Genomic DNA, 57,671 nt, shown 5'->3' with positions numbered 1-57,671 from the left:
CCGGTCAGGTCGAAGCGCCCGGCCAGGTCGGAGCGCCCGGCGGGGGAGCCCGGCGCGCTCACGCGCCCTCCAGGCCGAGCAGTTCCAGCGCCGGGCGGTGGATGAGCGCCTCCACCGCGTCCTGGTCCAGCGGGTCCAGCCCCGGGATGCCGGGGATGCGGGCGATCCGGCGCAGGCCCGCGACGGAGTCGTCCACCGTGGTGAAGGGGTAGTCGCTGCCGAACAGCAGCTTGTCCCACACCCCGTAGTCCTGCACCAGCCGCAGGCTGTGCCACAGCTGGAAGGGCCGGTAGTGCAGCGCGCTGACGTCGGCGTAGACATGGCGGTGCTTGCGGATGACGGCGATGCACTCGCCCTCGAAGGGGTGGCTGAGATGCGCGAGCACCATCCGCAGCTCCGGATGCCGCATCGCGACGTGGTCCAGGTGCCGCGGCATCGCGTACTCCAGCGGCGCCTGCGAGACGAACGTGGTGCCGGTGTGCACCAGCAGCGGCAGGCCGTGCCGCTCGGCGTACGCGTACAGCTCGTCGTACGCCTCGTCGGCGGGTGCGAAACCGGCGTACATCGGCATGAGCTTGATGCCGCGCAGGCCCAGCTCCTGGTGCCCGAAGCGCAGTTCGTCGCGCCAGCCGGGCTGGGTCGGGTCGAGCGAGAGGTAGCCGGTGAGGCGGTCCGGGTGCTCGGCGACATAGGCGGCGACGGCGCTGTCGTCGACCCACAGGCCGCTGCGGCGGGCCTTGCCGCCCACCACGACCGTGCGGGTGCCCTCCGGCGCGGTCGCCGCGTAGTCCTCGTAGCGCACGGTCAGATCGACCTCGCCGGCGTGGGCGCGGGCGGACTCGGCGCGGAAGGTGTCGTCGAAGTCGTGGGCGTGCCGGAAGAGATGGGAGTGCACGTCGGTGATCATGTGCGGTTCCTCTTCTCCCAGCCGTCGGCGAACATGTTCCAGAAGCGGTGGCTCGGCGGATGCTCGGCGAAGACCTCGTCCACCAGCTCGACGCCCAGGCCCGGCCCGGTCGGCAGGCCGACATGCCCGTCCTCGACGGGCAGGGCGCCGCGCACCGCCTCGAAGACGAACGGCTCCAGCAGGCCGTCGAAGGTCTCCAGGATCTTCAGGTTGGTCAGGCCCAGCGCGGCGTGCGCCGAAGCCGTCGTGCACAGCGGGGAGTTGGAGTTGTGCGGGGCGACGAGCATGCCGTGCGCGTCGGCCTGCGCGGCGATCTTGCGGATCTCGGTGAAGCCGCCGGCCATCGACAGGTCCGGCTGCACGATGTCGACGGCCTCGGTGGCGAACAGCTGCTTGTACTCGTAGCGGTTGTGGAAGTGCTCGCCGCCGGAGATCGGGAAGGGCGCGAGGCGGCGCAGTTCCGCGTAGCGCTCGATGTGCGTCCACGGCATCGGCTCCTCGAACCAGCCGATGTCGTACGGCGCGAGCTCGTGCACCAGCCGGCGCGCGGTGCCGCTGCCGAACCGGGCGTGGCCCTCGACGAACAGGTCGACGTCCGGGCCGACGGCCTCGCGCACCGCGGCGACCAGCGCGAGGGAGCGGCGCAGCTCGGCGCGCTCCAGCTCGTGCAGGCCCGCGCCGAACGGGTCGAACTTCAGCGCGGTGAAGCCCTTGGCGACGGTCTCCCTCGCCTTGGCGGCGAACTCCCGCGGCTCGCGCTCGCCGGTGTACCAGCCGTTGGCGTAGACCCGGACGCGGTCGCGGACGGCGCCGCCGGTGAGCCGGTAGGCGGGGACGCCCAGCGCCTTGCCCATGAGGTCGTAGAGCGCCTGGTCCACGCCGGAGACGACGATGCCGCCGACGTCGCCGCCGCGCAGGAAGTCGCCCTGGTACATCCGCAGCCAGATCTCCTCGACGTCGAACGGGTCGGCGCCCAGCAGATGGCGGCGGGCCATGGCCTCGGTGAGCCGGCACGTCTCGTCCACCCGGTAGGGGTGGGTGATCTCGCCGACGCCGGTCAGGCCCTGGTCGGTGTGGATCCGCACATAGCCGAAGTCGCGCCAGGCGGTGCCCAGTTGCAGTGTCTCGACCTTGCTGATCCGGCCCGCCGGCCCGGCCGGGCGGGTGGTGTCGACGGTCAGCATCGGTGCGCCCCCGTACCCGTCGCGGCGCCGCCCATGGTGCTGGTGTGCGCCAGGTCGCTCGGGCCGCCGTCGCGCAGGGTGCGGGTGACGGCCGCGTCGGTGGCCTCCAGCAGCCGGTCCACGTCGGCGTCGGTGTGCGCGTACGACAGGTGGCTGCGCTTGAGGTTGAGCGGCAGCTCGAACACGCCGTGCTCGACGAGGTGGCGGCGGTAGCCGACGAAGAGGGCGGTGTCGTTGGCGAGCAGGTCGTCGTAACTGAGCGGCGCCGGGCCCGGCATGAAGTAGCTGACGAAGACCGAGCCGAAGCCGGTCACCACCGCCGGTACGCCCAACCGCCGGTAGAGGGCGTCCAGTTCGGTGCGCACCCGGTCGCCGAGCCGGAAGACGTGCTCGTGCACGGGCTGTTCGCGCAGCTTGCGCAGCGTCGCGAGCGCCGCGGCCACCGGGGCGGGGTGGCCGTTGTAGGTGCCGGCGAAGAAGACCGGGCCGCCGGGGCGGCTGCTGAAGTGCTGCATGAGGTCGGCGCGTCCGCCGAGCGCGCCGATCGGGGCGCCGTTGCCGATGGCCTTGCCGAGCGCGGTGAGGTCGGGCACGACGCCGGCGAGGGACTGGTAGCCGCCGAGCGCGTGCCGGAAGCCGGTGATGACCTCGTCGAAGACCAGGACGCTGCCGGCCGCGGTGCACTCCTCGCGCAGGGTGCGCAGGAATTCGCCGGTGGGCAGCAGCGCGCCCACGTTGTGCGGGATCGGCTCCACGATGACCGCGGCGATGTCGGCGCCGTGCTCGGCGAACGCCTGCCGCACCGCCGCCGGGTCGTTGAAGCGCAGCACCAGCGTGGCGTCCAGGACCTCGGGCAGGATGCCGGTGGAGGTCGGGTCGTGGCGGCCCACGCGGTCCGGCGCGGAGATCACGTTGAGGCTCACCGCGTCGTGCCAGCCGTGGTAGCAGCCCTGGAACTTGACCACCAGCCGCCGCCCGGTGACCGCCCGGGCCAGCCGCAGCGCGTGGAAGGTGGCCTCGCTGCCGGTGCTGGTGAGCAGCACCTGCTCCACCGAGGGGATCAGCTCGGCGAGCTGCTCGGCGAGCAGGACCTCGCCCTCGGTCACGGCGACGCCCGTCAGCCCCAGCCGGCCGCCGGCCTCGGCGACCGCGGCGGCGACGTCCGGGTCGTTGTGGCCGAGCAGCGGCGGCCCGAAGGCCGCGTGGTAGTCGGTGAACTCCCGTCCCTCGGTGTCCCAGAACCGGGATCCGGCGGTGCGGGCGACGACCAGGCCGGTGAGGCCGGGAATGCTGCGCTGGCCGCTGTTGACCCCGCCCGGTATCACCCGGCGGGCCCGCTCGGCGAGCGTCATGTGGTGCTCCTCGCGTCGATGCTGTGGGTGACGGTCTGGGCCCTGCCCGGCCCGGACCGCGGGGCCATCCGCCCGGCAAGTCGTCGCAGGAATCGTTCGCTGCGGGGTGAAGAAGCTGGTGAGCTGTGCAGAAACGATTTTCAAGAACGCTGTTCTGAATATCAGAACAGTTCGTGATCCTAGATCCGCTGTGCCGCATCGGTCAAGGGGTCGAAGTGGTAAAGTGTTTCGATATGCAGAACAGTGGTGCGAACGGGCTGGACGACGGGCCCGTCCGGGGGCCGGAGCCCGAGCCGAAATACCTGGTGAAGACGGTCGCCAGAGCCGCCGAGCTGCTGGAGGTGCTCGCCACCGGCGGCCCCGGCACCGGACTGAGCGTCACCGAGGTCGCCCAGCGGGCCGGCGTCTCCAAGAGCGCCGCCTTCGGCCTGCTCCAGACGCTGCGCCACTACGGCCTGGTCGCCGACGAGGGCGAGGGCATGAACCGCCGCTACCGCCTCGGCATGGCCCTGGCCCGGCTCGGCGACCGCGCCCAGGCCCAGGTCTCGCTGCGCGACGTCGCCCGCCCGCTGCTGCTCGACCTCACCGCGGCCACCGGCATGGCCTCCCGGGTCGCCGTCCCGCAGGACGGCCAGGCCGTCATCATCGACCAGGTCGACACCCGCAGCGGCCTGCGGCTGGACCTGCGGATGGGCGCCCGCGAACTGCCGCACTGCACCGGCATCGGCAAGGCGCTGCTGGCCGCGCTCCCCGAACCGCAGGCCAGGGCGCTGGTCGCCCGCACCGGGCTGCCCCGCCGCACCTCGCGCACCATCACCGACGAGGCCACGCTCTTCGCGCACCTCGCCGACATCCGCGCCACCGGCTACGCGCTGGACGACGAGGAGGACGCCGACGGGATCTTCTGCATCGGCAGCGTCGTCCGCGACCACCGCGGAGCGTGCGTCGGCGCCATCAGCATCACCGGCCTCAAGCTCGACCTGCCCGGCTGGCGCTTCCGCGAACTGGGCCTCCAGGTACGGGACTTCGCCGACCGGATCAGCCGCAGCCTCGGCTACGAGGACGCCCCCGCGACCGCCCCCGGCACCGCTGCGGGCACCCCCGCCGCGGCCCCCGCCGGCAGCGGAGGCCGCACCGCGGGGGCTTGACCGCGGCGCGGGGGCAGGCATAACGTCTCGCCCCACCGACCGGTGCCGCGTCAGCACCCTGCCCCTGGTCTGCGCTTTTCCGCACCCGGCCGGTACGGCCATCCGCACCACCGACAAGCGTCACGGGATTCGTCCTCGCCCCAAGGCCCACCGAAGGCGGAGGCACCCCCGTGAAGCTTTCCCCTGGCTCCGTGCCGGGCACCCCTACCGCGGCACCCGACGCGTCCGAGCTCCCCGGCTCACCCGCAGGACCCGACACCACCCGCCGCGGGCTGCTGCGCGCCGGCGGCATCGGCGGCCTGCTGGTCGCCGCGACCGGCACCGCGGTCGCCGCCGGCTCCGGCACCGCGCACGCCGACACCCCGCACAACGCCGCACCGCACGGCGCCGCCCCGCTCACCGCCGGCACCGTCGCCGAACTGCTCGCCCTCGACACCAGGAAGCTCCCCGACGGCACCCTCGCCGTGGTCGCCGGCCACCGCGCCCCCGGCGACGGCGGCGGCATGCTCACCCGCTGGGACGCCGCCGCCACCGCCGCACCCAACGGCGGCACCGTCCTGGCCCCCGCCGCGCCCGGCGGCAAGCCGGCCGGCAAGGGCAAGCCCGGCACCCCCGGCAAGGGCCGCTGGCGCATGGTCCACGAAGGCGTCCTGGACTTCCGCCAGTTCGGCCTCTTCGGCACCTCCGCGCCGGCCGACGCCGCGCTCGACGCCATGATGGCCGACCCGGCGGTCCACCGGATCGAGGCGCACACCGACCTGAACTTCGTCAAGCGCCACACCTTCACCCGCTCCCGCATCGAGCTCGACTTCGGCGGCAACCGCGTCACCACCACCGGGATCGAGAAGAACGCCTACAACAACCCCTTCGGCGCCGTCCTGTACTTCCTGGGCAAGGTCACCGGCACCACCGTGAAGTCCAAGCTGTCCGCCGCGATGCCCGACCTCGCCGACATCTTCGAGGTGCCCGACGCCAAGGCGTTCGCGCTCGGCCAGTGGTGGAGCGTGGAGATCGACGCCGCCCCCGGCACCGGCCTGTACGAGAAGGAGGTGCAAAAGCTCGTCCAGGTCACCGAGATCGTCGACGGCACCCACATCCGGGTCAACTACAAGATCGGCTGGGACCTCGCCGCCGGCCGCACCTTCACCTGGACCCGGATCGAGCCCGTCGAGCGCGTCCACGTACGCAACATGGTCTTCGAAGGCGTGCCCGACGTCGCCGACGACGACACCGAGACCGGCTCGCACCCCCTCGCGTACGAATACGCCGTCTCCTGCGACGTGTCCGGCATCGACGCCACCGGCACCTTCTGGCCCGTCGTCATGCGCCGCTGGTGCACCTACTTCCACACCTCCGCCTGCCAGTTGAAGAACCCCGCCTCCGTCACCTACGGCGGCGCCGGCTACCTCACCCAGCAGATCTACTGCCTGTACGGCCACGTCGAGGACTGCCACGTCGCCAACGCCCGGCACCTCAACGACTGGACGGCCTCCGCCTACGGCTATGTCACCAACTGCCACGGCGACGGCGACGACCAGGGCCCCTTCGTCACCCACGGCCAGTTCGAGCACGACCTCACCTTCACCGGCAACTCCGGCCTCATGACGTTCGCCAACTCCGGTGCCGCCTGGGGCGGCGCGGCCAAGCGCGTCACCGTACGGCGGCACGCCTGCTCGTGGTTCGTGGCCCGCACCAACGTCACCGACCTGACGCTGGAGGACATGCTCGTCATCGGCAACGCCCAGGCCGGCTCCGGCATGATCTGGGTCAACGCCGACGGCGCCCAGCTGCGCGGCTGCGTCGCCTCGGGACCGCTGGTGGTCTCGCAGTCCTCGCACCGCTCGCAGCGCCCCACCGTCATCGCCGACTCCGCCTTCACCCAAGGCAAGGCGTCCGAGGTCACCGCAGCCACCGTGACCAGCGACGTGCACCTGCTGCGCGTCACCCTCAAGGGCCTGGACGGCGCGCAGTTCAACGGCACCGGAAACCTCGTCCTGGACCACTGCGCCTTCACCGGCGCCACCGCCGGCGCCGCCCCCAGCACCCTCGCGCACGCCGACACCGCCGTGCACGGCGGCACCTTCACCGACACCGGCCTGACGCTGGCCGCCGCCAAGGACCAGCGGCTGTGGATCGACGGCGGCGCCCGCTTCACCGGCGGCAACAGCGCCGCCGCCTACCTCGCCCGCAGCACCGCGGGCCGCACCGTCAGCTGGCAGCTCGACGGCGCCGACTTCCGCGCCTCCGACGCCAAGACCGCGCACATCCTGCTCACCGACGGCGTCAACCACTACCGCGCCACCGGCTCCGCCTTCACCGGCGGCCGGCTCCACCTCGCCGCCGCCGCCTTCGCCGGCGACAGCCACCTGCTGCACACCGGCTGCACCGAGGACGGCGTCACCCGCACCGCGATGCCTGCCGAGAGCGCCCGGGTCCGTCACACCGCCAACAACCTCCTGGTGTGACGGAGCACCCCATGGCCACCCCGACCAGCGCTCCCACGGGGGCGCGGCCCGTACGGATCGCCCTGGTGGGCGCCGGCAACCGCGGCCTGACCTACGCCGGCTGGATCCGCGACCACCCCGAGCGCGCCCGCGTCACCGCCGTCGCCGACCCGCGACCGGGCGCCCGCGCGCTCTTCCCCGACGCCGCCGGCTACCCGGGCTGGCGCGACCTGCTCGCCGCCACCGCGGCGAACGGCGGGCCGCTCGCCGACGGCGTCATCGTCGCCACCCAGGACCGCGACCACGCCGAACCCGTGCTCGCCCTCGCCGAAGCCGGCTACGCGATCATGACCGAGAAGCCGCTCGCCCCCACCGAGGCCGAATGCCGGGCCATCGTCGAGGGCGTCCGGGCCACCGGCGTGCCCTTCGCCGTCTGCCACGTCATGCGCTACACGCCCTACACCGACCTGGTCAAAAGCGTCGTCGACAGCGGCGTCCTCGGCACCGTCACCGGGCTGGACCACCTGGAGCCGGTCGGCTGGTGGCACTACGCCCACTCCTACGTCCGCGGGCCCTGGCGCCGCGAGGACACCTCCTCGCCGATGATCCTCGCCAAGTCCTGCCACGACCTGGACTGGATCGCGTACGTCACCGGCCGCCGCATCGAGTCCGTCGCGAGCTTTGGCTCGCTCCAGCACTTCCGGCCCGGCAACGCCCCCGAAGGCGCCGGCGACAACTGCCTGGAGTGCGCCGCCGAACCCGGCTGCCCGTACTCCGCGCCCAAGCTCTACTACCCGGCGCTGCGCCGCACCGGCGGCGCCTGGCCCATCGACCACGTCACCACCCGCGCGACCGGGGCCGGCGACGAGGACGTCCTCACCGAGGCGCTGCGCACCGGCCCGTACGGGCGGTGCGTCTACCGCAGCGACAACGACGTGGTCGACAACCAGGTCGTCGCGATGCAGCTGGCCGGCGGCGCCACCGCCGTCTTCACCATGACCGCCTTCACCGCCCAGACCCACCGCCAGACCCGGATCTTCGGCAGCCACGGCTGGCTGCGCGGCGACGGCGAACGCGTCACCGTCCACGACTTCCGCACCGACACCACCGAGGTCCACGAGACCGGCGACCTCGGCTCCAACGCCGCGGACGGCCACGGCGGCGGCGACGCCGCGCTCGTCGAGGCGTTCGTCACCGCGCTCGCCACCGGCGACCGCTCCCACATCCGCTCCGGCCCCGCCGACTCCCTCGGCAGCCACCTCGCGGCCTTCGCCGCCGAGCGCTCCCGGCACCGCGGGACGGTCGAGACCGTCCCGCACCGCTGACCCCGGGCCGCGCGCTCCCGCATCCCCCCGCACCACCGACCCACCCGTACTTCCACGCCCGAAAGCGAGAACCACCGTGAGACGCCGCAGCACCACCGCCCTCGCCCTGGCCGCCGCCCTGTGCGCCACCGCCGCCGTCGCCGGATGCGGCTCCGGCAGCGGCTCCGGATCGTCGGCGAAGAAGACCGTCAGCACCTGGGTCTACCCGGTCATCAACGACCCGAAGGCCAACGACGCCTACTGGAACGGCCTGGTCAAGGGCTTCGAGGCCGCCAACCCCGGCATCACCGTCAAGGTCTCCACCTACCCCTGGGCCAACCGCGACACCGCGCTGACCACCGCGCTGTCCGCAGGCAAGGGCCCCGACGTCGCCTATCTGATCCCCGACCAGCTGCCCGCCTACCAGCGCAACCTCGTCCCCGCCGACCAGTGGATGACCCCCGCCGACAAGGCCGCCTTCCGCCCCTCGGCGCTCAAGGCCGTCACCGTCGGCGGCACCGCGCTCGCCGCGCCCGTCCTGATGTCCAGCTACCCGCTGCTGTGCGACAAGAAGGTCTTCGACGCCATCGGCGAGACCACCTACCCCACCACCTGGGACCAGCTCGCCGCGCTCGCCCCCACGCTCAAGGCCAAGGGCTTCTACGCCACCAGCTACAGCGGCGACACCACCGCGACCCTCAACATGACCTTCTACCCGCTGCTGTGGCAGGCCGGCGGCGACGTCTTCTCCGCCGACGGCACCAAGTCCGCCTTCGCGAGCGACGCCGGCGTCAAGGCCCTCACCTGGCTCAAGACCTTCGTCGACAACGGCTGGACGCCCAAGGACCTGGTCACCACCACCCCGCAGATCGAGCAGACCGACCTCGCCAAAAACAAGGTCGCCTGCACCTGGCAGAACACCGCCGCCGAGGTCGAGCCGTTCTGGGGCAAGGAGAACATCGTCGTCGGCCCGGCGCTCGGCGACACCGCCGCCGTCGCGTACGGCACCGTCGGCACCCTCGCGATGTTCAAGGGCGCCAACACCGACGCCGCCGGCAAGTGGATCTCGTACGTCGCGCAGCCGGCGAACTCCGCGGGGCTGGAGAAGCCCGGCGGCTACTTCTCGCCGCGCACCGACGCCGCGCCCCTCTACCCCGGCGACGCGCAGCAGGAGGCCACCGAGAAGGTGCTCGGCAGCACCGACGTCGGCCCGCTCAACAAGGCCGCCCGCGACGTGATGGGCGTGCTCGCCCCGCAGATCCAGGCCGCACTGCTCGGCAAGACCAGCCCCAAGAAGGCGCTGGACGACGCCGCGCAGGCCGCCGACCAGCTCATCGCCCGCAAGCGCTGACCCCCGCCGGCACCCCGTCTCCCGCCGTCCGTCTTCCGCCTTCCGAAGGAGGTCCCGTGGCCGCAGTCGCGGAATCCCGTTCCCGCCCCCGCACCCGCCCGCAGCACGTCCTGCGCGGACCGCACGCCCGCCGGGAGGCCCGCGTCGGGCTGCTGTTCGTCGCCCCGTGCTTCCTGCTCTTCCTGGCCTTCCGGTTCGGCCCCGGCATCGCCGGGCTCGTCCTCGGCTTCACCGACTACACCATCGGCGACAGCACCCACTTCACCGGCCTGGACAACTTCCAGCGGATGGTGCACGACCCGCTGTTCTGGTCCTCGCTGCGGGTCACCGTCGTCTACAGCGTCATCGCCGTGCCGTTCACCATCGCGGCGTCGCTGGGACTCGCGCTGCTCACCCGGCGCGCGTTCCGCGGCTCCCGGCTGTTCCGGTCGGTGTTCTTCCTGCCGGTGGTCACCAGCCTCATCCTGGCGTCCACCGTCTTCATCTGGATCTTCTCCACCAAGGGCCCCTGGTCGAGCCTGATGGGACTGCTCGGGCTGCCCGAGCAGTCCTGGCTCACCGACTCCGCGCTCGTACTGCCGGCGCTCGCCCTGGTCGGCATCTGGTCGCGCTGCGGCTACGGCATGCTCATCCTGCTCGCCCGGCTCCAGGACGTGCCGCGCGAACTGGAGGAGGCCGCCCTCATGGACGGCGCCGGGCCCTTCCAGCGCTTCCGCCACATCGTCGCCCCGCAGCTGAAGCCGGCGTTCTTCTTCCTCGCGGTGATCGAGACCACCAACAGCTTCCAGATCTTCGACGCCATCTACGTCATGACCGGCGGCGGCCCCGCCAACGCCAGCTACAGCCTCGTCTACCAGCTCTACGACGCCGGCTTCAAATACTCCGACCTCGGCTACGCCAGCGCGCTCGGCTGCGTGCTGTTCGTCATGACGGTGGTCGTGGCGCTCGTCCAGCGGATGGTCCTCGGAAGGGAGAAGTGACCATGACGGCGACCCCGACGACGTACCAGGACACCGTGCCGCGGGCGCTGCGGCCCGGCCGCACCGGCCTCGTGGCCCGCGCAGTGCTGCTCACGGCGGCCTCGCTCGCGACGGTCTTCCCGTTCTACGCGATGGTCGTGCTGTCGCTGAAGCCCGGCGCCGCCGTCGAGCTGCCCGGCAGCCTGCTGCCCTGGCACCTCAGCGGCTCCTCCTACGGCGCCGTGCTCGACGCCCAGGACGTACCGCGCTGGCTGCTCAACACCCTCGTCTACTCGGTGGTGTCGGTCGTCGGCGTGCTGGCGCTCGCCGCGCTCGCCGGATACGCCTTCGCCAAGAAGCGCTTCCGCGGCCGGGAGGCGATGTTCTGGTCGTTCCTGTCGATGGTGATGGTGCCCTACCACGTCACGATGATCCCGACGTTCATCATGATGGCCAAGCTCGGCGGCGTGGACACCTACTGGGGCCTGATCATCCCGACCCTCGCCAACGCCCAGGCGGTCTTCCTCATGCGGCAGTTCATCCGCGACCTGCCCGACGAGATGTTCGAGGCGGCCCGCCTCGACGGCTGCGGCGAACTGCGGATCTTCGTCAGCCTCGTGCTGCCGCTGCTCAAGCCGATCCTCGCCACGCTCGGCACGTTCGTCTTCCTGTGGCACTGGAACGACTTCCTGTGGCCGCTGATCATGGGCCAGAGCAGCGGCATGCGCACCCTCACCGTCGGCATCGCCTCGCTGCAACAGCAGCAGGTGCCGCTCAGCCAGGTGCTCGCCGGATCGGTGATCGCCTTTGTCCCCATCTTCGCCGCCTACCTCGCGGGCCAGCGCTACTTCACCGAAGGCGTCACCGGCTCCGCGGTCAAAGGATGACCCCGCACATGCCCCCAGCCTCCCCTTCCCTGTCGTCCCTCCCCGGGAGCCCCGCTTTCCCCGGGACACCCGCCTTCCCCGCGAGCGAGCAGGAGCTGGAGGACCTGCTGGCCACCCCCTCGCCGGCGCTGGTCGCCGACGCCGCCCGGCTGGAGGGCGACCTGGTGATCCTGGGCGCCGGCGGCAAGATGGGCCCGAGCCTGGCCCGGCTCGCCCGCCGCGCCCTGGACGCCGCCGGCCGCACCGACCTCGCCGTGCACGCGGTCTCCCGCTGGTCCGACCGGGCCGCCGCCGGCGCGCTCGCCGCGGACGGGGTACGCCCGGTCGCCTTCGACCTGCTCGACGGCGACCCGGCCGGCCTGCCCGACGCGGGCAACGTCGTCTTCATGGTCGGCGCCAAGTTCGGCTCCGCCGGCGACCCCGCGTACGCCTGGGCCGTCAACGCCGCGCTGCCGGACCGGGTCGCCCGCCGCTACCGCGACGCCCGTATCGCCGCCTTCTCCACCGGCAACGTCTACCCGCTGGTGGACACCGCCGCGGGCGGCTGCGCCGAGACCGACCCGGTCGGCCCGGTGGGCGAGTACGCCATGTCCTGCCTCGGCCGCGAACGCGTCCTCGGCCACCACGCCGCCGCCCACGGCACCCGGGTCGCGCTGCTGCGCCTCAACTACGCCGTCGACCTGCGCTACGGGGTCCTCGCCGACATCGCCGCGACCGTACGGGCCGGCGAGCCGGTCGACGTGACGACAGGACACGTCAACGTCGTGTGGCAGGGCTACGCCAACGAGGTCGCGCTGCGCGCTCTGCACCACGCCGCCGCGGAGCCCTTCACCGTCAACCTCACCGGGCCGGAGACCGCGTCGGTCCGGCGGCTCGCCGCGCTTTTCGCCGCGGAGTTCGGCACCGAGGGGCGGGAAGGCGTGACGACCGGCACGGAGTCCGGCACCGCGCTGCTGTCCGACGCGAGCCGCTGCCACGCGCTGTTCGGCTATCCGCCGGTGCCGCTGCGCACCCTCGTCGGCTGGCAGGCGCAATGGCTGCGCCGCGGCCTGCCGCTGTCGGGCCGGCCGACCAAATTCCACGTCCGCGACGGAAGGTTCTGACCCACCGTGTCCCACCCCACCCCCACCGGTACGGCGGACGGCACCGCCGCCGTGCCCGGGCCCGGGCCCGTGCCCGGGCCCGTGCCCGGCCCGCTCGACCTGCTCGCCGCCGGTGCCGTCATCCCCGCGCACCCGCTCGCCCTCGACGCCGGGCGGCGGCTCGACGAGCGCCGGCAGCGCGCGCTCACCCGCTACTACCTGGCCGCCGGCGCCGGCGGTATCGCGGTCGGCGTCCACACCACGCAGTTCGCGATCCGCGACGCCGGGGTCGGGCTCCTGCGGCCGGTGCTCGCGCTCGCCGCCGAGACCGCGGAGAAGGAGGCGGGCCGGCCGGTGGTGAAGATCGCCGGTGCCTGCGGCTACACCGCGCAGGCCGTCGCCGAGGCCGCACTCGCCGCGGAGCTCGGCTACGACGCGGTGCTGCTCAGCCCCGCCGTGCCCGGCGCCGACGAGGCCGGGCTGCTGGACCGGGCCCGGGCGGTCGGCGAGGTGCTGCCGGTCGTCGGCTTCTACCTCCAGGACGCGGTGGGCGGCCGTTACCTGAGCCCCGCCTTCTGGCGGGCCTTCGCCGAGATCCCCTCGGTGGCCGCGATCAAGACCGCGCCCTTCGACCGCTACCGCACCGCCGAGGTCATCGCCGCCGTCGCCGCGAGCGACCGCGCCGACGAGGTCGCCCTCTACACCGGCAACGACGACGCCATCCTCACCGACCTGCTCACCCCCTACCGCACCGCCGGCGGCCGGCTGCGCTGGTTCGCCGGCGGGCTGCTGGGCCAGTGGGCGGTGTGGACCAGGGCCGCCGTCACGCTGCTCGCCGAGGTGCGCACCGCCCGGGCCGGCGACCACGCCCTGCTCACCGACCTGCTGCGCCGCGCCCCGCAGCTCAGCGAGGCCAACGCGGCGGTCTTCGACATCCGCAACGCCTTCCGCGGCTGCATCCCCGGCGTCCACGAAGTCCTCCGCCGCCAGGGCCTGCTCGCCGGCACCTGGTGCCTGGACCCGGCAGAACGCCTCTCCCCGCGCCAGGCGGAGGAGATCGCCGCGATCGCCGCCGCGTACCCCTGGCTGACGGACGACGACTTCGTTGCGGAGCACCGCGATGACTGGCTCCGCTGAGCGCACCCCGGGCGCCGGGGTTGCGGCCGGCCACGCCGCTGGGGCGGGTGGCCGAGCCGTGGAGTCCGCGGCCGACCGCGCCGCCGTGTCCGCCGGTGACGGTGGCGCTGGGACTGTCGGCGTTCCGGGTGCGAGTCCCGGTGCCGGGTCTGCTGCCGGCGGCGCCGCCGGGTCGGGTGGCGGACCCGCGGAGTCCGCGGCCGACCGCGCCGACCGCGCCGCCGTGTCCGCCGGTGACGGTGGCGCTGGGACTGTCGGCGTTCCGGGTGCGAGTCCCGGTGCCGGGTCTGCTGCCGGCGGCGCCGCCGGGTCGGGTGGCGGACCCGCGGAGTCCGCGGCCGACCGCGCCGACCGCGCCGCCGTGTCCGCCGGTGACGGTGGCGCTGGGACTGTCGGCGTTCCGGGTGCGAGTCCCGGTGCCGGGTCCGCTGCCGGCGGCGCCGCCGGGTCGGGTGGCCGAGCCGTGGAGTCCGCAGCCGACCGCGCCGCCGAGGCGGCAGGCGACCGTGGCATCGGGTCCGCCGATGACCGCGCCGGCCGGTCGGGTGCGGAGCGCGCGGTCGCGTCCGCCGGCGACGGCGGCGCCGGGGCCGCTGCCGTTCCGGACGCCGAAGGCGGAGCCGATGGCGGCACCCGGCACCGGGCGCGGGTCGTCGTTGCCGTGCCGCCGCACCTGCGGGAGCAGTTGTTCACCGCCGGCGAGTGGCGGCGGCTCGGGGAGCTCGCCGAGGTCGCCGTCGTCGACCGGCACAGCGAACCGGCCGTGCTCGGCGCCGCGCTGGGGGACGCCGATGTGCTCGTCACCGGCTGGGGCAGCGCACGGCTCGACGCCGGGCTGCTCGGCGCGGCGCCGCGGCTGCGGCTGGTCGCGCACACGGGGGGAGCGGTCAGCCCGTACGTCTGCGCGGCCGTCTTCGACCGCGGGGTGCGGGTCACGCAGGCCGGGGCGGCGATGGCGCGGCCGGTCGCCGAGGTCGCCCTCGCCTTCACGCTCGCGCTGCTGCACCGCGTCCACCGCTTTGACCACGCCCTGCACGCCGGCGCCCCCTGGGCAGAGGCCGGGGAGGCGCCCGAGCGGCACCAGATCCTCGGCTGCCCGGTCGGCGTGATCGGCGCCTCCCGCACCGGCCGCGCCTACATCGCGCTGGCCCGCGCGCTCGGCGCGGAGGTCACGGTCGCCGACCCGTACCTCGGCGCGGCGGAGGCGCGGGCCCTCGGCGTGCGGCTGGCGGGGCTCGACGACATGCTCGCCGGCAGCCGGATCACGGCCGTGCACGCGCCCGCGCTGCCGGAGACCCGGCATCTGCTGAGTGCCCGCGAGCTGGCCCTGATGCCGGACGGCGCCGGGCTGGTCAACACCGCCCGGTCCTGGCTGGTGGACGAGGCGGCGCTGCTGGCCGAGCTGCGCACCGGCCGTATCGACGCGGCCCTCGACGTCTACGACGCCGAACCGCTGCCCGTCGCCCACCCCCTGCGTGCGCTGCCCAACGTCCTCCTGACGCCGCACCAGGCAGCGGCCACGGTCGAGGGCCGCCACGCCCTCGGCGCCTCCACGGTCGCCGAAATCACCCGCTTCCTGACCGGCCGACCCCTCCACCACGGGGTCGGCCGCGAAGCCTTGGACCGAGTGGAGTAACCCTGCCGGCGGCCGGCGGCCGGCGGCCGGCTGCCGTGGGGCGGCGCCCGCCATCCGCAGGTCGTCCCCTGACCGGAGCCCACCGGCAGCAGAGGCTCGGCCACCGGCCACCGGCAGCAGACCGCTCGCCTCCGGGCGGCGCCCGGCGCCGGCTCCGCGGCGCCCGCCCGCACCGCACCCCCCTCCGTAACCACCCACGAGCCCCCGCCGGAACGGCGGCCCGCCCCTCCGCAACGACACGAAAAGAGCACCGCATGCGCCTGATGCGCCTGGGACCGATCGGCGCCGAGCGGCCGGTCGCCGGTACCGCCGACGGTCGGCTGTACGACCTGGCCGGCCTCACTCCCGACATCGACCCCGCCTTCCTCGCCGGCGGCGGCGTCGCCGAGGTCCAGGGCGCGCTCGCCGAGGGCCGGCTGCCCGAGCTGCCCGCCGAGGCGGGCTCCTCGCGGGTCGGGCCGCCCGTCGCGCGGCCCGGCGCGGTGCTGTGCGTCGGGCAGAACTACGCCGCGCACGCCGCCGAGTCGGGAGCCGAGCCGCCGGCGCAGCCGATCCTCTTCCACAAGAGCCCCAACACCGTCGTCGGCCCGTACGACACCGTGCTCATCCCGCGCGGCTCGCGGCAGACCGACTGGGAGGTCGAGCTGACCGTCGTGATCGGCCGCCGCGCGCGCTATCTCACGCCGGACGAGGACCCGTTGGCGTACGTGGCGGGTTATGCCGTCGGCAACGACCTGTCCGAGCGCGCCTTCCAGCTCCAGGCGCCCGGCGGCCAGTGGTCCAAGGGCAAGAGCTGCGAGACCTTCAACCCGCTCGGCCCCTGGCTGGTGACCGCCGACGAGGTCCCCGACCCGCAGGCGCTGCGCATCCGCTCCTGGGTCAACGGCGAGGCCCGGCAGGACTCCAGCACCGCCGACATGATCTTCGGCGTCGCGGAGATCATCCGCGACCTCTCGCAGTACCTGGTCCTGGAACCCGGCGACCTCGTCAACACCGGTACGCCCGAAGGCGTCGCCCTTTCGGGACGCTTCCCCTACCTCGCGGCCGGCGACGTCATCGAGACCGAGATCACCGGCCTCGGCCGGCACCGCTCGGTGTGCGCCGACGCCTGACCCCGCCGCCCACTCCATCCCAACGACCCCACGGGGAAGCCCCGTCGACTCCCGGCCCCCGGAAAACACGTGGACCGCGCGACCGCGCTCGCGGGAGGCTACCGAATCCGGCTTCTCTCGCCACGACACCATGGGACGGGGATGGAACAGCCCGGAAAACAGCCCGGAGTCCAGTCCGGAAACCAATCCGGACAACAAGCACCTTCACCACGCAGCGGCTCGGTGGTCCTGGCCCTGCGCTACTACGGCCGGGAGTTGGCCCGGCTCCGCCTGCTCACCGTACCGGCGATGCTGCTGCCCTCGGTCGGCAACATCGGCATCAACTACATCGCACCCCTGGTCGTCGCCAAGCTCGCGGGGCGGATCGCCGGCGGCGCCCACCTCGGCGTCGCCGCGACCCTGCCGTACGTCCTCGGTTTCGCCGCGGCCCTGCTGCTCGGCGAGACGATGTGGCGGCTCGGCGTGCACTGCCTCAACCGCGTGGACGCCCTCGGCATCGAGCACCTGTACGTGGTCGGCATGGACGAGCTCTTCGCCAAGGACGCCGCCTTCTTCCACGACAACTTCGCCGGGTCCCTCACCAAGCGGGTGCTGAGCTTCGCCTCCCGCTTCGAGGAGTTCGTCGACACCCTGACCTTCCAGGTCATGGGCAGCCTGGTGCCACTGCTGTTCGGCTCGGTCGTGCTGTGGCTCTACCAGCCGCTGCTCGTCGTCGGCCTGCTGGTGATGATCGCGCTGACCGCCCTGGCCGTGGCGCCGCTCATCCGGCGCCGGCAGGCGCTGGTCAACGAGCGCGAGGAGGCCATCGCCCGGGTCGCGGGCCATGTCGCCGACAGCCTGATGAACATGGACACCGTCCGGGCGTTCGCCGCCGAGGAGCGCGAGGCCGCCGAGCACCGCTCACGTGTCGCGGAGTCCAAGCGGCGCTCGCTGCGCTCGTGGGACTACGGAAACCTGCGCATCGACACCCTGGTCGCGCCGATGTCGGTGCTCACCAACGCCTTCGGCCTGCTGCTCGCGGTGACCCTCGGCGGGCACGGCCACGGCAGCGTGGAGGAGATCGTCGTGGCGTTCACGTACTACAGCAACGCCACCCGGATCATGTTCGAGTTCAACCAGATCTACCGGCGGATGGAGAGCGCGACGACCGAGGCGGCGCAGTTCACCGAGCTGCTGCGGACACCGCCGACCGTGGTGGACCCGCCGCACCCCGAGCCGCTGCGGCAGCAGGGCGCCGGCGTCCGGTTCGAGCAGGTGAACTTCTGCCACGGCGGCGGCGGGCGGCCGTTGTTCGAGGGCCTCGACCTGGATGTGCCCAGCGGCGCGAAGATCGGCCTGGTCGGCCGGTCCGGCGGCGGCAAGACCACCCTCACCCGGCTGCTGCTGCGGATGGCGGACATCGACTCCGGCCGCATCCTCGTCGGCGGCCAGGACATCAGCCGGCTGCGGCAGGCCGACCTGCGCGGCCTGATGGCGTACGTGCCGCAGGACCCGGCGATGTTCCACCGCACCCTGCGCGAGAACATCGCCTTCGCCCGCCCGGACGCCACCGAGGCCGAGATCCGCCGCGCGGCGCAGGCCGCGCACGTCACGGAGTTCGCCGACGCGCTGCCGGACGGCTTCGACACCATGGTCGGCGAGCGCGGCGTCAAGCTGTCCGGCGGGCAGCGGCAGCGGGTCGCCCTGGCCCGGGCGATCCTGCGGGACGCGCCGGTCCTGCTGCTCGACGAGGCGACCAGCGCGCTGGACTCCGAGAGCGAGATCCTGGTCCAGGAAGCGCTGTGGCGGCTCATGCACGGCCGCACCGCGCTGGTCGTGGCGCACCGGCTGAGCACCGTGGCCACCATGGACCGGCTGGTCGTCCTCGACCGCGGGCACATCGTCGAGCAGGGCAGCCACCAGGACCTGCTCGCCCTCGACGGCGCCTACGCCAAGCTCTGGCAGCACCAGTCGGGCGGCTTCCTCGACGACGACGCCGACACGGCCGACGATGCGGAGGACACGGACGCCGCCGACGCCACCGAGGACATCGCACCGGAAGGAGCCGAAGTGCGCTGACACCGCAAGCCGGATACGCCCGCACGGGTGAGGGAGTGTGGGCCGACCGGGGGTCTCGCGGGTACGGCGGACCGGGCCGCGGCGGGCGGCGGGAGCAGGCTCGGGAAGTGGGACACACCCGTTCCGCGACCCGCCGGCCCGCCCGGCGGGCTGGATCAGGAAGGCATCCATGCAGCCATTCGCCACGTCCAAGTTGCTGACCACCCTCGCGCTGACCGCCGGGGCCGCCGCCCTGAGCGTGCTGGGCGTCTCGCCGGCCGGCGCGGCCACCGCGACCGCCCACAGCACCTCACCGCGCCCCGCCCACGGCGCCGCCCCGCAGCCCGGAGCCGCCACCGACGTGGCCGCCGCGGCATCCGTCAACGGCCGGGTCGTCTCCAACCTGCCGCTGAACATCCGCGCCGCCGCGACCACCAACTCCGCGGTGCTGGGCAGCTACGCGCCGGGCACCATCGTCCACATCTCCTGCAAGGTCAACGGCCAGGTCATCGACGGCAACCCGCGCTGGTACAAGCTTGCCGACCGCACCGGCTGGGTCGCCGCCCGCTACGTCGTCAACCTCGGCACCGTCCCCTGGTGCTGACCGCCGCCGGCCGAGCCCCGCGCAGCTCACCCTGCGCGGGGACCCGGCCCGCGACGGCCGTCAGGAATCCGGCGCAGCCGCCTTCGCCCCGTCCTCGCGCTCGGCGTTGTAGTGCGCGCCCACCAGCAGCGCGAGGTTGGTGAACCACAGCCACACCAGGAAGGCCACCGCGCCGGACAGCTGCCCGTAGAGCCTGCTGTACGTGCTCATGTGCGCGGTGTACGCGGCGAAGCCCGCCGACGTCAGCAGCCACAGCCCCACCGCCACCCCGCCGCCCGGCGCCGTCGTCCGCAGCCCCGGGCCCACCGGCGGGCCGGAGCGGAAGAGGATCAGCACCGTCGCGGACGCCACCGCGACCAGCACCGGCCAGCGCAGCGCCCGCCACGCCGACACCACCGGGCCGCCCAGGTGCAGCAACGCGCCGGCCCGGTGGGCGAGTTCACCGCTGACGACCACGCAGACCGTGCTGCACACCAGCAGCACCAGCAGCATGAGCGCGGTGAACAGCACGCGCGGCGCCGTACGCCACGCCGGCCGGTGGTCGGGCACCCCGTGGATGTGGTGCAGCGCCCGGCGGAAGACCGCCGCGTAACCGCACGCCGCCCACACCGCCCCGACGCCGCTGAGCGCGGCGAGCGAGGTCGTCGCCGAGGCGTCCTCGGCCAGTTGCCGCAGCGCGTCGGCCACCAGCGGCCGGGACTGCCCCGGCATCAGCACCTCCAGGCCGCCCGGCACCCCGCTGGCGTCCGGGCTGCCGGTCAGCCCGACCACCGACAGCGTCAGCAGCAGCGCCGGGACGAGCGCCAGCACCGCGTAGTACGTCAGCGCCGCCGCGCGCTCGGTCGCGTCCTTGTCCCAGGCCGCCGCCACCGCCCGGGCCAGCGTCCGTGTCGCGCCGAACACCCCGCGCACCCTGCCTCTTCCCGCCACCGCCCGCCACCCCTCCGGCCCGTCAGCGCGCCTGTCGCGGGACATGTGCCCCGCCGGCGGCCACCCCAACTCCACTGGCCGAAAAGCGCCGTTCGGCGTCCTCTTCGCCGCCGGCCGGTCATCGACGCCGGGAGCCGGGGCAGACGCCGGAAGGAGGAGGTATGTCATGAACGCGGAAGTCGTGACGACCCGGACGCCGTGGTGGGCGCGGGTGGCGGTCGCGCTGCTGGGACTGCTGGTCGCCGTCCTGCTGCTCGGCGGCCTCCACCTGCTGCCGGGCCTGCCCAACCCGTTCGCCGAGCGCACCAAGGACCGCAGCGGGCCGGTCCTGCTGAAGTCCATCCAGGACATGAGCCGCTACGAGGGCGCCAGCGGCAACTTCGAGGTCGTCGTGGACCTGCAGAAGGACGCCAAATACCTGCCGGACGTCGTGCACGGCGAGCGGACGCTGTACGTCGGGGCGGGCAGCGTCGACGCCTATGTCGACCTCGGCACGGTCGGGCAGAACGCGGTGACGGTCTCCGACGACCGCAAGTCCGCGACGATACGGCTGCCGCACGCCGCCCTGGAGCGCCCGTCGCTGGACCCCGAGCACTCCTACATCGTCTCCCAGCAGCGCGGCCTGTTCGACCGGGTCGGCGACTTCTTCGGCAGCGACACCGGCAACGCGCAGAAGCTCAGCATCCTGGCCTCGCAGAAGATCCAGGACGCGGCCGAGCAGACCGAGCTGACGACCCGCGCCGAGACCAACACCCGCACGATGCTGGAGCGCATGCTGACCTCGCTGGGCTACACCAGCGTCACCGTCACCTTCGGGCCGCCGCCCGCCACCCCGTCGCCCTCCCACCCGGCCTCCCCGTCGGCCTCCTGAGCCCCGGGGCTAGGCTCGACCGGACGGCCGGGGAGGAGACCCATGAGCGTGCGGACGGCGGACGGCAGCGCGGGAGACGCGGACTACGGCACGATCGGCGGCGCGTACGCGGCCTACCGGCGTCCCGAGCCGCGGATCGGCGCGCTCATCGCGCGGGCCCTCGGCGCCGCCCGCACCGTGGTGAACGTCGGCGCCGGCGCGGGCTCGTACGAGTCGGCCGCCTTCGACGTCACCCCCGTGGAGCCCTCCGCGGCCATGCGGGCCCAGCGCCCCGCCCACCTGCCGCCCGCGGTGGACGGGGTCGCCGAGGCCCTGCCCTTCCCGGACGACTCCTTCGACGCGGCCATGACGACCTTCAGCATCCACCAGTGGAGCGACCCCGCCGCGGGCCTGCGCGAGATGCGCCGGGTCGCGCGCGGCCCGGTCGCCGTCCTGACCTGCGACCCCGACCTGGTGCGCGACTTCTGGCTGTACGAGTACGCGCCGCTGGTGCTGGACACCGAGGCCCGCCGCTACCCGCCGGTCGGCGCGATCACCGCCGCGCTCGGCGGCAGCGTCGAGGTCACCCCGGTGCCGATCCCCGCCGACTGCGTCGACGGCTTCAACGAGGCCTACTACGCCCGCCCCGAGATGCTGCTCGACCCGGCCGCCCGGCAGTCCTGCTCGGCGTGGAGCTTCGTCGCGCCGGACGTCGCCGCCGCCTACACCGAGCACCTGCGCCGCGACCTGGCCGACGGCACCTGGGACGCCCGGCACGGGCATCTGCGCGGGCAGCCGGAGCTGACCGGCTCGCTCGTGCTGATCCGCGCGGCCTGAGCGGCTACTTCCCCGGGCCCGGCGGCGGCGTCATCGCCCAGCGGATCGTCCGGGTCAGCCCCTGCCCGGCCCAGCGCACCCCGGTCTCCTCCACCAGCGGCAGATACGGCACCCCCAGCGGCGCCCGGGCCCACAGCGGCAGCAGCCCGACCGCGCCGGCCGCCAGCACCGCGTACGGCGCCCGTGCCGCCCACGGCAGCGGCGGGCTCAGCAGCAGGAACCGGGTGGCGTCCCGGGCCGCGCGGGTCGAGCGCAGCTCGGGCCGGTACGCCTCCAGCACCTCGGCGAGCTCCGCCTGGTCGCGCGGCGGGTCCTGGACGCCGAGGGCGGTCGCGACCCGCGCGGCGTCGGCCACGTACGCGTCGTATCCGGCGTCGTCCAGCGGGGCGGCGCCGTAGCGGCGGTGGGCGCGCAGGAAGCTGTCGACCTCGGCGGCATGGACCCAGCCCAGCAGGTGCGGGTCCGAGGCCCGGTAGGGCTCGCCGTCCGGCGTGGTGCCGCGGACCCGCTCGTGGATGGCGCGTACCCGCGCCACGGCCTGCTCGGCGTCGCCGGCCGTCCCGAAGGTCGTCACGGCCAGGAAGCCGCTGGTGCGCTGGAGCCGGCCCCACGGGTCGCCGCGGAAGCCGGAGTGCGCGGCGACCGCGGCCATGGCCAGCGGGTGCAGCGACTGGAGCAGCAGGGCGCGCAGGCCGCCGGTGAACATCGACGCGTCGCCGTGCACGGTACGGATGGGCCGGTCGGGGCCGAACCAGCGCGGGCCCGGTGTGTCGTGCACCCGGGCCCGGGTCGCGGGCCCGTCGGGTCCCGCCACCCGCGCGAAGAGCGCGCCGCCGAGCCGCCGGCGCACCGCGCCGAGGCCGGGTATCTCCGGGTAGGCCACCACGGTGCCACTGTACGGCGAGCGGGTGCGCCGGCGGCGGGCCGGGGGAAGGATGGGCCTCGGACCGCGGGGCCGCACGCGCCCCGCCGCCCGCGTACCGCCCACCCCCGAGGAGCGGAAGGTCCCACCGCCATGACGTTCGGCCACCGCAAGGACATCGGACTGCTCGCCCTGCGGCTGGGCACGGGCGGGGTGCTGCTCGCGCACGGCGCGCAGAAGCTGCTCGGCTGGTTCGGCGGCGGCGGGATCGACGGCACGGCCGCGGCGATGGAGCGGATGGGCTTCACACCGGCCCGGCAGAGCGCGATGGCCGCCGGGCTCGGCGAGGCGGGCGGCGGGGCGCTGCTCGCGCTGGGCCTGGCGACGCCGGTGGCGGGCGCGGCGGCGGCCGGCGCGATGGCCGGGGCGGTGGCGGTGCACGCGCCGGCCGGCTTCTTCGCGCACCAGGGCGGCTTCGAATACCCCGCCTTCCTGGGCTTCGCCGCCGCGGGCCTGGGGCTGGCGGGCCCGGGCCGCTACTCCTTCGACGCGCTCACCGGGCACCGGCTGAACCGCCCCGGCGGGGTGCTGCTGGCCTTCGCGCTCAGCGCGGCGGCGGCCACCGTCGTGGTCAACCGCCGGGCCTCGGTCCTGGCGGCGGCGGCCGGCCGGGAGGCGGGCGTGGCCGCCGAGCAGGACACCGAACCGGAGGCCGACCCCGGCACCTGGTAGGCGCCGCGGCGGCTCCGAGAACGCGGACCGCGGGCCCGCCAGGCGCGTGGCGGGCCCGCGGGGCCGGTGGGATCGCTGCGGAGCGCCAGGTCAGGACGTCAGGAGGTCCACACCTGGAACTCCGAGAGCTGGCCGGCCGGCCAGCCGGTGTTGGCCGTGACGTTCACCCGGAAGTAGCGCTGGGTGGTGGCGGGGAAGGTGAGGGTCACCGTGTTGCCGGTGGCCGGGTCGAAGGTGGCGGCCGTCGACGCCTTCACGGTGCTGAAGGACGAGCCGTCGGTGCTGCCCAGCAGGGCGAGCGTCTGGGTGCGGGCGCCCCAGGACGCCGGGAGCTGGAGCACCACGCGCGACGCGCTGCGCGCCGAGCCCAGGTCGACCTGGACCCACTGCGGGAAGGCGTTGTTGGCGCTCTCCCAGTAGCTGTTGCGGTCGCCGTCGGTGACGTGCGAGGACGTGTAGACGTCGGTGTGGCTGGACTCGGCGGTGGGCCGGCCCGCGGCCAGGTCGGTGGGCGTGGTGGGGCCGCCGGAGGTGGCGAAGGCGAGGCTGTTGAGGTTCCAGCCGCCGTTGTCCTCGTTGAGCGTGAGGACCTGCCGGCCGGCGGGCAGCGTGACGCTCGCGGTGACGGTGGTCCACGCCTGCCAGTCGCCGGTGGCGGGGATGGCGACCGCGCCGGTGAGGTTGGTGCCGGAGGCGTTGGACAGGTGCAGGGCGCCGCCGACCGCGGCGGGCGCGGCCACCCGCAGGCTCACGGTGTAGGTGCCCGCGGAGGCGGCGTTCACGGTGTAGCGGAACCACTGGCCGCCGCCGGTCCAGCCGAGGTCGTAGCCGCCGCCGGTGTCGGAGGTGGTCTCCAGGTTCACGCCGTCCGTCCGGTAGGCGGTGCCGTTGCCGTTGACGGAGGTGACGCTGTAGCCGAGGCCCTGCCCGCCGGTGTCGTAGTTCTCCGCCTGCACGGTGCCGGGGATCGCGGCGGGCGTGCCGCCGTAGGGCTGCTCGGTGGGCGGCGGGGTCGTGCCGCCGCCCTGCCAGCTGTTGCCGCTGAGGGTGGCGGTGAAGCCGCCGGAGTTGTCGAGGTAGGCGGTGTTGCCGGGCTTGACGCCGGTCACGGTGTTGCCGCTGATCGTCGCCGAGCCGGAGGGCGCCGGGTAGAACGGCGGGGAGATCACGATGCCGTTGCGCCCGGGGGTGGTCACGGTGTTGTCCTGGAGCAGGGTGTTGGTGGACTGCGAGAAGCCGATCCCGTCGTAGAGGGAGTCCACGACGGTGTTCCCGGTCGCCGTCACATGGTCCACGACGCCGGTGTTCTGGCCGTCGCCGCCGTAGCCGATGTGGAAGGCGGGCTGGCCCTGGCTGTAGGCGTTGCCACCGGAGCGCACCACGACGTTGCCGGTGATGGTCGCCGACAGCAGGTCGTTGCCGTTGACGCCGAACCGGCCGGCGCCCAGGCCGATGTAACGGGCGGTGTCGCTCACGTAGTTGTTCGTGATGTGGTGCCCGCTGCCGCCGTAGATCGCGACGCCCTTGCCGCCCCAGGGGGCGATCGAGGTGTTGTTGCTCACCGTCACGTTCGACATCGGGGTGTAGTACGTCTTCGAGCCGTCGCCGTTGGTGTTGTAGTCCACCGAGTTGATGGCGATGGCGTCGTCGCCGGTGCCGCGCACGAAGTTGTTCGTGACGGTCAGGTCGGCGCCCTTGCCGCCGTTCAGAGAGACGTTGTTGACGTTGATGCCGTCGGCCCAGATCGCGGTGAGCCGGCTGTTCTTGACGGTGCCGCCGGTGCCGGAGGCCCAGAAGCCGGACATGGTGTGCTGCGTCCAGATGCCGTCCGCCGACCAGTTGGTGCCGGTGGTGTCCATGGCGCCGCCGTCACCGCCGATGGTGCTGCGGCTGACCGCGTTGGCGTCGATGTGGAAGTTCTGCACATGGCAGGACGTCACCTCGAACAGCGCCGCCAGCGGCGTGTTGTTGGGCACCGGGACGTCGCGGTAGACCGTGCTGTACCACAGGCCCGCGCCGGCGATCGTGATGCCCTGGGCGCGCAGGCCCGTGGTGCCCTTGACGTAGAAGGTGCCCTGCGGGATCCACAGCGTCTTGCCCTGCGACTGGGCCTGGTTGATGCAGTTCTGGATCGCCGGCCCCGAGTCCGCGGCCTGGCTGTCGGCGGCGCCGTTGGTGGGGGTGTTGTCGGCGACGGCACCGCAGCTGGTGATGGAGATCGAGTTCGCCGGCTGCGGCAGCGGCGCCGGCGGGTTCTCCACGTCGACGACGTCCACGTCGTACGAACTCGCGCTGTTCGCCGCGTCCTTGACCAGGGAGAAGGTCGCGCCGGCCGGGATGGCGGAGCCGGTGACGAAGGCGTGCGACTCGTCCCAGAAGATCCGCGGGCTGCCGTCGGCGGGGTTCTGGTTGTCGCTGGTGTTGTAGTTGTTGTTGCCCTCGTAGACCCAGGTCTGCTTGGAGTTGAGGTTCAGCGCCTGCCGGAAGGTGCCGTTGACGTAGAGGTCGAGGGTGGCGGTGGTGCCGCCGCCCGAGGGTGAATCGGGGATGCTGGCGCGGACGTTGAGGAAGCTGATCGGCCGGCCGGTGGTGTTGGTCCACTGCACCGACTGGCCGGTGCCGGCCAGATGCGCGTACGCGTGGCCGGACGCCTCCAGTGCCGCGCTGGAGAACTGCGTGGTGGGCGCCGCGGTGAGCGCGACGGTGCTCGCGCCGCCGCCGAGCGCGCCCGCCTCGGCCTCGTAACTGGCGAAGGCGGTGGTCGCGCCGACCCCGTTCCCGGGTACGGGCGCGGCGGCCGGGGCCGCGGCGGCGGCCTGTGCGGGGGTGGCGGCGCCGGCCGGTGCCAGGGCCAGCATGCCGGAGGCGGCGGCGCCGGCGAGGAGGGTCGTGACGGCGACGGCGAGCGCCGGTACGCGCCGCCGGGCGCGGCCTGGGCCGCGTGGGAAGTCGGGCAACACCCGCATCTGAAGCTCCTTCAGGACGGTGGGGGGACCGGGCGCCCCGACCGTACAGAGAGCGAAGGAAACGCCGCAAGGTTGCGATCGAGTAAAGAAAGAATTTCACGAAAGGCTGGAAGATCGCCGCATAGCGATCGCGGAACCCGGCGCCGGCTACCCGGCGTCCCCCGTCGGCGGCGTTCCGCAGGCCGGGCAGTCCGGGCGGCGCGGGAAGCGCTGGACGTCCGGGTCCTCCAGCGCGGCGAGGTTGACCCCGTAGCGGAAGCCCGCGGGCATCGGTGGCGCCCCGGTCAGCAGCGCCAGCGCCGCATGCGCGATCAGCAGCCCCGACAGGCCCGCGGTGACCGCCGTGACCGGATTCCACGGCATGCGCGGCGAGGCGGCGTCCTCCTCCTGCCCGGGCGCGAGGCCCAGGTCGCGCCGCTCCACCTCACCGGTCCGCAGGCACTGCCAGCAGGGACCGGCCCCCGGCACGTACACCCCGAACGACGCCAGCGGCCCCTTGTAGCCGCCGTCGATCCACGGGGTGCCGGCCGTCAGGCACACCGCGTTGGCCCAGCGGCGGATCTCCGGCGGCTGGTCGGCGCACAGCAACAGCAGGTCGTACGGCTCCCGGCGGGCGCCCAGCAGCGCCGCAAGCCGCCCGGGGCCGTCCACCAGGGCCCGCTCGCTGGTCGTCGCCACGTCGGAGTTCAGCGCCCGCAGCGTCTGCGCCGCCGCCTCCGCCTTGGGCCGCCCGAGGTCCGCCTCCCGGTACAGCGGCTGCCGGTTGAGGTTGGACAGCTCCACCCGGTCGGGATCCACGCAGTGCAGATGCCCGACGCCCGAGGCCACCAGCGCCTGCGCCGCGTAACCGCCCGTGCCGCCCAGGCCGATCAGCAGCACCCGCGCCGCCCGCAGCCGCTCCTGCATCTCCCACGCGCTGCGCCGCGGCCCCCGGTCCAGCCAGCGCAGCAGCGGCACCCCCCGGCTGTAGCGCTCCACCTCCCGCGCGCTCAGCGCCGGCGCGGGCGCCGCCCCGTCCTCCAGATGGCCGGCCTCGCCGAGGTCCGCGACCGCCTGGACTGCGTCGGCCGCCGTCACCCCCGGATGCGCCGCGGCCACCAGCGCGGCCACCTCCGGCACGGTCCTGGTCCCGTCCAGCGCCTCGACGAGCGTCCACACCCAGCCGTCCGGATCGTCGATCTCCACCCCGATGCCGTAGACGACACTGCCGAGCCGGACCGTGCCGGCCACCGTGCGGTATCCCGAATGCTCGGGCTTGATTCTCGGCCGTAACATGTGAATAGGCCAACTCCGTTTATGCCAGGCGTCCTTGACATGCCGCAGTCCACATGAATCACTTGTTCCCCGTCAACCGACACCGCAGTCGAAGTGGTGCCCACCGAAAGGGGTTTGTGACGTGCGCAGGATCGTGATCAGGCCGCTCGCGAAGAAGCAGACCGCGTCCGGCAGCAGCGAGTCCGGGAACTGACCGGCGGCGGCGGCCGATTTCCGGCCACGGGGGGGGAGTCGCGACGGTGATCGACACGTCGACGAGTGCCGGAAGGGCGATCATCGCCGCCGACCGGTATCCCAGTCTCGAAGAACTCCGGGACAGCGCGCGGGAACTGGCCGCGCGCCGTCCCGACCTGTGCCGGCTGCGCACCGTCGGCACCTCCCGCGCGGGCCGGCCGCTGGACCTGCTCACCGTCGGGGAGGCCGCAGCCACCGGTGACAACGTGCTGGTCATGACCGGAACCCACCCCGACGAACTCGTCGGCCGCGCCACCATGCTGGAACTCGCCCACCGCCTCGTGGCCGCCCCGGCGCCGCACCCGCCGGTGGCATGGCATTTCCTGCTGTGCGTGGACCCGGACGGCGCGCACCTCGCGGACGGCGCCCAACGGGCCCGCACATTGCCGGAGTTCTTCACGCACTACTTTCGGCCCGCTTCCGCGGAACAGGCGGAATGGGCCCCGTCAATAGGTGTGATGCTGCCGGAAAGCCGCATTCTGCTCGACCTGATCGACGATCTCCGCCCTTGTGTGCAGTTCTCGCTGCACGGAACGGACGTCGGCGGCACCTTCGTGCAGACCACCCGCGAGATACCGGGCCTCGCCGAGCCGTTCGGGAAATCCGCCGCGGAACTCGGCATCCCCGTCGAGACCGGCTGCTTCGACACCCTGCCCTACCGGGAATACGCCCCCGGCGTCTTCCTCATGGAGCGCCCCGCCCCGACGCCCGCCCCGACGCCCGGCCCGCCGGACGGCCCGCCGGGCGGCCCCGGCGGCGAGATCACCTGGTTCGCGCCACTGCGGCACGGCGGCGACACCGTCATCGTCGAGGCACCCATCTGGGCCTGCGAACGCCTCGGCGACACCCGGGTGTGCGCCGACCCCGAGCCCCGGCTGGCCGGATACGCCGACCGGCTGCGCCGCCGCGGCGGCCGGCTCGCCGCACTGCGCGACGAGGCGCTGGCCCTGCTGCCCGGCGCCGACGACCCGTTCCTGCGCTCGGTGCACACGCAGTTCCGGTCCTTCGCGCGGATCCCCGACCTGTGGGACCCGCGGACCGGCGCGCCGCTGCTGCCCCGCTCCGGGCCGCTCACCGAGGCCCACCTGGCCGGCCTGGAGCAGTGGACGCACCGGCTGCCCGCCAGGACCGCCGCCCTGCTGCGCCGCGCCGTCACCCCGGCCGGCCCGGCCGCCGCGCACCTCGCCGCCCGGCTCGACGCCCTCCTCGGCACCTGGGTCGCCGACTACCGGCGCGCCCTGCCCGCCACCCGGGTGCCCGTCGCCCGGCAGGCCGCCCACCAGGCGACCACCGTCCAGGCCGCGGTCGCCCTCACCCGCCCCGGCACGACCGGCTGAAAGCGGCCGGATCCCGCCCCCCGCACGGGCCCGTAGCGGTGCCGGTGGGGAGTGACGGGGCAGTAGTAGGGGTGCCCCGGCCACCTTTAGGGGCGGGAATCCCAGCACGCCTGACCTAGCATTCCCGTATGACGGTATTGCCTGACGAGGGGATCTCCCCGGCCGCGCCCTTCCCCGAGGCCACCCGCGAGCAGTGGCGCGAGCTCGTGGCCGGGGTGCTGCGCAAGTCCGGCAAGGACCTCACCGGACCCGACGCCGAGGCCGCACTCGCCACCACCCTGGAGGGCGGCCTGACCGTACGGCCGCTCTACACCGCCGAGGACACCGCGCCCGACCCCGGGCTGCCCGGCTTCCCGCCGTACGTCCGCGGCAGCGGCCTGCTCGGCGGCTGGGACGTGCGGCAGCGCCACGAGGGCACCGACCCCGCGGCGGCCAACGAGGCGATCCTCGACGACCTGGAGAACGGCGCCACCTCCCTGTGGCTCGCGGTCGGCGGCACCGCGCTGCCCCCCGACGCGCTGGCCCGCGCCCTGGACGGCGTCTACCTCGACCTCGCGCCCGTCGTCCTGGACGCCGGCCCCGACACCGGCGCCGCCGCGTCCGCCCTGCTCGCCCTCTACGAGCGGCAGGGCGTCGACCCCGGCGCCGCCCGGGTGTGCCTGGGCGCCGACCCCCTCGCGCACACCGCCCGCACGGGCCGGCCGGCCGGCTACGACGACGCCGTGGACCTGGCCCTGCGCGCCGACCGCGACCACCCGGGACTGCGCGCCCTCACCGTGGACGCGCTGCCCTACCACGAGGCCGGCGGCACCGCGGTGCAGGAACTCGGCGCCTCGCTCGCCACCGGCGTCGCCTACCTGCGGCTGCTCACCGGCGCCGGCCTCGGCGTCGAAGGCGCCCTGCGGCAACTGGAGTTCCGCTACGCCGCGACCGCCGACCAGTTCCTCACCACCGCCAAATTCCGTGCCGCGCGCCGGCTGTGGGCCCGCGTCGCACAGGCCAGCGGGGTGCCCGCGGCCGGCGGGCAGCGCCAGCACGCCGTCACCTCCACCGTGATGACCACCCGCCGCGACCCGTACGTCAACATGCTGCGTACCACCCTCGCCGCGCTCGGCGCGGGCGTCGGCGGCGCCGACGCGGTCACCGTGCTGCCCTTCGACGAGGCCCTGGGCCTGCCCGACGCCTTCTCCCGCCGGATCGCCCGCAACACCTCCGCGATCCTGCTGGAGGAGTCGCACCTCGGCCATGTCGCCGACCCGGCGGGCGGCTCCTGGTACGTCGAGCGGCTGACCGACGAACTCGCCCACGCCGCCTGGGCGTTCTTCCAGGAACTGGAAGCCGCCGGCGGCCAGGGCAAGGCGCTCGCCTCCGGGATGCTCGGCGAGCGCATCGCCGCCGCCTGGGCCGAGCGCAGCCGCCGGCTCGCCACCCGCCGCGAACCCGTCACCGGCGTCAGCGAGTTCCCGCACCTCGCCGAGCAGCCCGTCGTCCGCCCGCCGGCCCCGCCCCGCCCCGCCGGCGGCCTGCCCCGGGTGCGCCGCGACGAGGCGTACGAGGCGCTGCGCGCCCGCTCCGACGCCCACCTGGCCGCGACCGGCACCCGCCCCCGGGTCTTCCTCGCCGCCCTCGGCAGCGCCGCGGCCCACACCGCCCGCGCCTCCTTCGCGGCGAACATCTTCCAGGCCGGCGGCGTCGAGCCGGTGCACGAACCGGTGACCGTCACCGCCGACACCGTCGCCGCCGCCTTCGCCGCGAGCGGCGCCGGGATCGCCTGCGTGTGCTCCAGCGACGCCCTCTACGCCGAGCAGGGCCCCGCCGTGGTGGCGGCGCTGCGGGCGGCCGGGGCACGCTGGATCTACCTGGCCGGCCGGCCCGGCACCCTGCCGGACCTGGACGGCTACGTCTTCCTGGGCTGCGACGCCGTCGCCGTCCTGACCCGCGTACTGGACCGCGCCGGCTGCGCGACCGAAACGGATGGTGAGGCGGCATGAGCGGCAGCACGGGCATCCCGGACTTCACCGGGATACCGCTGGACGACGGCAGCCCCGGCGACGCCACCGAGGACCGCTGGCACGCCGCGGTCAAGGAGGCCACCGGCAGCAGCGAGGCCGACCTGGTGTGGGAGACGCCCGAGGGCATCGGCGTCCGCCCGCTCTACACCGCCCGCGACCTCGAAGGACTCGACACCCTCGGCACCTACCCCGGCATCGCGCCCTTCCTGCGCGGGCCCTACCCCACGATGTACGTCAACCAGCCGTGGACCATCCGGCAGTACGCCGGCTTCTCCACCGCCGAGGAGTCCAACGCCTTCTACCGGCGCAACCTCGCCGCCGGCCAGAAGGGCCTGTCCGTCGCCTTCGACCTGCCCACGCACCGCGGCTACGACAGCGACCACCCGCGGGTCACCGGCGACGTCGGCATGGCGGGCGTCGCGATCGACTCGATCTACGACATGCGGCAGCTCTTCGACGGCATCCCGCTGGACCGCATGACCGTGTCGATGACCATGAACGGCGCGGTGCTGCCCGTGCTCGCCCTCTACATCGTGGCCGCCGAGGAGCAGGGGGTGCCGCCGGAAAAGCTCGCCGGCACCATCCAGAACGACATCCTCAAGGAGTTCATGGTCCGCAACACCTACATCTATCCCCCCAAGCCCTCGATGCGGATCATCTCCGACATCTTCGCCTACACCTCGCAGAAGATGCCGCGCTACAACTCGATCTCCATCTCCGGCTACCACATCCAGGAAGCCGGCGCGACGGCCGACCTGGAACTCGCCTACACCCTCGCCGACGGCGTCGAGTACCTGCGCGCCGGACAGGCCGCGGGCCTGGACGTGGACGCGTTCGCGCCGCGGCTGTCGTTCTTCTGGGCGATCGGCATGAACTTCTTCATGGAGATCGCCAAGCTGCGTGCCGCCCGGCTGCTGTGGGCCCGGCTGGTCCGGCAGTTCGGCGCAAAGAACCCCAAGTCGCTCTCGCTGCGCACCCATTCGCAGACCTCCGGCTGGTCGCTGACCGCCCGCGACGTCTACAACAACGTCACCCGCACCTGCGTCGAGGCGATGGCCGCAACCCAGGGCCATACCCAGTCGCTGCACACCAACGCCCTCGACGAGGCGCTGGCGCTGCCCACCGACTTCTCCGCCCGCATCGCCCGCAACACCCAGCTGCTGCTCCAGCAGGAGTCCGGCACCTGCCGCGTCGTCGACCCGTGGGGCGGCAGCGCCTACGTCGAGCGCCTCACCCACGACCTGGCCGAGCGCGCCTGGCAGCACATCCAGGAGGTCGAGGCCGCCGGCGGCATGGCCCAGGCCATCGACGCCGGCATCCCCAAGCTGCGCGTCGAGGAGGCCGCGGCCCGCACCCAGGCCCGTATCGACTCCGGGCGGCAGCCGCTCATCGGCATCAACAAATACCAGGTCGCTGCCGACGAGCAGATCGACGTCCTCAAGGTCGACAACTCCGCGGTGCGCGCCAGCCAGATCGCCAAGCTGGAGCGGCTGCGCGCCGAACGCGACGACACCGCCTGCCGCGCCGCCCTGGACGCCCTCACCGAAGCCGCGGGCCGCGCCCCCGGCGCCTCGCTGGACGGCAACCTGCTGGCGCTCGCGGTCGACGCGGCCCGTGCCAAGGCCACCGTCGGGGAGATCTCCGACGCGCTGGAGAAGGTGTACGGCCGGCACGCGAGCCAGATCCGTACGATCTCCGGTGTGTACCGCGAAGAGGCAGGCCGGTCGGCCGCGACGGACGGCACCCGGGACCTGGTCGAGCGCTTCACCGAGGCCGAGGGCCGCCGGCCGCGCATCCTGGTCGCCAAGATGGGGCAGGACGGCCACGACCGCGGCCAGAAGGTCATCGCGACCGCCTTCGCCGACCTCGGCTTCGACGTGGACGTCGGCCCGCTGTTCCAGACGCCCGCCGAGGTCGCCCGGCAGGCCGTCGAGGCCGACGTGCACATCGTCGGCGTCTCCTCGCTCGCCGCCGGGCACCTCACGCTGGTGCCGGCGCTGCGCGAGGAACTGGCCGCCGAGGGCCGCGAGGACATCATGATCGTGGTCGGCGGCGTCATCCCCCCGCAGGACATCCCGGCGCTGCACGAAGCCGGCGCCGCCGCCGTCTTCCCGCCCGGCACGGTTATCCCCGAAGCCGCGCACGACCTGGTGACCAGGCTCGGCGCGGCCCTGGGCCACGGGGAGCTGTAGCCGCGGCATGCGCACAGAAGACGTCGACACGTACGTGAAAGGTGTCCTCGACGGGCGCCGGGCCGCGGTGGCGCGGGCGATCACCCTGGTGGAGTCCTCCCGCGCCGACCACCGGGCGCTCGCCCAGCGGATGCTGACCCAGCTGTTGCCGCACACCGGGGGCGCCCGGCGGATCGGCGTCAGCGGGGTGCCGGGCGTCGGCAAGTCCACCTTCATCGACGCCTTCGGCACCCTGCTCACCGGCCTCGGCCACCGGGTCGCGGTGCTCGCCGTCGACCCGTCCTCGACCCGCACCGGCGGCTCCATCCTCGGCGACAAGACCCGCATGGAACGCCTCGCCGTGGACCCGGCCGCCTTCGTCCGCCCCTCGCCGAGCGCCGGCACCCTGGGCGGCGTGGCGCGGGCCACCCGCGAGTCCATGGTCGTCATGGAGGCCGCGGGCTACGACGTGGTGCTCGTCGAGACCGTCGGCGTCGGCCAGTCCGAGACGGCCGTCGCGGGCATGGTCGACACCTTCCTGCTGCTGACGCTCGCCCGCACCGGCGACCAGCTCCAGGGCATCAAGAAGGGCGTGCTGGAACTCGCCGACGTCATCGCCGTCAACAAGGCGGACGGCCCGCACGAGCGGGACGCGCGCGCCGCCTCCCGCGAACTGGCCGGCGCGCTGCGGCTGATGCACCCCGCGGACGCCGGCTGGACCCCGCCGGTCCTCACGTGCAGCGCGCGCGAGTCGACCGGCCTGGAGACGGTCTGGGAGCGCCTGGAGGCCCACCGCGCCCGGCTCGCGGCGGACGGCACGCTCGCCGCCAAGCGCCGCGAGCAGCAGGTCGACTGGGCCTGGTCCATGACCCGCGACACCCTGCTCACCCGGCTGCGCACCCATCCCGCCGTACGCGACCTCGCCCCGCGGGTCGAGGAGCAGCTGCGGGCCGGCCGGCTGACCGCGGCCGACGCCGCCGACCGGCTGCTGCGGGCCTTCGACGGCGCCACGGACTGAGCCGGGCTCATATCGCTCCGGGCGCTGAGGGTGTTCAGGCCGTTCAGGCCGTTCAGGTCGCGACGCCCAGGGCCTGGTGGACGGTCGAGGGGTCGGTGACGCAGCGCAGCATCAGGTGGGCGACGTCCGCGCGCGGAACGGTGGAGCCGCCCCTGAGGTTGCGGCCGACCGCGGTGCGGTAATTCCCCGTCAGCGGCTTGTCGGTCAGCCGCGGCGGGCGCACCACCGTCCAGTCCAGGCCGCTCTCGCGGAGCACGTCCTCCATGACGGCGAGGTCGGCGAAGACCTTGCCGAGGAAGAGCTTGCCCAGCGGGGCGGCGACATAGCGCATGGCCAGGGTGTCGCCCGGGTCGTGCCGCGGCGGGTGCGGGCGGCCCGGCGAGGGCGTCGTCGAGACCGGCGCGGCGCTCACCGCGACGATCCGCGGCACCCCGGCCGCCCGCATCGCCGCGACGATCGCCCGGGTCCCGGCGCCGGTGTGCCCGGCGTCGGCCTGCCCGTGCGGACCGAACCCGGACAGCACCGCGTCCGCCCCGCCGACGGCGAGCTCCAGCACCTCCGGGTCGGGCGCGGCCAGGTCGGCGGTGACCACCCGCAGCGCCGGGTCCGCCCGCCCGCCGAGCTTGGCGGGGCTGCGCACCACCGCGGTCACCGAGTGCCCGGCGGCGAGCGCCTGGTCCAGCAGGTGGCGGCCGACACCGCCGGTCGCGGCGAAGATCGTCAGCTTCATCTCTCCTCCATCTCCGTGGCGGGCCGCGGCCGATCCGCCCTCACCCGCCGCAGAAGAGAGCCGCCCGGGCGGGGGAGTGTGACATCGGCCCGGCCGGCTACCCGCCTCGCGCGCCCGGCCGCCCGGCGCCGGTCCGGTCGGTGGCCGGGCGGCTGCCTGCGCCGGCCGCGCGCCCGGCGGCCGGCCGGCCGGCCCCGGGACCGTCGCCCGGGCTCCCCGCTCGCGGGCCGGTCCGTGCGCCGCCCAGGGCCTCGGTGCCCGGGACGCCGAGGATGGCGAGGAAGGCGGTCGCGGCGGGCGTCGGGGCGGTACGCGACCAGATGACGTACTCCACCCGCGCCGGCGCGTCCGTCACCTCCACCGTCGCGACGCCGGTCAGGTGCGGGGCGTACGCCGAGGGCAGCATCGCCACGCCCAGGCCCGGGCCGACCAGCCGGGGGATGAACTCCGCGCTGCTGACCTCGTAGGCGACGTCCCGGCTCAGGCCCGCCGCCGCGAAGGCCTGCTCGGACTGGGCGCGGCCCGCGGTGCCGGCGGGCAGCTCCACGAAGGTCTCGGCGGCCAGCCGGCGCAGGCTCACCGACTCCCGGCCGGCCAGCGGGTGGTCCGGCGCGACCACCGCGACCAGGCTGCCGCGCGCCAGCTCGTGGACGGCCACGCCCTGCGTGTCGGCGGTCGTCGGCATCCCGAGGAAGGCGACGTCCACCGCGCCCTCCCGGACCTGCTCGATCAGGTCGTCGCTCGCGCCCACCCGCAGGGTGATCCGCACCTGCGGGTGCCGCTCGTGGAAGTCGCGCAGCGCTCCGGGCACGTCCGCCGCGGTCACCGTCGGGATCGACCCGACGGCCAGCCGCCCGCGCACCTCGCCGACCGCCGCCGCGACCTCGGCCCTCGCCCGCTCGGCGGCGTCCAGGCACTGCCGGGCCGCCGGCAGGAACGCCTCGCCGGCCGGCGTCAGCCGCACCCGGCGGCTGGTGCGCTCGAACAGCCGCGCCCCCAGCTCCCGTTCCAGCCGGGCCACCTGGTGGCTGAGCGCCGACTGCACGACCAGGCACCGCTCGGCGGCCCGGGTGAAGCTGCCGGTCTCGGCGACCGCGAGCACGTACCGCAGCTGCTGGAACTCCATGCGATCCATCGTGCCGAGAGATCGATGCGGTGACAAGCATGTGTTGGACTCATGGATGGCGGCGGGCCGAGACTGCCGGTATGACCAGGGGAACCGGTACGGCCGGGGCAGCGGTGCCGCCGAGCGGCACATCGGAGGCGGGCGGCGCGGGCGGGGGTACGGGCGCAGGGGGCGCCGCGGTCCGGGGGCGTACGGGCGCGGGCCGCACCGGCGGCGGCGCGGGAGCCGGCGGGCCCGCGCGCGGTCCCGCGGCGGGCGGCGGCGACCCGCGCGGGGGCCGGGCCGGTGCGGGCGGGGCCGGTGCGGGCGGGGCCCGGCGCGGGGACCTGCCGCGTACCGCGCTCACCGCGCTCGCGCCCGCCGTGTGGGGGACCACCTACCTCGTCACCACCGAGTTCCTGCCCGCCGGGCACCCGCTGTTCGCCGGGCTGCTGCGGGCGCTGCCCGCCGGGCTGGTCGCGGTGGCCTGGAGCCGCACGCTGCCGCGCGGCGCCTGGTGGGGGAAGGCCGCCGTGCTCGGCGTGCTCAACATCGGGCTGTTCCTGCCGCTGCTGTTCACCGCCGCCGAGCGGCTGCCCGGCGGGCCCGCCGCGACGCTGGGCGCCGCGCAGCCGCTGCTGGTCGCGCTGCTCGCGGTGCCGGTGCTGCACGAGCGGCTGTCGGCGTGGCGGCTGGGCTGGGGCGCGGCGGGCGTCGCCGGCGTCGGCCTGGTGGTGATCGGGCCGGACGCGGCGCTGGACGGCACCGGGATCGCCGCCGGCCTCGCGGGCGCGGCCACCATGGCGCTCGGCGTGACGCTCACCAAGCGCTGGGGGCGCCCGGCGGGCGTGGGCCCGCTGGCCTTCGCCGGCTGGCAACTGAGCGCCGGCGGGCTGTTCCTGCTGCCGCTGACCTTCGCCGTGGAGGGCCCGCCGCCCGCGATCGGGGCGCACGCGGCGCTGGGCTACCTGTGGCTGGGCCTGGTCGGCGGGCTGATCACGTACGCCCTGTGGTTCCAGGGCCTCGGCGCGCTGCCGGTCACCTCCGCCGCCCTGCTGGCGCTGCTGTCGCCGCTGGTCGCCGCGGTGCTGGGGGCGGCCGTGCTGGGCCAGGCGCTGGGGCCGGTGCAGCTCGCCGGGTTCGGCCTGGCGCTCGCCGCGCTGGTCGCGGGCCAGCTCCCGCCGCCGGTACGGCGACGGCCCCCGGCTCCTCCGCGGGGGAAGGAGCCGGGGGCCGTCGCGGCGGGGCGCTGAGCGGTCAGACCTCGACCAGCTCGCGGGTCTCGGCCGCCTCCTCGGGGGCGTCGTCCTCGATGCCGCGCGGCGAGTCGAAGGCGACCCGGTCCAGGATCTTCTCCCGCGAGGCCACCAGCACCGGTGTGACGATCTGGCCGGTCACGTTGGTCGCGGTGCGCATCATGTCCAGGATCGGGTCGATCGCCAGCAGCAGGCCGACACCCTCCAGCGGCAGCCCGACCGTGCTCAGCGTCAGGGTCAGCATGACGATCGCGCCGGTCAGGCCGGCGGTCGCGGCCGAGCCGATGACCGAGACGAACGCGATCAGCAGGTAGTCGCCGACGCCCAGGTGCACGTGGTAGACCTCGGAGACGAAGATCGCCGCGAGCGCCGGGTAGACCGCGGCGCAGCCGTCCATCTTGGTCGTGGCGCCGAACGGCACCGCGAAGGACGCGTAGTCCCGCGGCACGCCGAGGCGCTCGGCCACCCGCTGGGTGACCGGCATGGTGCCGACCGAGGAGCGGGAGACGAAGGCCAGCTCGATCGCGGGCCAGGCGCCCTTGAAGAAGTTGACCGGGTTGACCTTGCCGACCAGCGCCAGCAGCAGCGGGTAGACCACGAACATCACCAGCGCGCAGCCGACGTACACGTCGACGGTGAAGGTGCCCAGCGGCTTGAGCAGGTCCCAGCCGTAGGTGGACACCGACTTGCCGATCAGGCCCAGCGTGCCCAGCGGGGCGAGCCGGATGACCCACCACAGCGCCTTCTGCACGACCTCCAGCACGACCTTCGCGAAGTCGATCAGCGGCTCGGCCTTCTCGCCCACCGACAGGCTCGCGGCGCCGACGACGACGGCGAGGAAGACGATCTGCAGGACGTTCGGCTCGCTGAAGGCGTCCACGATGTTCGTCGGGATGATGCCGGTCAGGAAGTCGATCCAGGAGCCCTTGTGGATGCCGTCCGGCAGCGTGCCGGCCTTGAGGCTCACGCCGTCACCGGGCTTGGTGGCCAGGCCCAGCAGGATGCCGATCGTCACGGCGATGAGCGCGGTGACGCAGAACCACAGCAGCGTGCGCAGCGCCAGGCGCGCGGCGTTGGTGACGTTGCGCAGGTTGGTGACGCTGACCAGGACGGCGGTGAAGACCAGCGGCGGCACGGCCAGCTTCAGCAGCTGGACGAAGATGTCGCCGATACGGGTGAGGGTCTCGGTGAGCCAGTGCACGTCGGCGTCGCGGGCTATCAGGCCCAGCACGACGCCGAGCACCAGACCGCCGAGGATCTGGGCCCAGAACGGGATTCTCTTGAGCAAGGCAGGCAAGGGGGACTCCTGGGGAAGCGCCGGCGCAGCCGGGCACCGCGGGGGGGCGGGGTGGGGACGGGGTCCGGCGCGGGTGCGCGGCGCCGTGCTCAAGGCGGCTCAGGAGCAGGGGCGGGCGACCGTGCCGGGGTCGGGACGTCGGCGCGTGACGCGCCGGGGACGCCGGCTCCGGGCAACCCTCGGGCGCCGGCCCGCGGGTTCACGGGACGGCGTGGGTGGAGCCGGGAGGAGGGGACGTCAGCGGCGGACGCGCGTCACCGCGTACACAGATCGCCGTTGCAGTGGCACAGGTCGACATGCAGGCGCCACACCAGCGGGGGTTCTCCCGCGGCGTGCGTCGCGATGACTCTGTGGGCACTGGACATGCACGGGAACATAATGCATTCATCACACAATTACAAGCCGCCGGGTATGCGGCGGTGCACCGGCGGCGGGCGCTTTCCGTACGGCCGGGGCGGGCCCGCGGCCCGGGCGTCCGGTGATCGTCCGGCAGGTCAGCCGCCCGGTGGCCCTGGGCCGCCCGACCCGGTGAATATGACGGGAAATCAATTCTCTTTTGCCGGGGGCGAGTTGGTGAATTCCGGAGCTGCCCTGCCATTGTCGCGGCGCCGCCCGGCGCGGGCGCGGGCGGGTGGGGGAGCGGCGCCCGTACGGGGGAGCCGGGCGCCGCTCCCCTGGCCCCCACGCTACGGCGCCGGCGCCCCGGCCGGACCCTGTGCACTCTGGGGAGCGCAGCCGCGCCCGATGTGCAGCCTGGCCGGAACCGCGGGGTGCGTCCCGCGCAGCACCAAGGCTCAGGCGGCCGGCCGCGGCAGGCCCGCGGCCCGCGCGTACTGGTCGGTCACCAGCGCCAGGTACAGCTCCGCGCGGTTGCCCACGTAGTCCAGCGGCTGCCCCGTCAGCGCCTCGACCCGGCCGACCCGCTTGGCCACCGTGTTGCGGTGCACGCCCAGCTCCTCCGCGGTGCCGCGGTGGTCGCCGTGCCGCTCCAGCCACACCCGCAGCGTCCGGCGCAGCAGCCCGGCCGGGTCCGCCCGGTCCAGCGGCTCCAGCACCGCCGCCGCCCACGCCAGGCCCTTCTCCGCGCCCAGCAGCCCCACCGGGCAGTCCCGCTCCGGCCGCGCCGGCTCCGGATGCAGCGGCTCGGGGCCGTAGCGCGGCCCGCCCGCCCGGTCCAGCGCCGCCAGCGCCAGGTGCAGCCGCACCCGTACGCCCTCGCTGTGCAGGTCCGCGCCGAGCAGCGCGCCGCACAGCCGCACCCGGCGCTCCACCGTCTTGCGGTCGACGCCCAGCTCGGCGGCGGCCGTGGAGGTCCTGCCGTGGGCGTTGAGCCAGGCGAAGAGCGCCTCGGTCAGCCGCCGCTCGTCCGGGTGCTCGCGCACCGGGCGCAGCAGCGCCGCCGCCCAGCGCAGCAGCCGGGCCTGCGGGATGAGGCCGAGCAGCCGCTGCTCGGCGAGCTCGCCGTACACCGTGAAGCTGCGCCCCGCCGCCCGGCCGGCCCGCAGCGCGTGCCCGGCCTCCCGGTAGGCGGCCTGGCCGCGCGCCAGCGGCGCCGGGTCCGACGCCCCCACGTGCAGCCGCCGGCACGCGACGCCGGCCAGGGTGCCGCGCAGCCGGGCGTCGGCGGCGCCCTCGGCGGTGACCACCGCGATGATCTGACCGTCCGCCAGCGCCGTGAGCCCGTCGCGGCCCACCGCCCGTACCACCAGCTCCAGCACCGCCTCCCCGGCGCTCGCCGCCGCCTGCGCCCGGTAGACCCGCACCGGCCCGGCCGGCAGCCCGCCGCGGCCCGCCAGCACCTCGGCGGCGCTGTCGGCCTGCCCGGCGAGCAGCAGCCGCAGCACCGCGCCGTTGACCGCGGCCTCGCGCTCGCGCTGCTCGCGGGCGGCGGTGTAGATGATCTTCAGCAGGCCGGCCGTGGTGTTCACCGCCTGCCGGTGCGCGGCGTCCATCGGGCCCGGGCGGCCCGCCGCGAGCACCAGGTCCGGGTAGCCGGGCAGCGTCTGGAGCAGCACCGTGTGGCCGCCGCTGTCCAGCAGCACGCTGCCCGGCCGCCGCCACAGCCGCTCGCAGCCCCCGGCGAGCGCCGCCGCCCGCTCCTCGGCCGGCGGCGGCTCGGCGTAGCGGGCGCCGCCCAGCCGGTCCAGCGCCATCACCCAGCTCCCGGGCCCGAGCTGCGAAACCAGCCGCCGGCCCAGCTCCCGCCCGCCCCGCCCGGCGGCCTCGATGAGCGCGTTGACCGCGCCGAGCCCGCCGCCACCCGCCCCCGCCGGCCCGTCCTGCGTCACCCACGACCTCCCCGTACGCGTCCCCCCGCGGCCCGCGGCCAGCCTATCCAGGCGTTCCTCCGCAAAAAGCCGACGCCCCGCCAACTCACCACATGAGACGCGCCTCAGAACCGTTGCACGCTTATTGACGCTGCCCACCCACGATGATTCACTCTCGCCCTGAGAGCGCTCTCTCGCGGTCCGGCCAGCCGCAGTGTCCTCCCCATCCACCACTACAGGGAGAGCCGTGTCCGTCATTCCCTCTCGCCGTTCCGTGCTCCGCGGGGCGGCCGTCGCCGCCGCCGCGGTGCCGCTGGCCGGCGGTATCGCCACCGGATCAGCCGTCGCCTCCAGCCCGTCCGCGCACCACCCCGGCAAGGGGTCGCACGGGCATCACGCAGGCCCCGACCTGGGCAGAAACGTCCTGGTCTTCGACCCCTCCATGGGTGACGCGGCGATCCAGGCCAAGCTCGACGCCGTCTTCGCCATCCAGGAGTCCAACCAGTTCGGCAACGAGCGGTACGCGCTGGCCTTCCTGCCGGGCACGTACAACGTCGACATCAACGTCGGCTTCTACACCCACGTCCTCGGCCTCGGGACGAGCCCGTCCGACGTGGTGATCAACGGTCATGTCACCGTCGACGCCCAGTGGTTCGACGGCAACGGCACGCAGAACTTCTGGCGCGCCGCGGAGAACCTGACGATCGTGCCGCCGGACGGCCTCAACCGCTGGGCCGTCGCCCAGGCCGGCCCCATGCGCCGGGTGCACGTCAAGGGCAACCTGACGCTGTGGCCGAGCCCGCCCGGCAACCAGTGGTCCAGCGGCGGCTTCCTGGTCGACAGCGTGGTGGACGGCTACGTCGAGTCCGGCTCGCAGCAGCAGTGGATCTCGCGCAACGACACCTTCGGCAGCTGGACCGGCTCCAACTGGAACATGGTCTTCGTCGGCGTCCAGGGCGCGCCCGCGCAGTCCTTCCCGACGCCGCCCTACACCACCGTCGACCGCACGCCGGTCGTCCGCGAGAAGCCGTTCCTGACGGTGGACAGGCACGGCGACTACCAGGTCTTCGTGCCCGCCCTGCACCGCAACTCCACCGGTACGACCTGGGCGCACGGCCACGCCGCCGGGCACAGCATCGAGCTGTCCCGCTTCTTCGTGGCCAAGCCCGGCGACTCGGCGACCGAGATCAACCGCGCCCTCGCGAGCGGCCGGCACCTGCTGTTCACGCCCGGCATCTACGACCTCACCGCGCCGATCCGGGTCACCCGGCCCGGCACCGTCGTGCTGGGCCTGGGCTACACCACGCTGCGCTCGGCGCGCAGCAACACCCTCATCGACGTCGCCGACGTCGACGGCGTCACGATCGCCGGCGTCCTGGTCGAGGCCGCCTCCAAGCACACGCCCGTCCTGGTGCGGGTGGGCGACGGCCACAGCCGGCGCCGCCACACCGGCGACCCCACGGTGCTCTTCGACGTCTTCGCCCGGATCGGCGGCGCGGTCGCCGGCGGCGCCGGCACCAGCCTGCAGATCGACAGCAACGACGTCATCTGCGACCACCTGTGGCTGTGGCGCGCCGACCACGGCCTGGACGGCACGGTCGGCTGGTCGGTCAACCCCGCCGACACCGGCATCCTCATCAACGGCGACCACGTCATCACCTACGGCCTGTTCGTCGAGCACTACCAGAAGTACGAGGTGCTCTGGAACGGCGAGTCGGGCCGTACGTACTTCTTCCAGAACGAGAACCCGTACGACGTGCCCACCCAGACCGCGTGGGTGCACGGCTCCACGAAGGGCTACGCCGCGTACAAGGTCGGCGACCACGTGCGGGACCACCTGGCGTGGGGCCTGGGGAGCTACTGCTTCTTCAACCTCAACGCCGACATCTACACCGACCGCACCTACGAGGTGCCCGACCGGCCCGGCGTGGTCTTCACCGACCTGATGACCGTGTGCCTCAACGGCGCGGGCGGCGGCGGCATGCTGCACGCCATCAACAACGCCGGCAACCCGGTCCAGAACGGCTTCGCCGTCTACAACATGAAGCGCTACTCCAACGGCGTCGCGACCGTCTGACGCCACCGTCTGACGCCGTCGTCCGACGTCACCGTCCGACGCGACCGCCCCTCTTCCGCCGCCCCCGCCGCCTCCCCGCAGCGGGGGCGGCGGAGCGCGTGCCCGCCGGCGCCGCGCTCGGCGCCCGCGGTCAGTCGCCGGCGCGGGTGCGGGCGACGAGCCGGGCGAGGCCGGTGTGGTCGCAGCCCGCCTTCAGGTATATGTCCGACAGCATCCGCGTCACCGCCGGCTCCGTCGAGCCCAGCACCTCCGCTATGTGCGCGTTCGACCAGCCGCGCGCCGCCCACTCGGCCACATTGCGCTCCTGGACGGTCAGCGACGCCACGTCGGCGTTGCGCGGCTGCAGCGGCCACAGGCCGGTCGCGTCCAGCTCCTCGCGGGCCCGGGAGGCCAGCGCGTCCGCGCCGCACTGCATCGCGCCCTCCAGCGCCCGGTGCAACTGCTCGGCGGCCTGCTGCGGGCGGCCCGTGCGGCGCAGCGCCACACCGTGGTCGAACAGCGCCCTGGCCAGGTCGTGCCCGGCCGGCGAGCGCTCCAGGTGCCCCACCGCCTCGGCCAGCACCTCCGGCCGCCGGGCCAGCGGCGTCACCCCGGCCAGCGCGTGCAGCGCCTGGCCGATCGCCGACTGCGTACCGAACCGGCGGGCCCGGCTCACGCCCTCCTCGGCGATCGCCACCGCCCGTACCGGATCGGTCGCCTCCGTCGCCGCGGCCAGCCGCAACGGCCACGGGCACCACGCCGGATTGCGCATCCCGCGGGCGTCCAGCCGCGCCCCGGCCTGCGCCAGCTGCTGCTCGGCCTCGCGGTGCCGGCCGAGCGCGAGCAGCAGCTCGCCGTGGACGGTCTGCGAGTCGGGGTAGACCACCGCGCTCGGCGTGATCTCGCCGTACCGGTAGGTCGCCGCCACCTCCTGCGCCTCGTCCACCCGGCCGCGGGCCAGCAGGATCTCGATGAGGATGCCGACCGCGAAATACTGGGCGGGCACCTGGTGGCCGACCCGGTCGGCGATCCGCAGCCCGTCGCGGACCATGGTCTCCGCGGTGTTCAGCCGCCCGCGCCGGTAGCGGATGTAGCCCAGCAGCGTGCAGCCGAACGACAGGTGCGCGCCGCGCCAGCCCTTGTCCTGGCACTCCACGATGCCCTGGTGGAACAGCTCCTCGGCCCGCCCCGGCTGGTCGCAGTACATGAACGTCAGCGCCACCACGACCGGCACCTCGAAGCCCCAGCGCTCGTCCGTCCACGGCAGGCCCTCGCCGAGCGCCTGCTCGGCCCAGTACAGCGCGGTCGTCGCCGGCTCGCCGCGCACCATCGCGTCCCACGCCCGCAGGCCCAGGACATAGCGCTCGGCGGTGCCGCGGCCGGTCAGGTGGTCGGCGAGCCGGGCGAGTTTACGGGAGCGGGCGGCGGAGTCCTGCTCGTCGGCCCGGAAGGCGTTCCACATGAACTGCTCGGCCTGCATGTGCAGCCGCGTCTTGGCGTCGGTCGCCCAGCGCGCGGCCTCCGCGACGGTGTCGGCGGCCTCGGCCATCCGGTCGGAGTGGCCGAGCGCCTGCGCCAGCCGGTAGACGATCGCCGCCCGCAGGTCGGGGGAGAGCACCGGCTCGTCGAGCGCGGCCCGCAGGTGGTTGACGGTGATGGCCGGCTCGGTCAGCAGCACCGAGCAGCCCAGGTCGTACAGCACCCGGGCCCGGTCCTCCATCGCGGGCGGCTCGCGCAGCGCCCGCGCCAGGCAGCGCCGCGCGGCCTCCGGGGCGCCGGCCCGCCGGTACTCGCGGGCCGCCTCCGACAGCTGCTGCACCACCCACGGGTCGCTCTCCGGATGCGTCTCCAGCAGATGCCGGGCGGTCGCGGTGACGCCGAGCCCGGCCTGCGAGACGACGGCCGCGGCCTGCCCGTGCATCGCGACCCGGAAGGCCGCCGGGATCGCCCGGTAGACGGCGGTGGCCACCAGCGGGTGGAAGAACTCCAGCCGGTCGTCGTCGGTGTCGTCCGCCGTACGCCCTGTCGGCCCCGCACGACCCGCACGGTCCTCGTGCCCCTCGCGCCCCTCGCGCACCGGCTCGGCGAGGATACGTGCCTGGCGCAGTTTCGCCACCGCGTCCGCCGACTCCGCCTCGCCGAGGCCACCGACGCTCGCCGCCCGCGCCCGGGAGGCGTCGGCGCCCAGCACCGCCGCGCTCCACGCGAAGCGCACCGCGGAGGTGCCGAGCCGCTCCAGCCGCTCGATGAGCCCGCCGCCCTTGACCGCCGAGGCCAGCTCGCGCAGCTCCGGCAGATGGACGGCCTGCGGCTTCAGGCCCCGGTCGGCGACCCGCGCCGCCAACTCGACCGCCTCGAACGGGTTGCCGCCGGTGACCGCCCACGTCTCCCGGCAGAAGGCCTCGTCGGCCTCCTCGCCCAGCGCGTCCCTGACGATCCGTCCGACGGCGCCCGGCGTGAGCGGCGCCAGGTCCAGGGCGCGCGAGCCGTGCCGCTCGGCCAGTCGGCCGAACGCCGCCGCGGCGGGCGGGAGTTCGTCGGGGCGGTAGGCGACCACCAGCAGCATCGGCAGCTCGGTGACGCGCGGCGCGAAGCCGGTCAGCCACGCCAGCGACTCGGCGTCGGCCCAGTGCGCGTCGTCCAGCATCAGCACCAGCGGCGCGTGCTGCACCGCGAACCGGGTGACGATCCAGTCCAGGCCGTCCCGCACGCCCTGCGGGTCGGGCGAGACCGTGGCCGAGCCGGCGACCAGGCCCACTGCGGGCGCGACGATGTCGTACCAACTGCCCAGCGTCGCCCGGTGCTCCTCCTCGGTGGAGGTGGCCAGCAGCGGCTGCAGCAGATGGCGGACCACCTGGAAGGCGACGCCCTGCTCGTGCTCGCCGCCGCGCGCCGACAGCACCGTGCAGCCGCGGGCCACCGCCCGCCTGCGCACCTCGCCCAGCAGCGTGGTCTTGCCCAGGCCCGCGGGGCCGGCAAAGGCCAGTAAGCCGCCGGTGCCGGTCGCCGGGGCACCTTGCGCGGCGCCGGTCAGGTCCGTGAGCAGGGCCTCCAGCGCGGCCGTCTCGGCCTCGCGCTCCAGGAGCAGCCGCCGTCCGCCGGGCCGGTCCCCTCGCAATGCCATGTCGTTTCCCCTGAACGTGTGTCGGCACCGTCACCCGTCCCCGGGTAGGCACAGCGTACGCACCCGGCGGCGGAGTGCGGTCCTCCGCGGGCGTTCTTCCGCCGCCTTGCGGCGACTTCCGGCGAGCTGGCCCGCGGGAACGTCCGGCACGGTACCCTCCCACCCCCCTCCGGGGGGAGCATTCCGGGCGCGCGACCGCACACGTGTGCGCCGGGCGCGCCCCCCTTGGCCGCCGCCGGGCGCACTCATGGGCCCCCGCGTGCGCCTAGGCTCGTAGACCCGCACTCTCCGTACTGCTTTCCCCATACCTCGACCCCCCCGCGCCCCGTCGACACCCCGGCCCCCTCGATGTTCCCCCGACTGCTTTCCCCGTACCTCGCAGCACCTCCGGACCACCGCCCGGCGCTGCCGGGCCCGCCGCGCACTCAGGAGGGCGAATGCCACCCGAGACGTCCCCCGGCCCCGCATCCCCCGGTGTCGTGACCCCGGACCCCACCCGCAGGCTCGCCGCCGTACGGATCCCCTTCCCGGCCCGGCTCAACCAGTACGCCGAGCGCGCCCGCCGGCACACGCTCCAATGGGCGCAGGGCATGGAACTGCTCACCGACGACACCGCGACAGCCGAATACGACGCGCTGCGGCTGGAGCGGCTGATGGCGTACTTCTACCCCGACGCCACCGCGCCGGACCTGGAGCTGGCGGCCGACTTCAACGCCTGGTTCTTCATCTTCGACGACCAGTTCGACGGCGGCCTCGGCGCGCAGCCCGCACGGATACGGCAGCTCGTCGCGGCGCTGACCGCCACCATGACGCCGGACGGCTTACCGACCGGCGGCGCGGGCGGCGCCGGGCCGTACCGGAGCACCCCGCTGGTGCGGTCCTTCCGCGACATCTGGCTGCGGTCGATCGCCGGCACCCCGGCCGCCTGGCGGCTGCGCTTCCGCGAGCACTGGCGCGCCTACCTCGCCGCGCACGAGGACGAGGCCCGGCACCGCACCGCCGACCGGCTGCCGGACCTGGCGGGCTTCCTCACCGTGCGGCGCGACACCATCGGGGTGCGGCCGTGCCTGGACTTCACCGAGCGCTGCGGCGGCTACAGCCTGCCGGACGAGGTGTACGGCCTGCCGGCGCTGCGCGAGATGCGGGAGATCACCGGCGACGTGGTGATCTTCGTCAACGACATCGTCTCGCTGGTCAAGGAGCTGGCCGCCGGCGACGTCAACAACAGCGTCGTCGTCCACCGCGCGCACCGGGGCGGCACGATCGAGGAGTCCGTCGACCATGTCGCCGCCCTCGCCAACGCCCGCACCGCCCGCTTCGGCGCCCTCGCCGCGGCCCTGCCCGGCACGCTCGCCGCGCTCGGTGTGCCGCGCGCCACCCGCGAGCACGTCGAGCACTACGTGGACGGCATGCGGCACCTCATGGCCGGGAACCTGACCTGGTCGCTCGCCACCTCGCGGTACGACGAGGCCGGCGTGGCCGCCGTCAGCGGCGGCCGGCAGCGCCCCTGGAGCGTGCTGGCGGGCGCACCGCCGGAGGCCGGCGCGACGCCGTCCGCGAGGGAGCCGGCGAAGGAATCGTCGGGGCCCGCCGCGCGTTGACGTAACCGGCGGAAATCAATCATGAGCGCCGACCACGAACGCCGGCGACGCCCCGCGAGGGCGGCGGCGGGCGACGACGAGGAGAGGACGGAGATGGCCACGCAGACGCAGAAGGCGGTCCTGGCGGGCGGTTGCTTCTGGGGGATGCAGGATCTGATCCGGCGGCTGCCCGGGGTCACCGGGACCCGGGTCGGCTACACCGGCGGCGACGTGCCCAACGCCACGTACCGCAACCACGGCACCCACGCGGAGGCCATCGAGATCCTCTTCGACCCGGAGAAGACGGACTACCGCGCGCTGCTGGAGTTCTTCTTCCAGATCCACGACCCGAGCACGAAGAACCGCCAGGGCAACGACATCGGCACCAGCTACCGCTCGGCGATCTACTACCTCGACGACGAGCAGAAGCGCGTCGCCGAGGACACCATCGCCGACGTGGACGCCTCGGGCCTGTGGCCCGGCAAGGTCGTCACCGAGGTGGCCCCCGCGGGGCCCTTCTGGGAGGCCGAGCCGGAGCACCAGGACTACCTGGAGCGCTACCCCGACGGCTACACGTGCCACTTCCCGCGGCCGAACTGGAAGCTGCCCGCCCGGGCCCGCTGACCCCGGATGCCCCCGGGCCGGTCGGGCGGACGGGCCGAGGGGGCAACCGGCAGCCGGGCTGACCTGCGGGACCGGGCCGGCCGTGTTGTACTGCCGGTATGGACCGCAAGCATCCGGCGGTGCTCTCCCGTCACCCCGGACTCGGCCGTCTGACCGGCCGGTCCGGTGACGCGTACGGTTCCGCCCAGGCCCGCGCCCGGCAGGCCGAGCAGGCCCGCGAACGGGTGCGGCTGATGATCGAGATCACCGCCCGCGCGGGCGCGTACCGCAAGGGGCTGCTGAACGCCGTCGCCCGGCTCAGCCCCGAGGAGGCCGGGATCCTGTCGGACCTGGAGCAGCACGGGCTCCAGGTCCCGCAGCTGCACGACGTGCTGTGCGGCGGGCACGTCCTGGTGGACGCGCCGGAGCTGTACGAGCGCTGGGCGGACGGCAAGGGCAGCCACCCGCGGATCTCCAGCCACCACCGCGACATCGACAAGAAGCGCTACCCCGACATCGGGATGCACGGCCATGTGGTGCGCGAGAAGCTGCACGGCCGCACCACGACCGGCACCTGGGTGCAGCTGGAGAAGACGCCCGCGGCCTTCGGCGGCAAGAAGATGCCGAGCCTGGGCGACCTGCGGCACCTGATGGACTACGTGGTCTACCGGTTCACCGGCAGCAACGTCGGGCCCTGGGGCCTGTCGCGGATGACCGAGCGGCGCCCGATGTACCTCTCGCCGCGGGTGGCGGTGCCCACCGCGCTGACCGCGCCGGTCGCCGGCGCGCTGACCAGCACCCTGCGGCGGATCGAGCAGTCCGACGACACCACCGCCGTCTCCCACGAGCTGGCCGCCGCCTTCCCGCCGCCGGACCGGGCGGACCTGGCCGGCGAGCTGGGGGAGGCGCTGCCGGGGCGCGCCGGGCGCGGGCTCTTCGGCAACTCCGAGGTCTGGGTCACCCAGACGCCGTCCAGGATCGCCGCGCGGGTGCTCCGCGAGCGGTGCGACGAGGCGGTCGACGCGGTGCACGCACGGGCGGCGGGAGGTCCGCAGGCATGAGCGACGACGACGCAGCACGTACCCCCGAAGCCGGCCCGTCCGGCCCGTCCGGTCCGTCCGGCTCGTCCGGCTCCTCGGGCCCGGGCGGCAGCCACGCGCCCGGCGAGGCCGCGGTCCCCGAGGGACTGGTCACCGCGGTGGTCAACATGGTGCACACCGGCCCGGTGATGCTCGGCGCCTACACCATCGCCGAGCTGACCGCGGTCGACGCGATCGTGGACTTCCTGGAGGCCCGCCCCTCCGACGACGAGCTGACCGAGGCCGTACGGTCGCTGGCCGCGCGGCAGCTGCTGCTGGCCGGATCCGGCGGGGAGCAGGTGCAGGTCCGCGGCGACCTGGGCATCGCGGTGGCCTTCCAGCAGCGCGCCCGGATGGTGCTGGACGCCAGGATCTCCGGCACCGAGCCGGGCGAGCCGTGGCGCACCCTGCTGCTGCCGCAGCCGGAGGGCATCGCCCTGATGGTGCGGATCGACGCGCTCGGCGTGCACCAGATCAGCCTCCACACCATGGAGGAGGCGCTGGACATCCTCACCGAGTGGCTGCCGCGCGGCAGCGCCGCGGACCGCGAGAGGGTCCCCGACACCGACGCCCTGCTCGCCGGCGCCGAGCGCTCCGCGCTGGTCACCGTCACCCACTACACCGCCGAGGGCTCGGCGGAAATCGCCGGCGAGAGCACCGACCTGGTCCTCGCCCGCTACGACGGCCGCCTCCACGCCCTCTCCCGCGACCCCTCCCACCCCGACCTGACCCCGGAACACCTTGACGGCCGCACCGCCGTCCACACCCGCCTCGCGACCCTGCTGTCCTGAGGCCGCACCGCCACCACACGAGCCCCCGCCGCCCGGCCGCCACCGGGGAAGGTGGGGCCGGGCGGCGGGGGGGGGATGTGGGGGACAGGGGTCAGGAGCAGGTGATCTGGGCGGCGGCCCAGTCGGCGTGGTCGCTGTCGTTGCCGTCGCCGGCGTCCGTGACGAGCAGGTGGACGACCTGGGCGCCGGTGATGTCGGCGGTCAGGGGGTGGCCGCCGGTGGTGCTGGTGAGGATGCCGCTGTCGGCGACCTGCTTGCCATCGGCCAGGACCTCGAACTCCACCGAGCCCTTGCTGTTCTTCTTCTCGTCGTCGATGCCGACCGTGGCCGTCAGCGAGGTGCAGCCGCCGGCGGTGTAGTAGGCGATGTCGCTCGGGGCGTGCGCGCCGAGGCCCTTGGGGTAGACGGTGCCGCCCAGGGTGAGCGGGTTGCCGTCGCCCGCGGCGGTCTCGCCGTTGCTGGTGTCGCGCTCGACCGGGCCCCAGCCGTTGGTGGCCGACTCCCACGGCAGGTCGCTGAGGTACGAGGTGCCGGCCGGCGGCGGGACGGCGACCGCGATCTGCCCGGTGACCGGCTGGCTGACGGTCGACTTCGGGCCGATGCCGCGGTAGGAGACGGTGCCGGCCAGCGGGTACGTACCGGTCGCGGTGCCGGCGGGCACGTCGATGTGCCAGGTGGTGGTGAGCGTGCTGCCGCCCAGCAGCGCCGGGGTGCTGGTGCGGCTCTTCGCCTTGACCGTCCAGCCGGCCGGCGCGGTGAGCTTCACCGCGACCTGGAGGGCCGGCAGGGTGCCGAGGGCGGTGACCGAGGTGGTGACGTCGGCGCCCTTGCCGGGCTGGATGTGCAGCGCGCTGCCGGTCACGCCCGCGTCGACCAGCGACGGGTCGAGCAGCGCGCCGAGGTCCTTGCCGACCCGCAGCAGCACGGTGCCGTGTGCCGGGACGGTCGCGGCGAGCGTACCGGCGGACTGGTAGTCGCGGTGCTGCCACAGGTCGCGCACCCGGTAGCCGAGCGCGGAGGCCGGCAGGCCGACCGCCTTGGCGGTGGTGGCGATGTGCTGCGGCTGGTCGGACTCGTTGTACAGCGCCACCGCCCGGTCGCCGTTCGCCAGCTGCTTGACGACGACCTGCGCGCCGCCGCTGGAGCTGAGCACGGTCGCCTGCTTGCCCAGCGGGTCCTGGTCGAGCGCGATGACGTCCTTGTTGAGCAGGATGTCCATCGTCTGCGGGGTCGCCTTGCGCAGGTCGGTGCCGATGAGCAGCGGCGCGTTCATCATCGACCACAGCGAGAAGTGCGTGCGGTACTCGGTGTCGGTCATGCCGCCGTTGCCGACCTCCAGCATGTCCGGGTCGTTCCACGCCCCGGCCTTGGCGTACGCCGCCAGCGGCAGGTTGGCGTCCGTGATGGACTTCAGGCTGCCCCAGTTGTCGCTGATGTCACCGGTGGTGCGCCACAGGTTGCCGATGTCGCCGGCCCACTCCCACGGCTTGAGGTCGCCCCACTCGCACAGGGAGTAGACGATCGGCCGGCCGGTCGCCTTGAGCGCGTCGCCCATGGCGGTGTAGCGGTTGAGGTAGTCCGCCTTGGACCCGTCGCTCTGGTTGTTGCAGTTGTCGTACTTGAGGTAGTCCACGCCCCAGTCGGCGAAGGACTGCGCGTCGGTGGTCTCGTGCCCGAGGCTGCCGGGGTAGCCGGCGCAGGTCGCGGTGCCGGCGTCCTCGTAGATGCCGAGCTTGAGGCCCTTGGCGTGCACGTAGTCGGCGGTGCCCTTGATGCCGTCGGGGAACTTGACCGGGTCGGGCACCAGCCGCCCGTCGGCGTCGCGGCTGTGGGTCATCCAGCAGTCGTCGATGTTGACGTAGGTGTAGCCGGCCGCCTTCAGGCCGGAGCTGACGAAGTAGTCGGCGGTCTGCTCGATCAGCTGCTCGCTGACGTTGCAGCCGAAGGAGTTCCAGTCGTTGAAGCCCATCGGCGGGGTGAGGGCGAGGCCGTTGTCGACGGCGGCGGCCTCGGGCGCCGCGACGACGGTGGCGGTGACCGCGGCCAGGCCAAGACCGCCGGCCCATACGGCTCCCGCGGTGACGCAGGACACGATCCTGCGGGTGATCGGCATACGGGGTCCCATCGTAGGTTCCAGCCGGATCGTCGGAACAGAATCCGACGCAACTCAACAGTTGGCGACATGACAATCCCGATTCCTGTGTACTGTCAAGGGATCTGACGCGAACTCATCGGTCCGGACCGCCCCTCCCTGCCGGGTGCCGCCCGGGTTCCGCGGGCAGTGCGGCCGGAAAAGTCCGCTTCGTTCCGCCGGCGTCGATGACCTTCGTCCGACCTATTGCCCCGTCAGCCTCACCCTCCTATTGTGCGACTTCGATTGAATCTGTTTGGAGTTGCATTTTCAGCGAGCGTGGAGGCGCAGTGCGACGTCATCCGTACGACTCTGCGGCCGGGAGATCCGGCCGCCGCAGAAGGTGGTGGGCCACGGCCGCGGCGGCCGTGGCCCTCGCCCTGTCCGCCGGGCAGGCGGCCCCCGCGATGGCGGCGGGCACCGCCGGGCACCCCGCGAAGGCGCCCGCCCATGCCCCGGCCGGCGCCGGCAAGCCCCACAAGGTGACCTTCGACGGCTACTCGTTCCTCGTCGACGGCGACCGCACCTACCTGTGGTCCGGCGAGTTCCACTACTTCCGGCTGCCGAGCCCGGACCTGTGGCTGGACATCTTCCAGAAGATGAAGGCGGCCGGCTTCAACGCCACGTCCCTGTACTTCGACTGGGACTACCACTCGCCCGCGCCGGGCGTGTACGACTTCACCGGCGTGCGCGACGTCGACAAGCTGCTCGACATGGCGCAGCAGGCCGGCCTGTACGTCATCGCGCGCCCGGCCCCGTACATCAACGCGGAAGTCGACAGCGGCGGCCTTCCCGGCTGGCTCACCACCAAAAAGGAGCAGAACCGCACAGACGACCCGGAGTTCCTGAAGTACGCCGACCAGTGGCTGACCCAGATCGACCGCATCCTCGCCCGCCACCAGCTCACCAACGGCACCGGCACGGTCATCGCCTACCAGGTGGAGAACGAGTACTACGACGGCTCCGCCGACGCCCGCGCGTACATGAAGCACCTGGAGGACAAGGCCCGCGCCGACGGCATCACCGTGCCGCTCACCGGCAACAACAACGGCACCTTCAACTCCGGTGACGGCGCCCTCGACGTCGACGGCCCCGACTCCTACCCGCAGGGCTTCAACTGCTCCAACCCCACGCAGTGGGCCGGCGTGCCCAACATCAGCTACGACCACCCGGCCGGCAAGCCGCTCTACACCCCGGAGTTCCAGGGCGGCGCCTTTGACCCGTGGGGCGGGCCCGGCTACGACAAGTGCGCCCAGCTGATCAACGACCAGTTCGCGAACGTCTTCTACAAGCAGAACATCGCGGTCGGCGCCACCGCCCAGAGCTTCTACATGACCTACGGCGGGACCAACTGGGGCTGGCTGGGCATGCCGGAGAACTACACCTCGTACGACTACGGCGCCGCGATCCGGGAGAACCGGCAGCTCGACCCGAAGTTCGACGAGGACAAGCTCATCGGTTACTTCACCCAGTCGGTCGCCCCGCTGACCAAGACCGACGCGATACGGACCACCCCGCCGGACGACCCCAAGGTCGTCGATACCGCCCGGATGAACCCGGACACCAAGACGCAGTTCCACGTCCTGCGGCACGGCGACTCCACCTCGACGGCGGTGGACAAGACCCACATATCCCTGGACTTCAACGCCCAGCCCGCCGCCGACACCACCTACACCTGGGACGACACCGACCCGGCGCTCAGCTACACCGGCACCTGGTCGCATGTGGCGAACCAGAGCTACACCGGCGGCGACTACCGGCAGACCGAGTCCTTCTCCAACACCAAGGGCGACTCGGTCACCGTGCCCTTCGACGGCACCGCCGTCCGCTGGATCGGCTCCAAGACCGACAACCACGGCTACGCCGACGTCGCCATCGACGGCACGAAGGTCGCCACCGTCGACGACTCCGGCAGCCAGGACCAGGCCGTGGTGTTCCAGCAGAGCGGACTGGCCGCAGGACCGCACACCCTGACGATCACCGTGGCCGGCAGCCACAGCTCCGGGTCCACCGACAACTTCGTCTCCATCGACGCCGTCGACGTGCCCCAGGGCGGTACCACCGAGCCGACCTACCCCGTCGTCCCGCAGCAGCCCGGCACCGCGATCACCCTCGACGGCCGCGACTCGCACATCGTCGTCGCCGACTACAAGCTCGGCGGCACCCAGCTGCAGTACTCGACGTCCGAGATCATGACCACCGCCGCCATCGGCAGCCGGGACGTCTCGGTCCTCTACGGCGACAAGGGCAGCGACGGCGAGACCGTGCTGCGGTACGCCTCCCAGCCCACCGTCACCAGTAGCGGCGGCGCCGTCACCACCACCTGGGACGCCGCCACCGGCGACCTGCGGCTGAACTACACCCACGACGGCCTCATCCGCATCGCCATCAGCGGCGGCGGCTCCCGCCCGCAGCTGCTGCTCGTCGGCGACAAGGACACCGCCAAGACGTTCTGGCGCCAGGACACCGCCAACGGGCCGGTCCTGGTCCGCGGCACCCATCTGCTGCGCACCGCCACCGGCCGGGACGGCGGGCGGACCGTCGCGCTCACCGGCGACAACGCCGACGACAAGGACATCGAGGTCTTCACCTCGGCCAAGAACGTCAGCTGGAACGGCCGCACCCTGGCCACCCACGTCACCGCCACCGGCAGCCGCACCGCGCAGATCCCGGTCGCCGCTCCCGTCACCCTCCCGGCGCTGACCGACTGGAAGCACACCGAGGAGTCCCCCGAGGCCGCACCCGGCTTCGACGACTCCAGCTGGCAGGTGGCCGACAAGACCACCACCAACAGCTCCTCGGGCGTCAACTCGCTGCCCGTGCTCTACGCCGACGACTACGGCTTCCACACCGGCAACACCTGGTACCGCGGGCGCTTCCAGACGTCCGGCTCCGAGACCGGCGTCCACCTGGTGTCCGACTCCGGCGGCAAGGCCCAGGCCTTCTCCGCCTGGCTCAACGGCACCTTCCTCGGCAGCTCCACCACCGGCAGCGCCGACTTCGCCTTCCCGGCGGGCGCCCTGAAGCCCACCGGCGACAACGTGCTGTCGGTGCTGACGGTCAACATGGGCCACGAGGAGGACTACGGCTCCTCCAACGGCAACAAGACCGCCCGCGGCCTGACCAGCGCCTCGCTCACCGGCGCGCCGCTCACCCCGGTCACCTGGCGGATCCAGGGCGTACGCGGCGGCGAGGACCCCGTCGACACCGTGCGCGGCCCGCTCAACAACGGCGGCCTGTACGGCGAGCGGGCCGGCTGGGACCTGCCCGGCTACCCCGACGGGTCCTGGAAGCACACCACCCTGCCGGCCACCGACACCACCCCCGGCGTCTCCTGGTACCGCACCGACGCCGATCTCGACCTGCCGCGCGGCCAGGACACCTCGCTCGGCCTGACCTTCACCGACGACCCGAAGCGGCAGTACCGCGCGACGATCTTCGTCAACGGCTGGCAGGTCGGCAACTACGTCAACTACCTCGGCCCGCAGCACACCTTCCCGATCCCGAACGGCATCCTCGACCCCGACGGGCACAACACCATCGCCATCGCGGTGTGGAACCTGGACGGCACCACCGGCGGGCTCGGCAAGGTGGAGCTGACCGACTACGGCAGCTACGCCTCGTCCCTGCACGTCGGGCAGAACGCGAGCCCGCGCTACAACGCGCGGACCTACGCCATGCCCAAGGCCCCCGGCACCGACGTCACCCTCGGCGTGCCGGGCAGCGTCCACGCCGGCACGGCCTTCACCGCGACCGCGACCGTACGCGTCCCGGCCGGCCGGCCGCCGGCCACCGCGCTGACGGCCGCGCTCACCCTGCCGGCCGGCTGGAAGGCGAGCGCCGCCCAGCCGGCCAAGGTCGCGCTGCTGCTGCCCGGGAGGACGGCGACGATCCGCTGGACGGTCACCCCGCCCGGCGGCACGCTGCCCGACGCCTCGGCGCTCAAGGCGACCGCGCGCTACACCCAGCGCGGCCGGCCGGCCTCGGCCGGCGACGAGCGCATCGTCAAGGCCGTCCCGCCGGTGCCGCCGGCCGGGCAGAACGCGGTGAGCGACCTGCCGTTCCTGTCCTCCAGCAACGGCTGGGGCCCGGTCGAGCGCGACACCAGCGTCGGCGAGCAGGCCGCCGGCGACGGCAAGCCGCTCACCATCGCTGGCAAGAGCTACGCCAAGGGCCTGGGCACCAACTCCCTCAGCGACGTCCAGCTCTACCTCGCCGGCACCTGCACCCGGCTGACCGCCGAGGTCGGCGTCGACGACGAGACCAACGGCGGCGGCACCGTCACCTTCTCGGTACTCGCCGACGGCAAGGTCCTCACCACCACCGGAACCGTCCGCGGCCGGCAGGCCGCCGTCCCCCTCGACGTCGACGTCACCGGCGCCCAGGTCATCGACCTCAAGGTCGGCGACGCGGGCGACGGCAACGGCCTTGACCACGGCGACTGGGGGACACCCGTCCTGACCTGCGGCTGAACCCCCACCGCACCCACCACCGCGGGCCGGCCGGGGCAACCCCCCGGCCGGCCCGCCTGCTCAGCGGCAGAACGCCTCGCGGACCGTGCCGCCGACCGCGGCGCACCAGGTGCTCGAGTTCACCTTGCCGTTCGGGGTCAGGCCGTGCAGGCGCTGGAGGGACTGCACCGCCTTCATCGTCGCGTGGTCGTACGTGCCGCTCGCCGTCACGTCGGCGTAGCCCTTGCGGGCCAGCATGAACTGCAGGGCGGTGACCGGGAGGCCGCTCGCGTGCTTGTCCAGCGGCGGGGCCAGTGCTTCCCAGGTCGCGGTGTCGAAGGTGGCGTCCGCGGTGACCGGGATGCCGCGGCTGGTCTGGAAGGCGGCCACGGCGTCGTTCATGTCGTAGCCGAACACGCCGTCCGGGGTGAGCGCATACCCGGCCGCGTCCAGCAGGTACTGCCCGACCTGCACCACGGGGCTGTCCACGAAGCGCCAGATGTCCGGCCACCGCCGCTTCGGCGCCGCCGACGCCGGCACGCCCAGCTGGTGCAGCACCCGGGTGCGGACCATCGGGAACTGCGCGTAGAAGGCGATGCCGGGGCAGTCGGTGACGGTGAAGTCCCAGTGCCCGAAGATGTCCCAGGCGTTGAGCCGGAACTGCCGGCACACCGCCACGCACAGCTTCACCAGCGAGTCCAGCAGCGCCTTCGGCGGCGTCTCGGTGATGTACGTGCCCTCGTTCTCGATCCCGATGGCGTTGCCGTTCTCGCCCGGGCAGTGGGCCGCGACCACCTGGTGCTCGCCGGCGTCCAGCGTCTCCAGGCTGCGGT

At 74.0% G+C, this 57,671-nt stretch carries 40 protein-coding genes and 1 pseudogene (2 of these 41 running past the window's edge); 26 read left to right on the top strand and 15 right to left on the bottom strand.

Features of this window, described 5'->3' with window-relative positions; all coding sequences use genetic code 11:
* The 4 genes in view from HCN08_RS18555 to HCN08_RS18540 are tightly spaced (each overlapping or abutting the next) and all read right to left on the bottom strand, a layout consistent with a single transcriptional unit that may run on beyond the window.
* Window positions 1-62: the beginning of an SDR family NAD(P)-dependent oxidoreductase gene (locus HCN08_RS18555; RefSeq protein WP_167984152.1), read on the bottom strand. It extends 817 nt beyond the left edge of the window; 62 of the gene's 879 nt are visible here — the first part of the coding sequence; the start codon lies at window positions 60-62; its stop codon lies off the left edge, out of view.
* Window positions 59-907, bottom strand: a complete 849-nt coding sequence (locus HCN08_RS18550) for an amidohydrolase family protein (RefSeq protein WP_167984241.1) — start codon at window positions 905-907, stop codon at window positions 59-61. The genes HCN08_RS18555 and HCN08_RS18550 overlap by 4 nt, the downstream gene beginning before the upstream one ends.
* Window positions 904-2,091, bottom strand: coding sequence for a mandelate racemase/muconate lactonizing enzyme family protein (locus tag HCN08_RS18545; protein WP_167984240.1), 1,188 nt, complete (start codon window positions 2,089-2,091; stop codon window positions 904-906). The genes HCN08_RS18550 and HCN08_RS18545 overlap by 4 nt, the downstream gene beginning before the upstream one ends.
* On the bottom strand, window positions 2,085-3,443 hold the full coding sequence (locus HCN08_RS18540) for an aspartate aminotransferase family protein (RefSeq protein ID WP_167984239.1): 1,359 nt from the start codon (window positions 3,441-3,443) through the stop codon (window positions 2,085-2,087). The genes HCN08_RS18545 and HCN08_RS18540 overlap by 7 nt, the downstream gene beginning before the upstream one ends.
* A gap of 305 nt (window positions 3,444-3,748) precedes the next feature.
* Between HCN08_RS18540 and HCN08_RS18535 the strand changes: the two genes are divergently transcribed.
* The 12 genes from HCN08_RS18535 (at window position 3,749) to HCN08_RS18480 (ending at window position 19,144) form a co-directional block, all read left to right on the top strand.
* Window positions 3,749-4,591 (top strand): IclR family transcriptional regulator, encoded by an 843-nt coding sequence (locus HCN08_RS18535; protein ID WP_322974534.1) that lies wholly within the window; start codon window positions 3,749-3,751, stop codon window positions 4,589-4,591.
* 503 nt (window positions 4,592-5,094) lie between these two features.
* A complete protein-coding gene (locus HCN08_RS18530) occupies window positions 5,095-7,056 on the top strand; it encodes a peptidase C14 (RefSeq protein ID WP_407648835.1) in 1,962 nt (653 codons plus the stop codon).
* A gap of 11 nt (window positions 7,057-7,067) precedes the next feature.
* The gene (locus HCN08_RS18525; RefSeq protein ID WP_167984266.1) at window positions 7,068-8,360 is read left to right on the top strand and encodes a Gfo/Idh/MocA family protein; all 1,293 of its coding nucleotides are present in this window, start codon (window positions 7,068-7,070) and stop codon (window positions 8,358-8,360) included.
* A gap of 76 nt (window positions 8,361-8,436) precedes the next feature.
* Window positions 8,437-9,690: an extracellular solute-binding protein gene (locus HCN08_RS18520; RefSeq protein WP_167984237.1), complete on the top strand. Its 1,254-nt coding sequence runs from the start codon at window positions 8,437-8,439 to the stop codon at window positions 9,688-9,690.
* 56 nt (window positions 9,691-9,746) lie between these two features.
* Complete coding sequence (locus HCN08_RS18515; RefSeq protein WP_167984236.1) at window positions 9,747-10,670, top strand: carbohydrate ABC transporter permease; 924 nt, start codon at window positions 9,747-9,749, stop codon at window positions 10,668-10,670.
* A 2-nt stretch (window positions 10,671-10,672) separates the two neighbouring features.
* Entirely contained in the window at window positions 10,673-11,536 is an 864-nt protein-coding gene (locus tag HCN08_RS18510) for a carbohydrate ABC transporter permease (protein WP_167984235.1), read from the top strand.
* 8 nt (window positions 11,537-11,544) lie between these two features.
* Window positions 11,545-12,639 (top strand): NAD-dependent epimerase/dehydratase family protein, encoded by a 1,095-nt coding sequence (locus HCN08_RS18505; RefSeq protein ID WP_206318938.1) that lies wholly within the window; start codon window positions 11,545-11,547, stop codon window positions 12,637-12,639.
* 69 nt (window positions 12,640-12,708) lie between these two features.
* Window positions 12,709-13,755, top strand: a complete 1,047-nt coding sequence (locus HCN08_RS18500; RefSeq protein ID WP_167984264.1) for a dihydrodipicolinate synthase family protein — start codon at window positions 12,709-12,711, stop codon at window positions 13,753-13,755.
* Between the two features lie 673 nt (window positions 13,756-14,428).
* A complete protein-coding gene (locus tag HCN08_RS34805) occupies window positions 14,429-15,391 on the top strand; it encodes a hydroxyacid dehydrogenase (protein WP_206318943.1) in 963 nt (320 codons plus the stop codon).
* 254 nt (window positions 15,392-15,645) lie between these two features.
* Window positions 15,646-16,503, top strand: a complete 858-nt coding sequence (locus tag HCN08_RS18490; protein ID WP_167984233.1) for a fumarylacetoacetate hydrolase family protein — start codon at window positions 15,646-15,648, stop codon at window positions 16,501-16,503.
* Window positions 16,504-16,725: 222 nt separating this feature from the next.
* Window positions 16,726-18,561, top strand: coding sequence for an ABC transporter ATP-binding protein (locus HCN08_RS18485; RefSeq protein ID WP_322974531.1), 1,836 nt, complete (start codon window positions 16,726-16,728; stop codon window positions 18,559-18,561).
* Window positions 18,562-18,730: 169 nt separating this feature from the next.
* Complete coding sequence (locus HCN08_RS18480; RefSeq protein WP_167984231.1) at window positions 18,731-19,144, top strand: SH3 domain-containing protein; 414 nt, start codon at window positions 18,731-18,733, stop codon at window positions 19,142-19,144.
* 60 nt (window positions 19,145-19,204) lie between these two features.
* On the opposite strand, the gene HCN08_RS18475 is transcribed toward HCN08_RS18480, so the two are convergent.
* Entirely contained in the window at window positions 19,205-20,047 is an 843-nt protein-coding gene (locus HCN08_RS18475; RefSeq protein ID WP_167984230.1) for a YihY/virulence factor BrkB family protein, read from the bottom strand.
* A 193-nt stretch (window positions 20,048-20,240) separates the two neighbouring features.
* Here HCN08_RS18475 and HCN08_RS18470 point away from each other — a divergent pair, with 193 nt between their 5' ends.
* Both HCN08_RS18470 and HCN08_RS18465 read left to right on the top strand, forming a co-directional pair.
* Window positions 20,241-20,945, top strand: a complete 705-nt coding sequence (locus HCN08_RS18470; protein ID WP_167984229.1) for a DUF4230 domain-containing protein — start codon at window positions 20,241-20,243, stop codon at window positions 20,943-20,945.
* 42 nt (window positions 20,946-20,987) lie between these two features.
* Window positions 20,988-21,761 (top strand): class I SAM-dependent methyltransferase, encoded by a 774-nt coding sequence (locus HCN08_RS18465; RefSeq protein WP_167984228.1) that lies wholly within the window; start codon window positions 20,988-20,990, stop codon window positions 21,759-21,761.
* A gap of 4 nt (window positions 21,762-21,765) precedes the next feature.
* Here the strand turns inward: HCN08_RS18465 and HCN08_RS18460 are convergent, their stop codons facing one another.
* Window positions 21,766-22,647, bottom strand: a complete 882-nt coding sequence (locus HCN08_RS18460) for an oxygenase MpaB family protein (protein ID WP_167984227.1) — start codon at window positions 22,645-22,647, stop codon at window positions 21,766-21,768.
* A 129-nt stretch (window positions 22,648-22,776) separates the two neighbouring features.
* On the opposite strand from HCN08_RS18460, the gene HCN08_RS18455 reads away from it, so the two are divergent.
* Window positions 22,777-23,355, top strand: coding sequence for a DoxX family protein (locus tag HCN08_RS18455; RefSeq protein ID WP_167984226.1), 579 nt, complete (start codon window positions 22,777-22,779; stop codon window positions 23,353-23,355).
* A gap of 98 nt (window positions 23,356-23,453) precedes the next feature.
* Here the strand turns inward: HCN08_RS18455 and HCN08_RS18450 are convergent, their stop codons facing one another.
* Both HCN08_RS18450 and HCN08_RS18445 read right to left on the bottom strand, forming a co-directional pair.
* Complete coding sequence (locus tag HCN08_RS18450) at window positions 23,454-26,321, bottom strand: discoidin domain-containing protein (RefSeq protein ID WP_240970196.1); 2,868 nt, start codon at window positions 26,319-26,321, stop codon at window positions 23,454-23,456.
* A 147-nt stretch (window positions 26,322-26,468) separates the two neighbouring features.
* Window positions 26,469-27,596, bottom strand: a complete 1,128-nt coding sequence (locus tag HCN08_RS18445) for a HesA/MoeB/ThiF family protein (RefSeq protein WP_206318937.1) — start codon at window positions 27,594-27,596, stop codon at window positions 26,469-26,471.
* A 239-nt stretch (window positions 27,597-27,835) separates the two neighbouring features.
* Between HCN08_RS18445 and HCN08_RS18440 the strand changes: the two genes are divergently transcribed.
* The 4 genes from HCN08_RS18440 to meaB all read left to right on the top strand — a co-directional run bounded on the left by HCN08_RS18440 (window position 27,836) and on the right by meaB (window position 34,368).
* Window positions 27,836-29,167 carry a M14 family zinc carboxypeptidase gene (locus HCN08_RS18440; protein WP_167984225.1) on the top strand — a complete coding sequence of 444 codons (1,332 nt, stop codon included), beginning with the start codon at window positions 27,836-27,838 and terminating at the stop codon, window positions 29,165-29,167.
* Window positions 29,168-29,295: 128 nt separating this feature from the next.
* The gene (locus HCN08_RS18435) at window positions 29,296-31,158 is read left to right on the top strand and encodes a methylmalonyl-CoA mutase family protein (RefSeq protein ID WP_167984224.1); all 1,863 of its coding nucleotides are present in this window, start codon (window positions 29,296-29,298) and stop codon (window positions 31,156-31,158) included.
* On the top strand, window positions 31,155-33,371 hold the full coding sequence (gene scpA, locus HCN08_RS18430; RefSeq protein WP_167984223.1) for a methylmalonyl-CoA mutase: 2,217 nt from the start codon (window positions 31,155-31,157) through the stop codon (window positions 33,369-33,371). The genes HCN08_RS18435 and scpA overlap by 4 nt, the downstream gene beginning before the upstream one ends.
* A 7-nt stretch (window positions 33,372-33,378) precedes the next feature.
* The gene (gene meaB / locus HCN08_RS18425) at window positions 33,379-34,368 is read left to right on the top strand and encodes a methylmalonyl Co-A mutase-associated GTPase MeaB (RefSeq protein WP_167984222.1); all 990 of its coding nucleotides are present in this window, start codon (window positions 33,379-33,381) and stop codon (window positions 34,366-34,368) included.
* A 52-nt stretch (window positions 34,369-34,420) separates the two neighbouring features.
* Here meaB and HCN08_RS18420 read toward each other — a convergent pair whose 3' ends face one another.
* Complete coding sequence (locus HCN08_RS18420; protein ID WP_167984221.1) at window positions 34,421-35,098, bottom strand: NAD(P)-dependent oxidoreductase; 678 nt, start codon at window positions 35,096-35,098, stop codon at window positions 34,421-34,423.
* Between the two features lie 259 nt (window positions 35,099-35,357).
* Window positions 35,358-36,224: pseudogene (locus tag HCN08_RS18415) on the bottom strand (LysR family transcriptional regulator); the annotation flags it as partial.
* Between the two features lie 80 nt (window positions 36,225-36,304).
* Here HCN08_RS18415 and HCN08_RS18410 point away from each other — a divergent pair.
* Window positions 36,305-37,456 carry an EamA family transporter gene (locus tag HCN08_RS18410; protein ID WP_456319011.1) on the top strand — a complete coding sequence of 384 codons (1,152 nt, stop codon included), beginning with the start codon at window positions 36,305-36,307 and terminating at the stop codon, window positions 37,454-37,456.
* 4 nt (window positions 37,457-37,460) lie between these two features.
* Here the strand turns inward: HCN08_RS18410 and HCN08_RS18405 are convergent, their stop codons facing one another.
* Both HCN08_RS18405 and HCN08_RS18400 read right to left on the bottom strand, forming a co-directional pair.
* A complete protein-coding gene (locus tag HCN08_RS18405) occupies window positions 37,461-38,756 on the bottom strand; it encodes a dicarboxylate/amino acid:cation symporter (protein ID WP_206318936.1) in 1,296 nt (431 codons plus the stop codon).
* A gap of 794 nt (window positions 38,757-39,550) precedes the next feature.
* Window positions 39,551-41,044 carry a helix-turn-helix domain-containing protein gene (locus HCN08_RS18400; RefSeq protein ID WP_167984218.1) on the bottom strand — a complete coding sequence of 498 codons (1,494 nt, stop codon included), beginning with the start codon at window positions 41,042-41,044 and terminating at the stop codon, window positions 39,551-39,553.
* Between the two features lie 226 nt (window positions 41,045-41,270).
* Between HCN08_RS18400 and HCN08_RS18395 the strand changes: the two genes are divergently transcribed.
* Entirely contained in the window at window positions 41,271-43,100 is a 1,830-nt protein-coding gene (locus tag HCN08_RS18395) for an adenylyl cyclase (RefSeq protein ID WP_322974530.1), read from the top strand.
* 130 nt (window positions 43,101-43,230) lie between these two features.
* Here the strand turns inward: HCN08_RS18395 and HCN08_RS18390 are convergent, their stop codons facing one another.
* Window positions 43,231-46,203: a helix-turn-helix transcriptional regulator gene (locus HCN08_RS18390; RefSeq protein ID WP_167984217.1), complete on the bottom strand. Its 2,973-nt coding sequence runs from the start codon at window positions 46,201-46,203 to the stop codon at window positions 43,231-43,233.
* A 437-nt stretch (window positions 46,204-46,640) separates the two neighbouring features.
* Here HCN08_RS18390 and HCN08_RS18385 point away from each other — a divergent pair, with 437 nt between their 5' ends.
* The 4 genes from HCN08_RS18385 to HCN08_RS18370 all read left to right on the top strand — a co-directional run bounded on the left by HCN08_RS18385 (window position 46,641) and on the right by HCN08_RS18370 (window position 50,256).
* The gene (locus tag HCN08_RS18385; RefSeq protein WP_206318935.1) at window positions 46,641-47,804 is read left to right on the top strand and encodes an isoafricanol synthase; all 1,164 of its coding nucleotides are present in this window, start codon (window positions 46,641-46,643) and stop codon (window positions 47,802-47,804) included.
* A 93-nt stretch (window positions 47,805-47,897) separates the two neighbouring features.
* Complete coding sequence (gene msrA, locus HCN08_RS18380; RefSeq protein WP_167984259.1) at window positions 47,898-48,407, top strand: peptide-methionine (S)-S-oxide reductase MsrA; 510 nt, start codon at window positions 47,898-47,900, stop codon at window positions 48,405-48,407.
* Between the two features lie 98 nt (window positions 48,408-48,505).
* The gene (locus tag HCN08_RS18375; RefSeq protein WP_167984216.1) at window positions 48,506-49,447 is read left to right on the top strand and encodes a hypothetical protein; all 942 of its coding nucleotides are present in this window, start codon (window positions 48,506-48,508) and stop codon (window positions 49,445-49,447) included.
* Entirely contained in the window at window positions 49,444-50,256 is an 813-nt protein-coding gene (locus HCN08_RS18370) for a hypothetical protein (RefSeq protein WP_167984215.1), read from the top strand. The genes HCN08_RS18375 and HCN08_RS18370 overlap by 4 nt, the downstream gene beginning before the upstream one ends.
* A 91-nt stretch (window positions 50,257-50,347) precedes the next feature.
* Here the strand turns inward: HCN08_RS18370 and HCN08_RS18365 are convergent, their stop codons facing one another.
* Window positions 50,348-52,369, bottom strand: a complete 2,022-nt coding sequence (locus tag HCN08_RS18365) for an NPCBM/NEW2 domain-containing protein (protein ID WP_240970195.1) — start codon at window positions 52,367-52,369, stop codon at window positions 50,348-50,350.
* Window positions 52,370-52,794: 425 nt separating this feature from the next.
* Between HCN08_RS18365 and HCN08_RS18360 the strand changes: the two genes are divergently transcribed.
* On the top strand, window positions 52,795-56,859 hold the full coding sequence (locus HCN08_RS18360) for a beta-galactosidase (protein WP_167984258.1): 4,065 nt from the start codon (window positions 52,795-52,797) through the stop codon (window positions 56,857-56,859).
* A gap of 60 nt (window positions 56,860-56,919) precedes the next feature.
* Here the strand turns inward: HCN08_RS18360 and HCN08_RS18355 are convergent, their stop codons facing one another.
* Window positions 56,920-57,671, bottom strand: partial view of a peptidoglycan recognition protein family protein gene (locus tag HCN08_RS18355; RefSeq protein ID WP_167984213.1) — the 3' portion only. Its footprint extends 379 nt past the window's final position; 752 of the gene's 1,131 nt are visible here — the last part of the coding sequence; the start codon falls outside the window, past its right edge — the gene reads right to left on this strand; its stop codon occupies window positions 56,920-56,922.

This window comes from Actinacidiphila epipremni, from assembly GCF_012034175.1.
GTDB lineage: Bacteria > Actinomycetota > Actinomycetes > Streptomycetales > Streptomycetaceae > Actinacidiphila > Actinacidiphila epipremni.
The sequence above is the reverse complement of the archived record's forward strand: the minus strand, read 5'-3'. Positions and strand labels throughout refer to the sequence as shown.

Bases quoted from the DNA above. Each gene is read 5' to 3' on its own strand.
- HCN08_RS18480 (WP_167984231.1), top strand. From the start codon at position 18,731: ATGCAGCCATTCGCCACGTCCAAGTTGCTGACCACCCTCGCGCTGACC.
- HCN08_RS18365 (WP_240970195.1), bottom strand. From the start codon at position 52,369: ATGCCGATCACCCGCAGGATCGTGTCCTGCGTCACCGCGGGAGCCGTA.
- HCN08_RS18390 (WP_167984217.1), bottom strand. From the start codon at position 46,203: ATGGCATTGCGAGGGGACCGGCCCGGCGGACGGCGGCTGCTCCTGGAG.
- HCN08_RS18550 (WP_167984241.1), bottom strand. From the start codon at position 907: ATGATCACCGACGTGCACTCCCATCTCTTCCGGCACGCCCACGACTTC.
- HCN08_RS18370 (WP_167984215.1), top strand. From the start codon at position 49,444: ATGAGCGACGACGACGCAGCACGTACCCCCGAAGCCGGCCCGTCCGGC.
- HCN08_RS18525 (WP_167984266.1), top strand. From the start codon at position 7,068: ATGGCCACCCCGACCAGCGCTCCCACGGGGGCGCGGCCCGTACGGATC.
- HCN08_RS18505 (WP_206318938.1), top strand. From the start codon at position 11,545: ATGCCCCCAGCCTCCCCTTCCCTGTCGTCCCTCCCCGGGAGCCCCGCT.
- HCN08_RS18375 (WP_167984216.1), top strand. From the start codon at position 48,506: ATGGACCGCAAGCATCCGGCGGTGCTCTCCCGTCACCCCGGACTCGGC.
- HCN08_RS18360 (WP_167984258.1), top strand. From the start codon at position 52,795: ATGGCGGCGGGCACCGCCGGGCACCCCGCGAAGGCGCCCGCCCATGCC.
- HCN08_RS18385 (WP_206318935.1), top strand. From the start codon at position 46,641: ATGCCACCCGAGACGTCCCCCGGCCCCGCATCCCCCGGTGTCGTGACC.
- HCN08_RS18410 (WP_456319011.1), top strand. From the start codon at position 36,305: ATGACCAGGGGAACCGGTACGGCCGGGGCAGCGGTGCCGCCGAGCGGC.
- HCN08_RS18465 (WP_167984228.1), top strand. From the start codon at position 20,988: ATGAGCGTGCGGACGGCGGACGGCAGCGCGGGAGACGCGGACTACGGC.
- meaB (WP_167984222.1), top strand. From the start codon at position 33,379: ATGCGCACAGAAGACGTCGACACGTACGTGAAAGGTGTCCTCGACGGG.
- scpA (WP_167984223.1), top strand. From the start codon at position 31,155: ATGAGCGGCAGCACGGGCATCCCGGACTTCACCGGGATACCGCTGGAC.
- HCN08_RS18420 (WP_167984221.1), bottom strand. From the start codon at position 35,098: ATGAAGCTGACGATCTTCGCCGCGACCGGCGGTGTCGGCCGCCACCTG.
- HCN08_RS18545 (WP_167984240.1), bottom strand. From the start codon at position 2,091: ATGCTGACCGTCGACACCACCCGCCCGGCCGGGCCGGCGGGCCGGATC.
- HCN08_RS18540 (WP_167984239.1), bottom strand. From the start codon at position 3,443: ATGACGCTCGCCGAGCGGGCCCGCCGGGTGATACCGGGCGGGGTCAAC.
- HCN08_RS18455 (WP_167984226.1), top strand. From the start codon at position 22,777: ATGACGTTCGGCCACCGCAAGGACATCGGACTGCTCGCCCTGCGGCTG.
- HCN08_RS18490 (WP_167984233.1), top strand. From the start codon at position 15,646: ATGCGCCTGATGCGCCTGGGACCGATCGGCGCCGAGCGGCCGGTCGCC.
- HCN08_RS18510 (WP_167984235.1), top strand. From the start codon at position 10,673: ATGACGGCGACCCCGACGACGTACCAGGACACCGTGCCGCGGGCGCTG.
- HCN08_RS18450 (WP_240970196.1), bottom strand. From the start codon at position 26,321: ATGCGGGTGTTGCCCGACTTCCCACGCGGCCCAGGCCGCGCCCGGCGG.
- HCN08_RS18435 (WP_167984224.1), top strand. From the start codon at position 29,296: ATGACGGTATTGCCTGACGAGGGGATCTCCCCGGCCGCGCCCTTCCCC.
- msrA (WP_167984259.1), top strand. From the start codon at position 47,898: ATGGCCACGCAGACGCAGAAGGCGGTCCTGGCGGGCGGTTGCTTCTGG.
- HCN08_RS18445 (WP_206318937.1), bottom strand. From the start codon at position 27,596: ATGTTACGGCCGAGAATCAAGCCCGAGCATTCGGGATACCGCACGGTG.
- HCN08_RS18470 (WP_167984229.1), top strand. From the start codon at position 20,241: ATGAACGCGGAAGTCGTGACGACCCGGACGCCGTGGTGGGCGCGGGTG.
- HCN08_RS18530 (WP_407648835.1), top strand. From the start codon at position 5,095: ATGCTCACCCGCTGGGACGCCGCCGCCACCGCCGCACCCAACGGCGGC.